General features: G+C 71.4%; 28 protein-coding genes and 1 pseudogene (2 of these 29 only partly in view). 18 read left to right on the forward strand and 11 right to left on the reverse strand.

What is annotated here, in order from left to right:
- The 3 genes from ALI22I_RS31025 to ALI22I_RS31035 form a co-directional block, all read left to right on the forward strand.
- Window positions 1–2,011: the 3' portion of an ATP-binding protein gene (locus ALI22I_RS31025; protein WP_077009057.1), read on the forward strand. The gene continues 227 nt to the left of window position 1, outside the view; only the last 2,011 of its 2,238 coding nucleotides appear in the window; its start codon lies beyond the left edge, outside the window; its stop codon occupies window positions 2,009–2,011.
- Window positions 2,012–2,154: 143 nt separating this feature from the next.
- Window positions 2,155–2,859 (forward strand): DUF6250 domain-containing protein, encoded by a 705-nt coding sequence (locus ALI22I_RS31030; RefSeq protein WP_143532517.1) that lies wholly within the window; start codon window positions 2,155–2,157, stop codon window positions 2,857–2,859.
- 239 nt (window positions 2,860–3,098) lie between these two features.
- On the forward strand, window positions 3,099–4,970 hold the full coding sequence (locus ALI22I_RS31035) for a rhamnogalacturonan lyase (RefSeq protein WP_077009059.1): 1,872 nt from the start codon (window positions 3,099–3,101) through the stop codon (window positions 4,968–4,970).
- Between the two features lie 101 nt (window positions 4,971–5,071).
- Here ALI22I_RS31035 and ALI22I_RS31040 read toward each other — a convergent pair whose 3' ends face one another.
- Entirely contained in the window at window positions 5,072–5,656 is a 585-nt protein-coding gene (locus ALI22I_RS31040; RefSeq protein ID WP_238598669.1) for a hemerythrin domain-containing protein, read from the reverse strand.
- Window positions 5,657–5,722: 66 nt separating this feature from the next.
- The gene (locus ALI22I_RS31045; protein WP_238598670.1) at window positions 5,723–8,125 is read right to left on the reverse strand and encodes a glycoside hydrolase family 95 protein; all 2,403 of its coding nucleotides are present in this window, start codon (window positions 8,123–8,125) and stop codon (window positions 5,723–5,725) included.
- 223 nt (window positions 8,126–8,348) lie between these two features.
- Between ALI22I_RS31045 and ALI22I_RS31050 the strand changes: the two genes are divergently transcribed.
- The 3 genes from ALI22I_RS31050 to ALI22I_RS31060 are packed head-to-tail and all read left to right on the forward strand — an operon-like array spanning window position 8,349 to window position 11,934.
- On the forward strand, window positions 8,349–8,852 hold the full coding sequence (locus ALI22I_RS31050) for a 2Fe-2S iron-sulfur cluster-binding protein (protein WP_077009061.1): 504 nt from the start codon (window positions 8,349–8,351) through the stop codon (window positions 8,850–8,852).
- The gene (locus ALI22I_RS31055) at window positions 8,849–9,853 is read left to right on the forward strand and encodes an FAD binding domain-containing protein (protein WP_077009062.1); all 1,005 of its coding nucleotides are present in this window, start codon (window positions 8,849–8,851) and stop codon (window positions 9,851–9,853) included. The genes ALI22I_RS31050 and ALI22I_RS31055 overlap by 4 nt, the downstream gene beginning before the upstream one ends.
- On the forward strand, window positions 9,850–11,934 hold the full coding sequence (locus ALI22I_RS31060; protein ID WP_077009063.1) for a xanthine dehydrogenase family protein molybdopterin-binding subunit: 2,085 nt from the start codon (window positions 9,850–9,852) through the stop codon (window positions 11,932–11,934). Before ALI22I_RS31055 ends, ALI22I_RS31060 begins: the two co-directional genes overlap by 4 nt.
- Before the next feature lie 3 nt (window positions 11,935–11,937).
- Here ALI22I_RS31060 and ALI22I_RS31065 read toward each other — a convergent pair whose 3' ends face one another.
- Complete coding sequence (locus ALI22I_RS31065; RefSeq protein WP_077009064.1) at window positions 11,938–13,635, reverse strand: cholesterol oxidase substrate-binding domain-containing protein; 1,698 nt, start codon at window positions 13,633–13,635, stop codon at window positions 11,938–11,940.
- Between the two features lie 396 nt (window positions 13,636–14,031).
- Here ALI22I_RS31065 and ALI22I_RS31075 point away from each other — a divergent pair, with 396 nt between their 5' ends.
- Window positions 14,032–15,252, forward strand: coding sequence for an MFS transporter (locus ALI22I_RS31075; protein WP_077009066.1), 1,221 nt, complete (start codon window positions 14,032–14,034; stop codon window positions 15,250–15,252).
- Here ALI22I_RS31075 and ALI22I_RS31080 read toward each other — a convergent pair.
- Window positions 15,237–16,502 carry an MFS transporter gene (locus ALI22I_RS31080; RefSeq protein ID WP_143532518.1) on the reverse strand — a complete coding sequence of 422 codons (1,266 nt, stop codon included), beginning with the start codon at window positions 16,500–16,502 and terminating at the stop codon, window positions 15,237–15,239. The genes ALI22I_RS31075 and ALI22I_RS31080 overlap by 16 nt on opposite strands.
- Before the next feature lie 230 nt (window positions 16,503–16,732).
- Here ALI22I_RS31080 and ALI22I_RS31085 point away from each other — a divergent pair, with 230 nt between their 5' ends.
- Together ALI22I_RS31085 and ALI22I_RS54845 are read left to right on the forward strand one after the other, a co-directional pair.
- A complete protein-coding gene (locus tag ALI22I_RS31085) occupies window positions 16,733–17,167 on the forward strand; it encodes a universal stress protein (protein WP_077009068.1) in 435 nt (144 codons plus the stop codon).
- A gap of 354 nt (window positions 17,168–17,521) precedes the next feature.
- A complete protein-coding gene (locus ALI22I_RS54845) occupies window positions 17,522–19,144 on the forward strand; it encodes a serine/threonine-protein kinase (protein WP_179118424.1) in 1,623 nt (540 codons plus the stop codon).
- Here ALI22I_RS54845 and ALI22I_RS31095 read toward each other — a convergent pair.
- The 5 genes from ALI22I_RS31095 to ALI22I_RS31115 form a co-directional block, all read right to left on the reverse strand.
- Window positions 19,141–21,387, reverse strand: coding sequence for a transglutaminase domain-containing protein (locus ALI22I_RS31095; protein ID WP_179118425.1), 2,247 nt, complete (start codon window positions 21,385–21,387; stop codon window positions 19,141–19,143). The genes ALI22I_RS54845 and ALI22I_RS31095 overlap by 4 nt on opposite strands.
- A 480-nt stretch (window positions 21,388–21,867) precedes the next feature.
- Window positions 21,868–23,016 (reverse strand): DUF58 domain-containing protein, encoded by a 1,149-nt coding sequence (locus ALI22I_RS31100; RefSeq protein ID WP_077009071.1) that lies wholly within the window; start codon window positions 23,014–23,016, stop codon window positions 21,868–21,870.
- Window positions 23,013–23,999, reverse strand: coding sequence for an AAA family ATPase (locus tag ALI22I_RS31105; RefSeq protein ID WP_077009072.1), 987 nt, complete (start codon window positions 23,997–23,999; stop codon window positions 23,013–23,015). Before ALI22I_RS31105 ends, ALI22I_RS31100 begins: the two co-directional genes overlap by 4 nt.
- A gap of 170 nt (window positions 24,000–24,169) precedes the next feature.
- The gene (locus ALI22I_RS31110) at window positions 24,170–26,344 is read right to left on the reverse strand and encodes a fibronectin type III domain-containing protein (RefSeq protein ID WP_143532521.1); all 2,175 of its coding nucleotides are present in this window, start codon (window positions 26,342–26,344) and stop codon (window positions 24,170–24,172) included.
- Window positions 26,345–26,521: 177 nt separating this feature from the next.
- Window positions 26,522–27,013, reverse strand: coding sequence for a MarR family winged helix-turn-helix transcriptional regulator (locus ALI22I_RS31115; RefSeq protein WP_077009074.1), 492 nt, complete (start codon window positions 27,011–27,013; stop codon window positions 26,522–26,524).
- A gap of 93 nt (window positions 27,014–27,106) precedes the next feature.
- Between ALI22I_RS31115 and ALI22I_RS31120 the strand changes: the two genes are divergently transcribed.
- Together ALI22I_RS31120 and ALI22I_RS31125 are read left to right on the forward strand one after the other, a co-directional pair.
- On the forward strand, window positions 27,107–27,652 hold the full coding sequence (locus tag ALI22I_RS31120; RefSeq protein WP_077009075.1) for a YceI family protein: 546 nt from the start codon (window positions 27,107–27,109) through the stop codon (window positions 27,650–27,652).
- 396 nt (window positions 27,653–28,048) lie between these two features.
- The gene (locus tag ALI22I_RS31125) at window positions 28,049–28,549 is read left to right on the forward strand and encodes a histidine kinase (protein WP_077009076.1); all 501 of its coding nucleotides are present in this window, start codon (window positions 28,049–28,051) and stop codon (window positions 28,547–28,549) included.
- A 102-nt stretch (window positions 28,550–28,651) separates the two neighbouring features.
- Here the strand turns inward: ALI22I_RS31125 and ALI22I_RS31130 are convergent, their stop codons facing one another.
- Window positions 28,652–29,212 (reverse strand): TetR/AcrR family transcriptional regulator, encoded by a 561-nt coding sequence (locus ALI22I_RS31130; protein WP_077009077.1) that lies wholly within the window; start codon window positions 29,210–29,212, stop codon window positions 28,652–28,654.
- Between the two features lie 121 nt (window positions 29,213–29,333).
- Here ALI22I_RS31130 and ALI22I_RS31135 point away from each other — a divergent pair, with 121 nt between their 5' ends.
- Both ALI22I_RS31135 and ALI22I_RS31140 read left to right on the forward strand, forming a co-directional pair.
- Window positions 29,334–30,044: an alpha/beta fold hydrolase gene (locus tag ALI22I_RS31135; protein ID WP_077009078.1), complete on the forward strand. Its 711-nt coding sequence runs from the start codon at window positions 29,334–29,336 to the stop codon at window positions 30,042–30,044.
- Window positions 30,045–30,194: 150 nt separating this feature from the next.
- Window positions 30,195–30,770, forward strand: coding sequence for a DinB family protein (locus ALI22I_RS31140; RefSeq protein WP_179118426.1), 576 nt, complete (start codon window positions 30,195–30,197; stop codon window positions 30,768–30,770).
- Between the two features lie 139 nt (window positions 30,771–30,909).
- Here ALI22I_RS31140 and ALI22I_RS31145 read toward each other — a convergent pair whose 3' ends face one another.
- On the reverse strand, window positions 30,910–31,755 hold the full coding sequence (locus ALI22I_RS31145; RefSeq protein WP_077009080.1) for an EamA family transporter: 846 nt from the start codon (window positions 31,753–31,755) through the stop codon (window positions 30,910–30,912).
- Between the two features lie 181 nt (window positions 31,756–31,936).
- Here ALI22I_RS31145 and ALI22I_RS31150 point away from each other — a divergent pair, with 181 nt between their 5' ends.
- From ALI22I_RS31150 to ALI22I_RS31170, 5 genes and pseudogenes are all read left to right on the forward strand, one after another.
- The gene (locus ALI22I_RS31150) at window positions 31,937–32,566 is read left to right on the forward strand and encodes a GTP pyrophosphokinase (RefSeq protein WP_077009081.1); all 630 of its coding nucleotides are present in this window, start codon (window positions 31,937–31,939) and stop codon (window positions 32,564–32,566) included.
- A gap of 248 nt (window positions 32,567–32,814) precedes the next feature.
- Window positions 32,815–32,901 (forward strand): annotated as a pseudogene (locus ALI22I_RS54050) (CGNR zinc finger domain-containing protein); the annotation flags it as partial.
- A 367-nt stretch (window positions 32,902–33,268) separates the two neighbouring features.
- Window positions 33,269–34,564, forward strand: a complete 1,296-nt coding sequence (locus tag ALI22I_RS31160; RefSeq protein ID WP_077009082.1) for a serine hydrolase domain-containing protein — start codon at window positions 33,269–33,271, stop codon at window positions 34,562–34,564.
- 67 nt (window positions 34,565–34,631) lie between these two features.
- A complete protein-coding gene (locus ALI22I_RS31165) occupies window positions 34,632–42,344 on the forward strand; it encodes a non-ribosomal peptide synthetase (RefSeq protein ID WP_077009083.1) in 7,713 nt (2,570 codons plus the stop codon).
- A 7-nt stretch (window positions 42,345–42,351) separates the two neighbouring features.
- Window positions 42,352–57,671: the 5' portion of a non-ribosomal peptide synthetase gene (locus ALI22I_RS31170; protein WP_077009084.1), read on the forward strand. The gene runs 3,364 nt beyond the window's last position; only the first 15,320 of its 18,684 coding nucleotides appear in the window; the start codon lies at window positions 42,352–42,354; the stop codon falls past the right edge of the window.

The following is a 57,671-nucleotide window of genomic DNA, read 5'->3' on the forward strand; positions in this document are numbered from 1 at the left end:
GTTCTCCGGGCTGCCGGCGGTGACGTCGCACTTCACCGGGCGGGACGCCGAACTGCGCCGGATCGGGGCGGTGCTGGTCGACGGTCCGGCCACGGTGTGCGTGCTCGACGGCATGGCGGGCGTGGGCAAGACGTCGCTCGCGCTGCGCGCCGCGTGGACGGCCGAAGCCCACTTCCCGGACGGCTGCCTGTTCCTCGACCTGCGCGGCTTCACCCCCGGTGACAGCACGCCGGCCGGTGACGACGTGCTGGACCGGTTGCTGCGGATGCTCGGTGTGCCCGCCGAGGACGCGCCGCGCGACGAGGACGACCGGGCCAACTTCTACCGCGACAGACTGCGGGGCAAGCGGATGCTGCTCGTGTTCGACAACGTCCGCAGCGCCCGGCAGGTCATGCCCCTGCTACCGGCCGAACCGAGGTGCCGAGTGCTGATCACCAGCAGGAACCGCCTGAACGCGTTGGACGACGCGGTGCACGTGTCGGTGGGCATGCTGTCCACCGCGCAGGCCGTCGAACTGTTCCGCGCGGTGGCCGGCGAACGGGTGCCCGCCCCCGCGTCCGCCTCCACCTCTGCCTCCGCCGACGACTTGGTGGCGCGCATCGTCGAGCACTGCGGACGGCTGCCGTTGGCCGTCCGGATCGCCGCCGCCCGGTTCCGGAGCAGTCCGATGTGGACGTTGGCGGACTTCGTCACGCGGCTGGCGGACGAGGCGGTCCGGTTGAGCACCCTGGACGACGGCGAGCGCAGCGTCACGGCCGCGTTCACCCTGTCGTACCGGGGACTTGAGGCCGACCAGCAGCGGATGTTCGGCCTGCTCGCCCTGCACCCGGGGCGTGAGGTGGGTGTGCGCAGTGCCGCCGCGCTGGCCGGGGTGGGCGTCGCCGAGGCCGAGCGGCTGCTGGCCCGGCTGCACGACGCGTACCTGGTCACGCAGCGCCCCGGTGGTTACACGGGTTTCCACGACCTGATGCGGGCGTTCGCGATCGAGCACGCGTTGCCCGCGCTCCCGGCCGCCGACCAGGACGCCGCCGTGCGCCGGTTGCTCGACCTGGCGTTGGCCACCACGGCGGCGACCGACGAACTGCTCGTGCCGCAGCGCTACCGGCCCGCGTTGGACCTGGACGACCCACCGCCGGTGATCGAGGGGTTCACCGACGGCGAGGCGGCGGTGGCGTGGCTGGACGTGGAGTGGCCGAACCTGGTGGCGCTGTGCGGTATGGCGTCGGCGCGGGGGTGGCACCGCAAGTGCTGGCAGTTGGCGTTCCTGCTGCGGGACTTCTTCTTCCGGACCAAGCTGTGGGACGCGTGGATCCACACCCATCGACTGGCGGTAGCCGCCGCGCGGGCGGCGGGTGACACGAACGCGTTGGCGATGACGTTGAACAACCTGGGCATGGCGCACGTGGACCGGGGTGACCTGGAGGCCGCGTCGGAGCACTACGAGGAGGCGCTGGCGCTGTTCCGGGCTTCGGCGGACGAGCACGGCATGGTCAGCGCCCTGTCGAACCTGGCCTGGGTGAACCTGTACCTGGGTGATCACGCTCAAGCGTTGCGGGACATGGGCACCGCCCTGGAGTCGTACCGCCGGACCGGCGCCCGGCGCAATGCCGCGATCACGTTGCGCGGGATGGCGTTGACCGAGACCGAACTGGGCGCGTTCGAGGACGCCCTGCGCCACGGCGTCGAGGCCCACGACGAATTCCTCGCCCTGGGCTTGGACTTGGACCTGGCCATGGCCCTGAACTGCCTGGCTTGGACCCACTTCCGCGCGGGCGGGCTGGAAGCCGCCGTGACCTGGTACGAACGCGCCGCCGACACCGCCGCCCGCTGCGGCAGCAGCCACGAGGTGGCCAGAGCCGAAACCGGCCTCGGCAACGTAGCCGCCACCACCGGCGACCACGAAACCGCCCAACGCCTCTGGACCTCCGCCGCGACCAACCCCCTCGACCCGCTCATGGTGGGCGAGGAACGGGTCAGGCGTGCGCTGGCGGCACGTCCCGCGTCGGAGTGATCCTTCTACGCATTCACCTACACACGCTCCCGATACGATTGCGTCGATCACAGCATTCCTGCCCGCCCCGCCAAGCCGGGAGCACCCGCCGCCCGGGAGTGCCCGAGCCCTTGGAGCAGGCGCTTATGTGGCGACGTGCATCGGTGTCAGGTGTCTGTGCGCTGGCGGTGTTGGTGCTGCTCACTCCACCATCACTCGCTGATTCGGCGATGGCCGGCAGTGGGAGGCGGACCCTCATCGCCCAGGACGACTTCCGTTCCGGCACGGGCAAGTGGACGGCCGAACTGCTCGCCGGCGGCACGGTCACCGCGTCGAACGGCCGACTCGACATCGACGTACCCGACGGCGCGACCGTCTGGTTCAAGCAGCCGTTCAGCGGCTCCTACGAGATCGAGTACACCGCGGTCCCGGTGTCGGCGGGCGGTCCGAACGACCGCGTCAGCGACCTCAACACGTTCTGGAGCGCACGCGACATCCGCTCCCCACGCGACCTGTTCGCCACCGAGCGCACCGGCGCTTTCACCGACTACGACTACCTGAAGGGCTACTACGCAGGCCTGGGCGGCAACACCAACACCACCACCCGCTTCCGCCGATACGTGGGCGAACCCGGCAACCGCCCCCTGATCTACGACCTCACCTCCCCCCTCCTGGAGCCCAACCGCCCGTACCACATCAGGCAGACGGTCCACGGCAACAAAATCCAGTACCGGGTCAACGGCACACTGCTGTTCGACTACACCGACCCCAGCCCCTACCGCAGCGGCTGGTTCGCCTTCCGCACGATCGACAGCCACTTCACCATCACCGACTTCAAGGTCTGGCGCCCGGCCACCGGCAAGGCCTGACCGACAGCAGCCCCGCCACCACATTCGACTCCATTCGACTCGAATGACATCGCGATCAATCCCTGTTGAGACACCTCCCGCCCTGGAATGGATTCCGGAGAACCGGCCGTTGCGCGGGTTACCCCGCCCTGTGTACGGTCCTGGACCAAGCCGCTACACACAGTCATCGACGCCTGAAGACTTCGCCGCCACTCCTTTCCACGTCGAAACAACGGGGTTATCGAAAATGTGGAGGTAACGTGCGTGCAAGCAATCTCGGTCGCGGGCTGGCCGCGGCCGTCCTGGTGGCGGCGTCCGTTTCGACGTCCACCGCCGTATCCGCCTCGGCCGCACCGGAACCGGCTGCGGCACCGGAGATCCAGCAGGTGGAGCGCCTGAACCGGGGTGTGGTCAGCGTCCGCACCGGCCAGGGCAATTACATCAGTTGGCGCGTGTTGGTGAGTGACGCGCCGGGCACCGCCTTCAACCTCTACCGCGGCGGCACGAAGGTAAACGCCACACCGATAACGTCGTCGAACTACGTCGACAAGGGCGCGCCGGCGAACGCCGACTACGTCGTCCGACCGGTCGTCGGCGGTGCCGAACAAGTCACCGCGTCGGCCGCCGACGAGTCCCTGCGATTCACCGCGACCGACGGTGATGTCGGCATCGCGGCGAGCACGCGGGACGTGCCGTTGCAGATTCCGGCGGGCGGCACCACACCGTCCGGGGAGAGCTACACCTACACCGCGAACGACGCCGGCGTCGGCGACCTCGACGGTGACGGGCAGTACGAGATCGTGCTGAAGTGGGAACCGACCAACGCAAAGGACAACTCGCAGGCGGGCTACACCGGCAACGTCTTCATCGACGCCTACCGGCTCAACGGCACCCGGCTGTGGCGGATCGACCTCGGCCGCAACATCCGCGCGGGCGCCCACTACACCCAGTTCCAGGTGTTCGACTACGACGGTGACGGCCGGGCCGAGGTGGTCATGAAGACCGCCGACGGCACCCGTTCGGGCACCGGCCAGGTGATCGGCAGCTCCAGCGCCGACCACCGCAACTCGTCGGGCTACATCCTGACCGGGCCGGAGTTCCTGACGGTCTTCCGGGGCAGTGACGGCGCGGTGCTGGCCACCGCGGACTACGTGCCGCCGCGCGGGAACGTGGCGAGCTGGGGCGACAACTACGGCAACCGGGTGGACCGGTTCCTGGCCGGCACGGCGTACGTGGACGGCTCGCGGCCGAGCATCATCATGGCCCGCGGCTACTACACCCGGTCCGTGATCACCGCGTGGGACTGGCGCAACGGCCAGCTCACCCGGCGTTGGACGTTCGACAGCAACAGCTCGACCAACGGCTCCACCTGGGCGGGCCAGGGCAACCACAACCTGTCCGTCGCCGATGTCGACGCCGACGGTCGTGACGAGATCATCTACGGCGCGATGACCATCGACGACAACGGCTACGGGATGTACACGACGCGGCTCGGCCACGGCGACGCGCTGCACGTGGGCGACTTCGTGCCCAGCCGGTCGGGTCTGGAGGTGTTCGACATCCACGAGAGCGGCACCACCGGCTTGGACCTGCACGACGCCCGGACCGGCGCGATGATCTTCACCAAGCCGAACAACACCGGTGCCGAGGGGCCCGGTCGCGGTGTCGCCGGCGACATCTACGCGGGCAACGCGGGCGCGGAGTTCTGGGCGACCGGCGGTGGCGCGCCCGACGCGCTGCTCAACGCCTCGGGCGGCACCGTGGGCCGCAAGCCGTCGTCGGTGAACTTCCTGGTGTGGTGGGACGGTGACGCACAGCGGGAGCTGCTCGACGGCACGCGCATCGACAAGTACGGCACGAGCGGTGACACGCGGCTGCTGACCGGGTCGGGTGTGTCGTCGAACAACGGCAGCAAGTCGACGCCCGCGCTGTCCGCCGACATCCTCGGCGACTGGCGTGAGGAGGTCATCTGGCGCACGTCGGACAACACGAAGCTGCGGATCTACTCGACCACCGACACGACCAGCATCTCGCGGCCCTCGCTGATGCAGGACCGCCAGTACCGGGTCGCCGTCGCCTGGCAGAACACCGCGTACAACCAGCCGCCGCACCCGAGCTTCCACATCGGCTAGGGCGCCGCGAACAGGCCGGGGCCGACGTGCTCGGCGGTGACGACGTCGCCGCCGAGCACGTCGGCCGTTCCAATCGCCGGCCGCTAGTCGCTAGTCGCTGGTCACTGGTCGCCGGAGGACCGCTGCATGGTCTGGCGGATCACGTCGCCGGCCCGGTCCATCATCGCCGCGTACGGTCCGACCAGCACGTTCGCTTTCGCGGACTCCACACCGGCGTGCGGGTGGGTGGGGGCCATCGCCTCGGCCGCCTTCACCGCCACGCCCATGGCCTTGAGCCGGGCGCTGCTGTGCGCCGCCTTGATGCGCGGGAACTCCTCCTGTTCCTCGTGTGCCGCGTGGTCGAGCACCGCGGCTTCCAGCGCGGTGAGCTTGCTGACGAACCCGGGCTCCGCCGGGTCCATCTGCTCCAGCTCCTCCAGCTTCCGCTTGGCCGCGTTCTCCTCCTCCAGCCGGGCGTCCACCACGCGGTCGCCGTCGTCCAGGACGCGCCGGGCGTCCGGGTGCACGATCATCTCCTCGGCCGTCTCGTGCACGGCCAAGAGGCGGCGCAGCCGGTCGAACGCCTCCCGGCGGTCGGACTCGGCGGCGTTGCGCACCTCGGTGAACAGTCGCCGGATCTCCACGTGCTGGTGCAGGAGCAGTTCGACCACGTCGTTCTCCGGCATGGTCTCGGGGCGTGTGCTCATCGGAACCTCCCACATCGGTTCGACCCGGATGGGTTCCCGCCGCGCCGACCGTTACACCTCCTCGGCTCAGCGGGCCGTCGCGACGTAGCGGTGGCCGGCCCGACCGGTGAACGTGGCCGAGTCGCCGTCCGTGCGCACCGGCACCTGCCGTCCGGTCTGCACGTCCGTCAGCCGGACGCCTGAGCGGACCAGGGTGCTGCGGAACGTGACGGTGCCGTCCTGGCCGGTGGTCAGCGTGACCTCCTCGGCCACGCCGTCCGCCCACTTCACGTCGACCGTGACGTCACCGCGGGCCCGCAGGCCCGTGTACGAGCCGTTGCGCCACTCCCCCGGCAGCGCCGGGAGGACGTGCACCACGCCGTCCTGGCTTTGCAGCAGCATCTCGGCCACGCCCGAGGTCGCGCCGAAGTTGCCGTCGATCTGGAACGGCGGGTGGGTGTCCCAGAGGTTCGCGGTCGTGCTGCCGATCAGCTGTTCGGCCAGCATCTTGTGCGCGTGGTCGCCGTCCAGCAGCCGGGCCCAGAAGTTGATCTTCCACGCCTTGCTCCACCCCGTGCCGCCGTCACCGCGCGCGGTCAGCGAGGTCTTGGCGGCTTCGGCGAGTTCCGGTGTCTTCAGGGTGCCGATGCCGTTGCCGGGGAAGAGCGCGAACAGGTGCGACACGTGCCGGTGCGTGTTCGTGGGGTCGTCCCAGTCCTGTTTCCACTCCTGCAGCTGGCCCCAGGACCCGATCCTGGTGCCGGGGTCGAGCCGGTCGAGCGCCTTGCGCACCTCGGCGCCGAACACGCTGTCACCGAGGACGTCGGCGGTCGAGACGACGTTGGTGAACAGCTGCCGGACGATCTGCTGGGACATGGCCGCGCCGGCGGAGAAGTCGCCCTGCTCCGGCGAGTAGCTCGGCGTGACCACGAGTGTGCCGTCACGCGGGTCCACCTTCAGCCCGTCCAGCCAGAACTGGGCGAGTTCCTTCATCACCGGGTACGCCCGCTCGCGCAGGAACCGCTGGTCCCGGGTGAACAGGTAGTGCTCGTAGTAGTGCTGCGCCAGCCACGCGCCCGCCTCGGGGAACCAGAACGCGGTCGCCCAGTCGTGCACACCGGTGAAACCGAACGGGTTGGTCTCGTTGTTGACCACCCAGCCGCGGCTGCCGTGCATCTGCCGGGCGGTGACGGCGCCGGGTTCGCGCAGCTCGTCCACGAAGGAGAACAGCGGCCCGGTGGTCTCGGAGAGGTTCGTGGTCTCGGCGGGCCAGTAGTTCATCTGGAGGTTGATGTTGGTGTGGTAGTCCGCGTTCCACGGCGGCGACACCGAGTTGTTCCACACCCCTTGCAGGTTCGCCGGCAGCGATCCCGACCGCGAGGAGGAGATCAGCAGGTACCGGCCGTACTGGAAGTACAGGGCTTCCAGCGCCCGCCGGGCCGTGGCCGGGGCGGTGGCGTAACCGCGCAGCAGCTCGTCGGTCGGCACGTCCACCGGCCGCTGCCCGATGTCCAGGCGCACGCGGTCGAACAGCCTGCGGTAGTCGCGCTGGTGGGCGTCGAGCAGGCGGGGCCAGCCCTTCGCCGACGCGGCGTCGACGGCGGCCCGCACGCGCTGGTGCGGGTCGGGGCCGCGGTAGGTCGGGTAGTCCTCGGCGTAGTCGGTGCCCGCCGCGAACACCAGCACCGCGCTGTCGGCGTCGGCCACGGTGACCGTGCCGTCGGCGTTGTCGATCCGCTGCCCGCTCCGGTTGAGCACCTGGAGCTGCGATTCGAAGCGCATCCCGTTGTCGTGCAGGGCACCGGTGAACGTCGAACGGCCGCCGCTCGCCGTGGTCCGCCGGGAGCGGTTGTCCGGTGCGGTGATCGAGGCGGTGAAGCCGATCCGGCCCGGCCGGTCGGCGGACAGCCGGGCGACGATCACGCCGTCGGCGGCGCTGGCGAAGTACTCCCTGGTGTACCGGACGCCGTCGGCCTCGTACGACACCGAGGCGACCGCGCGGGACAGGTCGAGGTCACGGCGGTAGTTCGTGACCGCGTCGGGCGGGTCGGTCAGTGCCAGACCGAGTTCCCCGAACGGCTGGTAGGCGCCGAAGCCCCGGCGTTGCTGGCCCAGCGCCGCCGCGACGGTGTCGGGCGCGACCCGGCCGTCGCGCTCGATCAGCTCCTGGACGCCGCTGACGGCGTCCGGTCGAGGACTGGTCCAGTTGCCGAACTCGTAGCCCTGCACCGAACCGGGACCGCCGGTCCACAGCGTCTTCTCGTTGAGCTGGACGCGTTCCCGCGCCACGGTGCCGAACACCCCGCCGCCGAGCGCGCCGTTGCCGATGGGCAGCGACTCCCGCTCCCAGTCCGCGGCCGGCTCGTCGTACCACAACGTGAGCATTCCTCGATCCACCGCCGCTACCGCCTGATCCGACTCGGGGACCGCGACGCCGAACGACAGGCCCACGACGACGACCGCTGCCACACTGCTGCGTATCCGTTTCACGCTTCCTCCACGACCGACGACCTCACCCGCGGGCGGCGATCGAGGCTGGCCGTGACGGTAACAAGACATCCGAACTCTCGAAACCTCCCGACGCAGGAAAGGCCCATTTGCCGTAGCGCTCGACCTCGATACATCGGATGGGTGGACATCTTTCGGTCGCACCGGGATTGACCTGCGGACGCACGGGAAGCCCCGGAGGAATTCCGAGTCGGAGGAGCCGGCCGTGGACAGTGAGATCCAGCTGCGCGTGGACGGGCGTCGCAAGCGTCTGCGCGTGGACACCAGGATGACCCTGCTGGACGCGTTGCGCGACGGGATCGGGGCGACAGCGCCCAAGACGGGCTGCGACCACGGTCAGTGCGGCTCGTGCACGGTGCTGCTCGACGGGCGGCGGGTGATCACGTGCCTGACGTTCGCGGTGGCGCACGACGGGGCCGACATCACCACGGCCGAAGGGCTCGCGGACGGCGAGTGGCTGCACCCGATGCAGCGGGCGTTCATCGAGCGGGACGCGTTCCAGTGCGGGTTCTGCACGCCGGGCCAGGTGTGTTCCGCGCTCGGAATGCTGGCCGAGGTGGAGGCCGGCCACCCGAGCGTGGCCACCGACGACCTGACCGGGCCGGTCGAGTTGACCGACGAGGAGATCCGGGAGCGGATGAGCGGGAACCTGTGCCGGTGCGGCGCCTACGTCAACATCGTGGACGCGGTGCGGGACGGTGCGCGGTGATCCCGTTCGACTACCGGCTCGCGCCCGACGTGGACGGCGCAGTCGCCGCCGCCACGGGTTGGGGCGGGGTGGCGTTCCTGGCCGGTGGGACGAACCTGGTGGACCACATGAAGCTCGGTGTCGCCGCGCCCGAGGTGCTGGTCGACATCAGCCGGCTGCCGCTGGACGCGGTCGAGGAACTGCCGGACGGCGGGCTGCGGATCGGCGCGACCGTGCGCAACAGCGACCTGGCGGCGCACCCGGCGGTCCGGCGCGACTACCCCGTGCTGGCGCGGGCGCTGCTGTCCGGCGCCTCCGGTCAGGTGCGCAACCTGGCCACGACCGGCGGGAACCTGCTGCAACGGACCCGGTGCGCGTACTTCCAGGACCTGTCGACGCCGTGCAACAAGCGGGAGCCGGGCACGGGGTGTTCGGCGATCGGCGGCTACACGCGCCAGCACGCGATCCTGGGCGCGTCCGCGCACTGCGTGGCCACGCACCCGTCGGACATGGCGGTGGCGATGGCGGCGCTCGACGCGCAGGTGACCGTGCTCGGCACGTCGGGGCGGCGGGTGATCCCGCTGGTCGAGCTGCACCGGCTGCCCGGCGACGAGCCGCACCGCGACACCGTGCTGTCCCCGTCCGACCTGATCACGGCGGTGGAGCTGCCGCCGCTGCCGGAAGGGACGCGCTCGCTGTACCGGAAGGTCCGCGACCGGGCCTCGTACGCGTTCGCGCTGGTGTCCGTCGCGGCCGTGCTGCGGGTCGAGGACGGCGTCGTGCGGGACGTGCGGATCGCGTTGGGCGGGGTGGCGCACAAACCGTGGCGGGCACGACGGGCGGAGGACGTGTTGCGCGGCTCGCCCGTCGACGGTTCGCCCGCCGACGAGGAGGTGTTCCGCCGTGCGGCGGAGGCGGAGCTGGCGGGCGCGGCGCCGTTGGCGGGCAACGGTTTCAAGGTGCCGCTGGCCCGCAACACGGTGGTGTCCGCGCTGCGCGGGTTGAGCCGGGAGGAACGATGACGGACCTGCTGCGGCCGCGTGTGCTCGGCCAGTCGCCGACGCGGGTCGACGGGCCCGCCAAGGTCACCGGCACCGCCCGCTACGCCGGTGACCAACGCGTGTCCGACCCCGCGTACGTGCACCTGGTGCAGGCGGACGTCGCCCGCGGTGTGCTGACCGAAGTGGACGTGAGCGCCGCGCAGGCCCTGCACGGTGTGCTCGCCGTGCTGACGCCGGACAACGCGCCGCGCCTGGCGTCCACCGACGACGCCGAGCTGGCGGCGTTCCAGTCGCACGAGGTGGCGTTCCGCGGGCAGGTCGTGGCCGCGGTGGTCGCGCGCACCCGTGAGATCGCCCGGCACGCGGCCGCGCTGGTCCGCGTCGAGATCGACCAACGGCCGCACGACGTGCACCTGAGCGCCGATCGCGATGATCTTTACGCGCCGGAGAAGGTGAATGGCGGCTCGGCGACCGACACCGAACAGGGTGACATCGGGACGGGACTCGCCCACTCCCCGTTCACGCTCGACCAGACGTACACCACGGCCTGGTACAACAACAACCCGCTGGAGCCGCACACCACCACGGCCCTGTGGTTGGACGGTGACCTCGCCCTGTACGAGTCGACGCAGGGCGTGCACACCACCCGCGAGTCGACCGCGAGGGTCCTGGGGCTCGCGCCGGAGCGGGTGCACGTGATCGCGCCGCACGTCGGCGGCGGCTTCGGCTCCAAGGGCACCGTGCACGTCCACGTGATCATCGCCGCGCTGGCCGCGAAGGCGGTGCCCGGCACGCCGGTCAAGCTCGCCCTGACCCGACAGCAGATGTTCTCCCTCGTCGGCTACCGGACACCCACGATCCAACGGGTCCGGCTGGGCTGCGACGCGGACGGGCGGCTGGCGGTCGTCGCGGTCGACGCGGTGGGCCAGACCGCCCGGATCAAGGAGTTCGCCGAGCAGACCGCCGTGCCCAGCCGGACCGTGTACGCCGCGCCGAACCGCCGCACGACCCACCGGCTGGCCGCGCTGGACGTCCCGGTGCCGTCGTGGATGCGCGCGCCCGGCGAGTGCCCCGGCATGTTCGGGCCCGAGGTCGCGGTGGACGAACTGGCGATCGCCTGCGGCCTCGACCCGGTCGAGTTCCGCATCCGCAACGAACCCGACGTGGACCCGGACACGGGCAAGCCGTTCTCCAGCCGCAACCTGGTCGCGTGCCTGCGTGAGGGCGCGCGCAGGTTCGGCTGGGAGCACCGCGACCCGGCGCCGCGCGCCCGTGCGGAATCGGGCTGGCTGATGGGGACCGGGGTGGCGGCGTCGACCTATCCGGTGAACCGGATACCGGGTTCGGTCGCGACGGTCCGCTGCACCGCGCCGGGGCGTTATCTGGTGTCGATCGGCGCCGTCGACATCGGCACCGGCACGTGGACCTCGCTCGCGCAGATCGCCGCCGACGCGCTGGGCGCGGACTTCACCGACGTCGAGATGCGGATCGGCGACACCGCGCGGCCCAGGGCGTCGGTGGCGGGCGGTTCGTCCGGCATCACGTCCTGGGGTTCGACCGTGGTGGCCGCCGCCCGGGAGTTCCGCCGGACGTTCGGCGATCATCCCGCCGAGGGCGCCGAAGCGAGCGCGGCGATGCCCGAGGACGATGTCGGCGAGGAGTACGCGATGCACGCGTTCGGCGCGCAGTTCGCCGAGGTCCGGGTACACGCCGACACCGGTGAGGTGCGGGTGCCCCGGCTGCTCGGCGTGTTCGCCGTCGGGCGGGTCGTCAACCCGCGGCTGGCCCGGTCACAGCTGATCGGCGGCATGACCATGGGCCTGTCCATGGCGCTGCACGAGCACAGCGTGCTGGACGAGCGCTTCGGGCACGTGGTCAACCACGATTTCGCCGAGTACCACATCGCCACCAACAGCGACGTGCCGCACGTGGAGGCTCACTGGGTCGAGGAGCACGACCCGCACACCAATCCCATGGGCACCAAGGGCATCGGCGAGATCGGCATCGTGGGCACCGCCGCCGCGATCGCCAACGCGGCGCACCACGCCACCGGTGTCCGCGTCCGCGACCTGCCCCTGACCTTGGACCACTTCTTGGAGTGACTTCTAGGGCAGGAGCACGTCCAGGAACGGGTTGCTGAACACCCGGTGCGGGTCGTAGGTGTTGAGGGTGGCGAGCGCGGCGTCCCAGGTCGGGTTCGGGCCCTGGCGGTAGGTGTCGGGCACGGTGGTGGTGAGCATCGTCTGGTCGGCCCAGGCGGCTTCGTTGGTGTAGGCCCAGCCCTTGGACCACTCGGCGCGGGTGGCCGCGTACGAGCCGGAGTAGTTGGTGAAGAAGAACTGCTCCAACTCGCGGTAGAAGGCCGCCGCACCGGGCGCGGTCGGGAACGTCAGCACGTCGAACCACACCGCGACGTCCCACTCGGGGTGGTCCTCGCGGGGGTGCACGGCCGACAGCGCGGGTGACTGCGCGCCGGGCACGCCGACGTGCGCCGGGTCGTCCAGTCCGCCGACGCGGATCTCCACCTGACCGGAGACGGGGAACAGCCCGCGTGCGGCGTAGGCGTGCAGGAGGTCTTCGTAGAACGTGGCGAACTCGCTGACGACGCGTTGCACCTCCGCGCGGCTGGTCAGCACCGCGTACCCGTTCGCGGTCTCGCGCAGGGTGGTCGGTTTGACGTAGAGCAGGAGGTTCTTCGACGGGCCCCACAGGTCCGTGCTGAGCGTCGCGGTCAGCCCGGTGGCCGCGGTCGTGTACTGCAATTGCCCGAACGTCGGGGTGAGCAGCCAGGAGCCGTTGATGAGCAGGTCGGCGAGGGCGGAGACGGGTTGGGGGACGTTGTCGGAGAAGACGTAGTTGTACGGCGTGGTGACCGGTCGGGACGTCAGCGGCTTGGTCGGCGACACGCTCCAGACCTTCAGCCACGGGTGGTCGGTGAAGACGAACCAGATCGCCTCGATCCGACCGGCCTGGTCGAGGAAGCTCGCGAAGGTGTTGGTGGCGCCGCTGCCCGGCGGGGCGAACAGCTCGCTGGTGGGGATGTCGACCCGGCTGACGCAGCGCAGGTTCTGGTTCGCGCCCACGCGCAGGGTGACCTCGGTCAGGAACGCGCGCCCCACGTGGGTGAGCAACGCGGCGCACTCCGGCTCGCTGCGCTGGAACGTCCGCAGCCGGTACTGGCTTCCGTCCCACACGACGGCGGTCAGCGAGATGATCATGTTGCTCAGCGAGCCGTAGCTGTGGCCGGGTGCCCGGGTCTCCCCGATCGCGGGGACGGACGTGCCGTGGCCGTTGATCGCCAGCACCCCGCCGACGGTCAGGTCGCCCGGCGCCGGGGTGTTGGTCACGCCGAGGCCCGCGTCCTCCAGGAACGCCAGCAGATCGTCCATCGACGCACCGGTCTGCACCCGCACCGCACCCGGCAGGACCGTCATGGCTTTGAGGTGCCGGGTGGTGTCCACCAACACGACCCGGTCCGCGCCGGTCGTGCCCGGTGTCACGGTGAGCGGCGCCCACCCGTGCCGGAAACCCCGTGGTCGCAAGGTGAAGTTCTGACTGTGCGCCCAGTTCGCGAGGACCACCACGTCATCGGCGGTCCGCGGCACGCACGTCCACAGCTCGTCGGTCCGGATCTCCCCGGCCCAGTTCTCGTACGCCTGGCGGTACAAGTCGATTCCCGCTGGAAACCCCGGCGGCGGATCACCCGCGACCTCACCCGGCGCCAGGGCACCGATGGGCAACCACGCGACGGCAGAGGCTCCGAGGAAAAGACGGCGGGAGAAGGCATCGCCGTACTGGCTCATGGTTCGTACCATAGGGGTACCCACACGCCCGTGCCCTCCGCCGGCGGGAGGTTAGGCCGAACAGCGGCAGCCCGTCTCGCTTGGCGCGCGCGTTCACCGTCGATCACCTGATCGAGCGAAGCCGAGATGAATGGAAGATCTGCGGAAACTTTCCGGACCGCTTTGTGGTGTCGGCAGGTTCGTCGGCGACGACCTCTTGGAGCAGGCCGTCCGGACGGGGTGTGAAGCGGTGGGTGGTCTTGTCCAGGTCGAAGGGCATGACGGTGCTGCCCTTCGCCGCGACCTCGGACTGACGCGCCGCCACGTCCGGGGTCGGCGTCGAGCACGCGGTCGCCGGGCGATCAGACCCGATAGCGTCGGCCTGGTGTCCCGGGTTCCCCGACGGACGGCGTCACGTTGACGACCGCCTTCGCTCCCCTTCGCCACCGGCAGTTCCGCATCTTCATCGCGGCCCGCCTGATCTCGACGCTCGGCAACGGCATCGCACCGATCGCGCTCGCCTTCGCCGTCCTCGACCTGACCGGCTCGGCCCTGCACCTCGGTGAGGTCCTGGCCGCGCGGACGATCGGCCTGCTCGCGTTCCTCCTCGTCGGCGGCGCGATCGCGGACCGCCTGCCGCGTGGCAAGGTCCTGGTGGCGGCGGGCGTGCTGTCGGCGGTGTCGCAGGGTGTGGTGGCGGCGCTGCTGCTCGGCGGACGGCCGCCGGTGTGGTGGCTGGTCGTGCTGGAGGCCGTCAACGGCGCGGCGACGGCGTTCGCCATGCCCGCCTCGCACGGTGTGCTCCCCCAAGTGGTCCCGAGCGACGTGCTGCGGCAGTCGAACGCGTTGTTCAGCCTGACCAACAACGGCACCCGCATCGGCGGTGTCGCGGTGGGCGGCGTGCTGGTGGTGACGGTCGGGTCGGGGTGGGCGATCGCGATCGACGCGTTCTCGTTCGCCGTCGCGGCGGTGCTGTTCGCCCGGTTGGAACTGCCTGCTACCGACCGGTCCGAATCCGGTGGGCTGCTGACCGGCATCCGGCGGGGGTGGTCCGAATTCGCTTCACGCCGCTGGCTGTGGGTGGTGGTGGCCGGCGCGTCGGTGACGAACATGGCCTACGCGGGCGCGTGGGTGACGCTCGGACCGGTGATCGCGGACCACACGTTCGGCCGCGGCTGGTGGGGCGTGGTGCTGGCGATGACGACCACCGGTCTCCTCGTCGGCTCCGCGGTGATGATGCGGTTCGACCCGGCGCGCCCGCTGCTGGTCGGTGTGTTCGGGCTCTTCGGGTACGTGCCGCCGTTGGGCGTGCTCGCACTGGCGCCCCATCCGGCTGCGCTGGCCGTGGCCGCGTTCGCGTCGGGCGTCGGAATCGGTGTGTTCAGCGTGGTCTGGCAGACCGCGCTGCACCAGCACGTGCCGACGAACGCCCTGTCCCGCGTCACTTCCTACGACATACTCGGCTCCTTCGCCGCGCTGCCGCTCGGACAGGTCCTGGCGGGTTTCCTCGCGGTCGCGTTCGCACCCGCCGGTGTCGTGCTCGGGGGCGCGGTGCTGTGCGTGGTGGCCGTTCTGGCGATGCTCGCCACCCGCGACGTCCGCGAGTTCCGCGCGCCCGCGGATCAGGACATCCGCTGACGGTCGTGGGCCGAGGGTTCGAAGTCCGGTGACACGACGGACCCGCGCAGGTGGTCACGGCGGAAGAAGGCCAGCCACGCCATCAGGCCCGCGAGCGCCGCGAACACCGCCGCGACGGCCAGTGCCCTGAGCGGACCGGCCGCGCCGACGACAGCACCCGCAGCCAGGACGCCGACCGTGCCGCCGCCGACGGTGACCGCGCCGACCGCCGCGAACACCCGTCCCCGCACCGCGTCCGGTGTCCTGAGCTGGACCAGGGCGTTCAGCGTGACGTTCTGCACCGAGCTGCACGCGCCCGCGACCAGCCACGCGGCCGCGTTGACCAGGACGTGCGGCACCAACGCCGGCGCGGCCAACGCCGGCGCCATCACCAGGCTGCCGGTGGCGAACGCCGCGACCAGCGCCCGAGCGGTGGTGAAGCGGCGGCTCAGGTTCGCCCCGAACAGCAGGCCGGCCGTCCAGCACACGAGCATGGCGCTGTAGGTGAACTCGTTGCCGCCGACCGGGCCGAGGACCAGGAACACCCCGTTGACCAGCGCGATGGCCACCGCGATGCCACCGACGGTCTGCGCCACCACCCGCCCCATCAGCAACCGGTCGCTGCGCAGCAGCACCAGCCCGCTCCACTGGCTGCTCGGCCCGCCCACGCTCCCGTCGTCCTGCCCCGGATCACGGTCCACCCGCAGCCGCAGGGCCAGCACGAGGTGCACGAACGCGGCCACCGCGTCGAGCAGCAACGCCACCTCGATCCCCGGCCCGGCCGCGATCACGCCACCGAGCACGATGCCCGCCACGGACCCGGTGTTCTGCGCGGACGACAGCCACGCGTAGCCGCCGACCGAGTCGTCCTCGCCGGTGGCGAGCGGGATCAGCACGGACGCGCACGTCCGCACCACGCCGCCGGACACCCCGAGCAACGTCACCAGCCCGTAGACGACCGGCAGGTCCGCGTGCCCCAACAGCAGGCCGACCAGCAGCAACACCTGCGTGCACACCGTCACCGCGAGCAGGTACCGGTTGTGGAACCGGTCGACCGCCCACCCGGCGACCGGCGTGCCGAGCACCGCGCCGAGGGCGACGGCCACGAACAGCCCGGCGACGGCGAACGCCCCGGCACCGGCGAGCTCGGTGGTGAACCCGATCAGCGTGAGCTGCGCGCCGAGGCTCGACACCCCCGATCCGGCGGCCAGCACCGCCAGGTCCCGATGCGCACCCAGACCGCCCCGCAGACCGCCCAGCACTGCGACCATTCCGCTCCCCCGCTGCGTCGCCGGATCGAAGTCGGCTACCGTCACCCGACCGGTCTCCTCGCCGTGCCGATCATGCACGCTGTGGCAATCATGGAGGCTGTGCCAATCATGAAGGAAGGCCGCCTCCGGCGACGGGCTCGGGGCACATCGGCCCTACGCCTCGTGACGTTGGCCCCTGACCCGCACCGACCCCGTCCGCGCACGCTTCAGGCAGCGGAACGGAGGACACCATGATCCTGGTCGGTGTGGATGGTTCGCCCGCGAGCCGCAAGGCGCTGCGCTGGGCGTTGACGCAGGCGGTGCGGACGGGGGACAGGGTGGAGGCGATGATGGCGTGGCTGCATGAGCCGGAGTTCGTGGTCGCGAGCTCGCTGGGCGTGCACCCGCACGCCGACACCCCCGGCCGCCGGCACCCCGCACGGGAGCTGCACGCGATCGTGTCCGACGTCCGCGCCACCGTGCCGGACGCACCCCGCGTCACCGAGGTCACCATCATCGGCGACGCGGCCACCACCCTGACCCAGGCGGCACGGCAGGCCGACCTGCTCGTGATCGGCACGAACGGCAACAGCCGCCTGCCCGAGGTCCTGCTCGGCAGCGTCGCCACGAACTGCCTGCGCCACGCCACCTGCCCGATCGTGGTCGTCCCGCCCGACACCCGGTAGCCGGCACCGCGGTCCTGGCCACCTGACTCCGCCGGCCCTGCACCTCCCCGACGAGCCGCCCTGCCCGCCGTGCCCCACAGGCCCACGACAGTCCATTTCGGACAGCCAGTCCCTCCCTCCACGATCCACGTGTGCCGCTTCCGCTGGCCAGGTCATGCCGTGATGGGGTACCCCGCCTGAAAGGCCAGCCTGCGGTCGGCATCCACGGAGATCCGACCAAGCTCGTCGTCCAGAGCGTGGACGGTTTTCCCGATGTCATGGGTGCCCGCGTGGTGGTGGGGCCGTGTGGGGCACCGCGGCACCGCCATTCGGAGGCGTCCATCGATGTCATACCAGGCGGATACGATCGTGGGTGTGGATCCCGCCGACGACCTGCTGGCCTGGGCGCCTCCGCCCGGCGAGGGTGCGGCGCCCGCCGTCGCGCTGCCCGGTTACAGCGACTTCCGGCTCGTCGCGCACGGCGGCGAGGGCACCGTGTACCGGGCCACCCAGGACGGCCTGGGGCGTGACGTCGCGGTGAAGGTGCTGGACGTGACCGACCAGGACACGATCAGCCGGTTCCACCGCGAGCTGGAGATCACCGTGCGGCTGGGCCGCCAGCACCCGCACATCGTGACGGTGCTGGACACCGGTGTGATCGCCGGTCGGCCGTGCATCGTGATGGAGTACTACGACCTGGGGTCGCTGCACGACCGGCTCCAGCAGCGCGGGCCGCTGCCGGTGCACGAGGTGATCGCGGCCGGGATCGCGGTGGCGGACGCGCTGTCGTTCGCGCACGGTCAGGGCATCCTGCACCGGGACGTGAAGCCGCAGAACATCCTGGTGCTGCCCACGTCGTACGTGCTGGCGGACTTCGGGATCGCGCGGGGCGCGGACGCGGCGCACACGGCGTCGTTGCAGATGGTCAGCTACCGGCACGCCGCGCCCCAGATGGTGGACGGCCAGGCGCCCGCCGCTGCGGACGACGTGTGGTCGTTGGGTTCGACGCTGTACACGCTGCTGGACGGCCAGCCGCCGTTCGCGTCGGCCACGCCCGGGGCGGACACCATGCTCGCCTACCTGGGGCGGGTGCGTGAGGCGCAGCCTCGGTCGTTGCTGCGGCGGGACGTCCCGGTCGAGCTGATGGCGATCATCCTGCGGTGCCTGCGCAAGTCGCGGGAGGAGCGGTTCCCGGACGCGGCGTCGGTGCGCGCGGCGCTGGCGTCGGTGCCGACCTGGGCGCCGCAGTCCACAGTGGACCCGGACCACACGGCGGCGGTGCGGCAGGAGGTGCCGGAGCACTACCCGGAGGGTCCGACGTCGCTGCCCGACTTCGGTCCCAAGCCGGTGGAGGAGGCCGTGCCGGAGCCGGTCGTCGCCGCGCCGGAGCCGGTGCGGACGTGGACCGAGGACCTGGCCGACCTGACCGTCCGCCACAACCCCACGCCGCGCCCGCCCGTGCCGCCGCCCGCGCCGCCGTTGGTGGAGTTGCCGGAGCCGCCGCCGTCACCACGCCGGTCGCGCCGGCCGTGGACGTTGGCCGCGGTGAGCGCGGTGTTCGTGGGCGTGGTCATCGGGGTGGCGTTGAGCCTGCCGGGCCGGTTGGACCAGGCCGCGGCGCCGTCGTCGGTGTCATCGATACCTTCGTCATCGATACCTTCGCCGACTGACACAACCACCACGACCGCGGCCGTCGTGCCGGAGGGCGGCGACCCGCAGTTCACGCCGGTGCTCAAGCGCCTGCAAGACGACGGCGACCGGATCGAACTGTTCTGGACCGATCCGAGCGAGGGCAACGCCCAGTTCGTCGTAGTGGACGTGACGGGCTCCTCGGCCAAACCGCTGGTGACGGTAGCCGCCGGTGCCACGTCACACGTGGTGGAGGGCCTGGAACCGACCGCGGGCCAGTACTGCTTCCAGGTCCTGGCGATCGGCTTGGCCGACCCGGCGACCCAACGCGGCGCCTCCGCCCGCACCTGCGCCGTGCGCAACGGCTAACGCCGCCACAAAGGCCGCGGGTCGACCGCCCAGAACACCCTGCGATACCAGGGAACCCCGCGCCGCAGCCCACGGCGCACCTGACGTGCCAACCGCCACGCCTGCTTCCCCGAATCCCCGGCCCCACCCGCCGCGCCAACCCCTCGACCAGCGCCCAGAGCAACGCCGGCACCCGCCGGCGGTTCAAACGCCGAGCCGCCAGGAGCCGGCCAACCACCACCCGCACCACCCGCACCACCCGCCGCCGCACCACCCGCCGGCCGAAATCCCGAACCACCACCGGGCGCCCCGACCAAAGCCATCGGTTGCCTGGGCGCGGCCACCGGTTGTCTGGGCGCGAAGGCCGCGTGGTCAGCCAACCGGGCCAGCTCCGCCGCCGGGGCCGACTCCAGGTCCGCCGCGATGTCCGGTGCGGTCCGGTCGCGTGGCGGGGTCCGGCCGGCCAACAACAAGCCGTCCAGCACGTAGGCCCACGCGCCGGTCGCACCCGCCGTCCGCAGACGTCTCCGCCGCACCAGCCGCGTCAAGCCGAGCACCAGCAGGATCACCACCGGCACCGCGCCGAGCACCGCGTACCCGATCCACCGCTGCGATTCCGCCGGAGCCTGCGCCGTCACCTGGCTCGACGGCGTCACCAACGGTGGCGGGGCGGACAGCGGGGTGCTGGTGGGGCTGGCCGTGATCGACGCCAACCGGTCCAGCACCTCACGCTTCTGCGCGGCACTCGAACCGCCCGACGACACGCCCGCCACCGGGTCGAACGGCACCCAACCCCACCCGGCGAAGTACACCTCGGGCCAGGCGGTCGCGTCGCTGCCCCGCACCACCCGTTCCTCACCCGCCGCGGGCTGGAAGCCCACGACCACCCGGGTCGGCAACCCCACCGCACGCCCCAGCACCGCGAACGCCGACGCGAACTGCTCCGCCGTCCCCGCGTTGGCCCCCGGCTCACCCGGACTGCCGAACAGGAACCGCTCCAACCGCGCGTAAGACGACCCGACCGGCGCCTGCGCGTCCGGCGTCCGCCCCTGCTTCACCACCTGCTCGATCGCCACCGCCCGCTCGTACGGCGTCCGGGCGCTCTGCACGATCTGCCGCGCGTACTCGGCCAGCGAGAACGGCAACCCCGGCAACGCCAGGTACCGACGCGTCTGCTCCCCGGTCGGCACGGTGGCGTCGAGCAGGTCCGTGTCGTCGGGCACGTCGAGCACGCCGCGCACCCGGTACTTCAGGCCCGGCGCCAACTCGTCCAGCAGCACCAACGACCCCGAATCCGGGTCGACCACGGCACCGTCCAGCGTGACCGCCGTAGGCCGCCCGACCGTGGGCAACCAACTACCGCGCAGCTCACCGATCGTGATCTCCACCTCGGCCTCGTCCACCCGCGTGCCGGCCGGGAGATCCGGAGCCGCCACCGCACCGATCGGCCCGTACAACGACGCCGCCTGCCACGCCGCCCCCGAGTAGTCCGACAAGGCCACCAACCGCACCGCCCGCTCCGGCCCGCGCACCCGGAACAGCTCCGTGTCGCCCAGATTCGCCCAAGACGCCAACTGCGGCAACGGACTGGCCAACCCGAGATCGCTGACCGGCGGCTCCACCAACTCCCGAGGCTCGAACGCGTCACCCGACGGCAGCACAGCGGCCAGCAACCCCACCACCGCCACCGGCACCGCGGGCAACCCGAGCAGCACCCGCCCACCCGCCTCCAGCCGGTCCACCACCAACCAGCCCACCGCGACCAGCCCGACCAACGCCACCGCGATCACCCCGTACCGGTCCGCCCGACCAGCCGTCAGCAACGCCGTGCACGTGTAGAGAGTCGCCACCCCCGCGACCGGCGCGAGCAACGACCGCCGGCCGCGCGCCACCGCGAGCACGACGACCAACGACACCCCGAACACCAGCAACGCACCGGGAACCAACAGCTCAGGCGTAGCCGGCGCAGGCCGTGCCGCGGTCAACAGCCGAGGCACCAGGTCCAGCAGCACGGCAACCGGGTCGGTGGAATCGATCGCCGAGTCCCGCGCGACCCAATACCCGCCGACCAACGCCAGCACCACCAACGCGAACGCCACCAGCCCGGCAGGCATCCGCCGCCACCGCAACAACGGCAGGCACAGGAACGCCACCACCGCCGCCCCCGCGAACACCAGCGACGGCACATACCCCTGCCACCCAGCGCCCAAGTGCAACGCCGCCACCACAAGCAGCAACGCCGCCCAACCCACCCGAGTACTCACACCAGCCACCGGAGTACCAGCCACCGGAGTACCAGCCACCGGAGCACCAGCCACCGGAGCGCTCACACCGACACCGCCAAGCCCCCGCGCGCTCACGCCCCCACCGCCCGAGCACGCCACGGGCCCCGAGCACCCCACAGGTGGCCCCGAGCGCCCCACAGGCTGGGTGCTGCGGCGTGCGGATCGCGACAGTCGCGGATCTCGACACCCGCCCGGACACACCGAGGGCCGGGGCGCCGCGCCTCCATACTTCCGGCAACAAAATCGGCACTTCCATTCATCCCCGAGACCGGTAACGCGATCGAGTGATCTCCGGGTGGTAGGGCGGAGGCTGCCGTGTCGCACGCACCCGGCAGTCCTTCAACGCGCCCCGATGCCGGCGCCCTCCCCAACCGCACGCTCACCACACCACCGCCACGTCCCACGTACCCGGCAGATCCCGACCCCAGCGCCCAACCGCCGCCGACCCCAGCCGCGCCCTCACCGCGACACCGCCGTGTTCCACGCGTCCAGCAGCCCCTCGGCCTTCGCTTGACGCAGCAACAGCACCGAACCCACCGCCGAGATCGGGTGCGTCGGCGCGGGATCGACGGCGAGCACTACGCCCACCGACGCCCGCCCGGCCTCCAGCATCAGTGCGGCCAGGTCGGCCTCCGCCCCGCACACCACGGCCACCACGTCGAGATCGCGGATCGGCAGCGGGCGGGGGGTGGAGGTGTCGGCGGCGGCCTTCAGGTCCGCCAGTGCGGCCAACACCACCGATGCGTCGGCGTCCACCGCGCCCGCCGGGAGCTCCACGTCCACCGCGCCGGACGACGACACCAGCCGCACCGGGTGGCCCTCGGCGATCGCGACCGTCACCAAAGACGCCGCCACCTCCACCGCGTCCTCGAAATCCTTGGTCTCCGCGTAACCATCGGCGTGGTCGTCCAACACCACCGCCAAGTGCGGACGCGCCGGATCGGCGTCCTCGCGGATCATCAACGTGCCGGTGCGCGCGGACGTGGCCCAGTGCAGTCGGCGCAGGTCATCACCGGGCACGTACTCGCGCAGCCCCACCAGGTCCGTGCCGCCGCGCTCCACCCGCTCGTCCGCACCCACATGCCCACGCCGCACCCCACCGGGCAGACCGCGCACCGGCAGCACACGCGGCACGACGCGGACCTCCACCACGTCACCGACGACAGTCCGGGCGTGGGCGAGACCGGCCATACCGCGACGGCTCAACGTCAGCGGACCGATCCGCAGCAGACCACGCGTGTGCGTCGGAATCGCGTACTCGACCTTGACCTTCTGCCCCGGCCCGAGCGGCGGGATGTCCACCGGCACGGCGTTCCCGGCCACCTCGTCGGTCGCGTCGAACAGCACCGGGAACCGCTTGCTGGTCCCCGTCAACTCGACCACGCCGGTGCACGCGCCCAACCGCTGCACGGTCCGCGGCCGCACGGTGCGCGACGGCGCGACCTGCGCCCGCGACAGCACCGACAACACACCGGCACCCACGAGCACCAACAAAGCGATACCCAACGCCGCCACACCCGGATAACGCCACCACAACCCGAACGCCACCAACGGCATGCCGAGCAGCACCGCGCCGATCCCCCGCGCGGTCAGCCGCACCCTGGTCATCGCGAAGCCGGTTTCGGCACCGCCACGCCCGCCAGGACGTCGGCCAGCACCTCCTCGGTCGTGGTGCCCGCCAACTGCGCCTCGCGCGTCAACACCAACCGGTGCGCCAACACCGGCAGGGCCAACGCCTGCACGTCACCCGGTACCACGAAGTGCCTGCCCTGCGAGGCCGCGTACACCTGCACGCACCGCACCAACGCCCGCAGCCCACGCGTGCTCGCACCCAACCGCAACCGGCCGTCCCCGCGCGACGCGACACCGATATCGCTGATGTACCGCAACAACGGGTCCGCCACGTGCAACGTCGCCAACCGACGCCCCTGCTCGGCCACCACGTGCGGGTTGCTCACCGTCGGCACCGCGCCGACCTGACCCGCGCCGCTGCCGGGCCGCAACACGTCGATCTCGTGCTCCACCGCCGGGTACCCGATGGACGTCCGCAGCATGAACCGGTCCAACTGCGCCTCGGGCAACCGGTACGTGCCGTCCAGGTCGATCGGGTTCTGCGTGGCGACCACCAGGAACGGCGAGGGCACCGAGTGCGCGACGCCGTCGACCGTGACCGTCCGCTCCTCCATCACCTCCAGCAGCGCCGACTGGGTCTTGGCGGCGGCCCGGTTGATCTCGTCGGCCAGCACGATGTTCGCGAACACCGGCCCCGGCCGGAACCGCACCTGGCCGGTCTGCGGGTCGTACACCGACGTGCCGGTGACGTCCGACGGCAGCAGGTCGGGCGTGAACTGCACGCGCCGCGACACCCCGCCCAACGCACCCGCCACGGCACGCGCCAACGTCGTCTTACCCGTGCCGGGCACGTCCTCCAGCAGCACGTGCCCGCCCGCGAACAGCGAAACCAGCACGAGGTCCACCACGTCCCGCTTGCCCCGGATCGCGGACTCGACCGCGTCACCGAGCCGCGCGTGCAGAGCGCGGAACGCCGCGATCTCGTCCTCACCGATCGCCGGAACCGCCGTAGTCGTCACTTCTCGCCCCTCGTTGCCGCTCGCCACTCACCCACACCGCCGCGACCTCGCCGGACGAAACACCCGCGCCGCGCCCGTAGGGGTGTTCGACACGGAAGCGCCCGCGGTTCGCCAATGTTCGCCAGAACGACCGGAAGCCGGCCGGTGGGGTCACCGGCCGGCCACCGTCACTACGACTCGTCGCGCCGGATGCGCCGGTTCCGCAGGGTCAACAGCCACGCCGTCGCCAACAGCCCGATCCCGCCGCTGACGAGGTTGCTCTCCCCTTCCGCCGGGACGCTGTGCGGCCGGCAGACCATGCCGCCACCGCAGGGCTGCTGCGGCTCCAGCACGGGCGCGCTCTTCGCCGCCGAATCCACCGAACCCGAGCCGGACGCGGCATGAGCGCGCACGACGATCGAGTTCGAGCCCTCCTCGACCGGCACCGTCACCACCCCGCCCGAACACGCGATCGCGACCGCGTACTCATAGGTCCTGTTGACGACCTCGCACCGACCACCGTGGCTCGCCCAGTCGGCGGGCGGCGCCGTGGTCACCTTCTTCTCGTACCGGTTCGACCCCGCGCCGACGGTGCTGATCACGCCGGCTCCCGCGGTAGGCAGGGACGGCGGCGGAGGTGTCGTGGTCGTCGTGGGCGGAGGCGCCTGGGTAGTCGTGGTCGTCGGAGGAGGTGCTTGAGTGGTGGTCGTCGTCGGGGGCGGCGCCTGGGTGGTGGTGGTCGGCTGCACGGCAGGCGGACGAATCGTCCACGACGTCGAGCCGGCCTCACCCGCACCGAACCGGTTGTACGCCGCCACGGTCACGTCGAGCTTGCCGTTGGTGCAGAACGACGTCCCCGCGCACGGCAACGTCAACTCCGCCGACGTGCCCGCCACCCGCGTCTCCCGATTGCCACCGGAGAACGCGCCGGTCGCCGTCACCGAATACCCGGAGATCGGCTCACCGCCGTCCGGCACCGCGCTCCAGCCCACCGTCACGATCACCGACGTGCCGTTGTTGCTGCGCTGCGACACCGTCACACCGGCCGGACGACCGGGCGCCGCACCCGGCACACCGGAACTCGGCGCCGTCGTCACCGGCACGGTCGTCGTCGGCACGTTGCCACCGTTGGGCGGGTTCGGGCCACCACGCGGGTTTTCCCGCGTCGGCGGTTCCGGACGCGGCGGCGGCGGGCTCGGCGGGCTCGGCATCGGCGACCGCTCCGGGTCCATGACCGGCAAATCCGGGCTGCGGACCACCACGTTCCGGGTCCGCCCGTCGGAGTCCACGATCACGCCCTCGTTCGCGCCAGGCGTGTTGATGAACAGCTTGCCGTCGTCGAACACCAGCGCCGGATCACCGGAACCACTCGTGCGCACGTCGTCCGCGCCACGCCGACCCGACCGGTCCAGCACGACGACCTTGCCCGAACCCCGGCACGGCACGTAGACGCGGTCGCGGAACACCGCCGGACGTCCCGGCGTGGGGCAGCTGAACTGCCCCATGTCCACCTGGACCACCTCGTCATTGCTCAACAACACGACCGCGGACGCGTCCGGCACCGACGCGGGCACCAGGCCCGTCGGGCTCGTCTGCGCGGCCAACACCTCGCCGGTGAACGACATGGTGCTCGCGGTGAGGTCGCGGCCGGTGCCGTCACGCACCACCACGCCGCCCTCCAACCCGAGCAACGTCACGCCGCGCTCGTGCGGCACCAACGCCGTGCGCGGACCGGCGCCCGCCACCGGCTTGTTGGACCGCTCCAAGAACTTCTGGTCTTCCTCGGACCACTCCAGCGCGTGCAGGTTGCCGCCGTGGTCCACCGCCCAGATCACGCCGTCGTCGTCGGCCACCACATCGGCCAGCGGCTGACCCGCCAGCCACGGCGTGCCGATATCGGCCAACGTCACCGGGTCGGCGTTGTGCACCGACCCCGTCGCGCGGTCGACCACGAACACCTGGTCCCACGCGATGAGCACCTTCGCCGACGGACCGGCAGGCGCCTGCCTGCGACCGGACGACAGCAAGGTGGCCAAGTCGATCACGGTGATCTGCCCGGTGCGGCGGTCGAGCACGATCAGCTTGTCGTCGGACTGCGCGATCTCCAGCTGCGCGTCCGCACCGCTGACCTGCAACCGCGTCTGCGGCTTGCCGGAGCTGGGGTTGACCTGCACGACCTCGCCGCGCTGGTCGTCGTTGAGCCACGTGAGGCCGTCGGACACGTCCACGGCGGTGCGCGAGATGCCGTCGCCCAGTGCGGCGCCGACCAACAGCAACAGCCCTAACGCGGCCGCGCTGACACTCGCCGACTCACGTCGGCCCGCGCCCATGACCCGGCGCGCGATCCTCCCCAACTTCGCTCCCACAGGGCGGATGCTAACCGTCCGGTATGACATTCTTGAGACGGCGCGCAACCCTGCTCCGCTCGGCCCACAGCCACTGCGCCGGATGCGTCCACATCGGACCGCCGTTCCCCCGCACGTGGGATGTTCCGACATCCGGCGACCGGGAAACCGCCGCCGCGAACCTCCGGGGAGCCGGGCCTAGAAGTCGGCGAACTCCTCGCGCACCTTCGCGCACTCCGACGTCAGCCCCGCGTCAACCGCACGGCTGATCTCGACCAACGATCTCAGCTGCTCGGGGGTCAGCACGTCGAACAGGTGCTCGCGCACCGCCGTCACGTGACCCGCCGCCGCCTGCTCCAGGACGGCGAACCCGACGTCGGTCAGCGTCGCGAACGAGCCGCGCCGGTCCGACCGGCACGCCCGCCGCTCGACCCAGCCCTCCTTCTCCAGCCGGGCCACCGCGTGGGAGAGCCGGGACCGGGACGACTGGCACACCGCCGCCAACTCGCTCATCCGCAGCGCCCGCCCGGGCGCCTCGGACAGCGCCACCAGAATCTCGTAGTACGCCATCGGCATGCCGGAGTCGCGCTGCAACTGCCGGTCCAGGTGTTCGGTGAACTTCGTCACGGCGGTGATGAAGGCACGCCACACCTGCTGCTCGTCGGCGCTCAGCCACCGCACGTCGCTCATGTCTCCCATCATACGGGCATTGTTGAACCCTCAACCAGGATGCGCTATGTTCGGTTGAGAGTTCAACCAGAAGCTACCCAGAAGGACCACTACATGACCACGCAGACTGTGCAGATCCCCGGCTACCTCGTCGGCACGTGGGCGATCGACCCGGTGCACTCGGACATCTCGTTCGTGGTCCGCCACCTCGGCGTGTCCAAGGTCCGCGGCCACTTCGGCACCTTCGAAGGCACGATCGTGACCGCCGAGAACCCGCTGGAGTCGACGGTCAGCGCGAAGATCGACGCCGCGTCGATCGACACCAAGAACGAGCAGCGCGACGGCCACGTCAAGGGCGAGGACTTCCTGGACGTCGAGAAGTTCCCGGAGATCACCTTCACCTCCACCGGCGTGCGCGCCAACGGTGAGGGCTTCCTCCTCGACGGCGAGTTCTCCCTGCACGGCGTGACCAAGGCCGTGACCCTGGAGCTGGAGATCAACGGCTTCGGCGACGGCTTCGAGGGTGCGAAGGTCGCGGGCTTCTCCGCCTCCACCGAGATCAACCGCCGCGAGTTCGGCGTGACCGGTGGCCCGGCCGGCGCCGTCGTCGGCGACAAGATCACCATTCTGCTGGAGATCGAGGCCGTCAAGCAGGCCTGAGCTCGGGATCGAGGCTCCGCTGGAGCCCTGAACCGAACTCACCGAAGGGCCCGCCGGAGTGTCGGCGGGCCCTTCGCGCTGCCCGCGGCCTACGCTCGGTAGGTCAAGTCGCCCGTCCGGGCGAACAAGGCCCTATATTCCACCCGAGCACGCATTTCGGTACTTTCCGGTTCGCCGTCGCAACCGCTCTGAACCGCACACCGTGTCCATCCGTAGTAGGTCGTGAAACCAGGGTTCTCTTCTCGATCGACACTGAAGCCGTCGGTGAATACTGAAGTTTTAGAACTCAATGCGGACACAGTCCGCTCACGGTCGTAGACCACGTGGGTGACACCGGACGCACTCATGGCACCATCTGGCGCAGCACGCGCCGGACGCAGGCGGAGGAGGATCGGTGTGAACGCCAAGACCGAACAGGTCGACGACCTTCGACTCGTCGCGCTGCCCACCGCGGTGAACGTCGCGGACTTGTTCGTGCGCTTCTCGCTCAGCGAGTGGCGCCTGCGGGCGATGCAGGACGAGGCCGCGCAGACCGTCCGCCGACTGGTCGGCGCCGCGGTCGACGTGGCGGACCGACGCGCGCCCGGCTTCCTGCTGGTGCGCCTGCGACTGACCGGCACCTACCTGGTGGTCGAGGTCGAGGGCAACCGCGTCGCGATGCCGCCGGAACTGGCCGGCTCCCGCGCGGGCCTGGTCGACCTCACCGCCGGCGGCCACCTGGCGTGGTGCGAACTGGCCCTGCCGTCGGGCATGAACGCCTCCGCCGTGCCGCTGCCGCGCCGCGAACCCCGCCGCTCCCCCGCCGCCGAGAAGCTCGGCGACGAGCCCGACGTGGACCCGGAAGTCATCCAGCGCATCCTCTACGGACTGGGCGGCGGCGCACACCGCCCCGACTAGTGCCGAGCCCGGAACGCCGGCCCGGCGATCGGCTCGGCGGTTGGCGGGCTGGTCCCGTAGATCGTCCGCGGGACCGGGACCGGGGTCGCGACACAGCGTCGACTAGTGCGGGATGACGTCTTCGACGGCTCGGCGCAGCGTCTCGCGGACCACCGCGGGGTCGTCGAGTTCCCCACCGTGCAAGGCGCCGTCCCGCAGCAGCACGAGCACGCGGGCGGCGTGGTCGGAGTCCGGGTGGCCCAGGTCGGCGGCGAGGTCGCGCAGAACCCCGAGGAACCACGTGCGGTGGTCGTCGATCACCGCACGCACCGGGTGGCCCGGGTCCGGGTACTCGGCGGCGGCGTTGAGGAACCGGCAACCCCGGAAGTCGTCTTCGCACGTCGCGTCGCCGATCACGGACATGGTGGCGATCAAGGCCTCCCGCGGTGCCTTGCCCTTCCGGACCCGGCCGACGACCTCGCGGATGGCCTCGCTCGCCGCCTTGAGGTAGGCGACCACCAGGTCGTCCTTGCCGGGGAAGTGCCGGTAGAACGTCGCCCTGGTCACCGCCGCCTCCGTCACCAGGCGGTCCACCCCGACGGCGTGGATGCCTTCGGCGTAGAACAGGCGCGACGCGGTGCGCAGCAACCGGTCCTTCGGGTGCGGTTCTCGGGCGGTCCTCACGTCTCAATCGTAGAGAAAGACCAGTCGTTCTGCATGGTCGCGCTCGTCACGTTGCCACCGCAGGGAGATCGACTAGTGTCACTAGCAGAAAGACCGATCGTTCTCCCTAGTGAGGTTGAAGATGAGCAGCAAGAACCCGACCATCGTCCTCGTCCACGGCGCGTTCGCCGACTCGTCCAGCTGGAACGGTGTGGTGCCCGGACTCCAAGACCGGGGCTACGAGGTCATCGCGGTGTCGAACCCGCTGCGCGGCATCGACAACGACGCCGCCTACGTCGCCTCCGTCGTCAAGGCCGTGGACGGCCCGGTCGTGCTGGTCGGCCACTCCTACGGCGGCGTGCTGATCAGCCGGGCGGCACAGGAGCTGCCGAACGTGCACGCGCTGGTCTACATCGCGGCGTTCCAGCCGGACACCGGGGAAAGCGCGCTGGAGCTCGCGACCCGCTTCCCAGGCGCCAAGCTGGGCCCGGACACCACCGCGGTGCTCGTGCACGACGGCGAGCCGGAGCTGCGGATCAAGCCGGAAGACTTCCGCGAGGTCTTCGCCGGTGACCTGCCCGCCGGCACGACCGAGGTGATGGCGGCGACCCAGCGCCCGGTCACCCAGAAGGCCCTCACGACCGGCCTGCCGGGCGAGCCCGCGTGGCGCAAGCTGCCGTCCTGGGCACTGGTGGCCACACAGGACAACGCCATCCCGGCACAGGCACAGGAATTCATGGCCGAACGCGCGGGATCGAAGATCGTCCGCGTCGACGCGTCCCACGCGGTCGCGGTGTCCAACCCGGACGCCGTCGCGGACCTGATCCTCGATGCCGCGAAGGCCGGCGCCTGACCACTCGTCCACGGGGTGCCACCACGGGCACCCCGCATCCGGTCACGGGCAGGCAAGCCGGCGCGTGACCGGGCGGCCCACACCCGGGTTCCGACGGCCGACTGCTTATTCGGTTGCGGCGCTCGGGTCGGCCCGTTGACGATCGCGCCCATGACGGACATCACGGACGACGCGGCCCTGCCCGAGCGGACGTTCGGCTGGTGGGACATGTGGGCCGATCCGGGGAGCGATCCGCGGGAGGCCGGTGGTCCGTACTCCGGCGAGCGCCAGACCCTGGTCCGCTACCTGCGCGACCGGCGGCTGACCCTGGAGATGAAGTGCGTCGGGCTGGACGCCGAGAGCATGGCGCGCCGCTCGGTGCCGCCGTCCGACATGTCGCTGCTCGGCCTCGTGCGGCACATGGCCGAGATCGAGCAGTACTGGTTCCGACGGGTGATGGCCGGCGAGGACGTCACCGCGCACTACACCGGGAACATGGCGTTCGACGGCGCGAAGCCCGATCCCGCCGTGGTCGAGGACGCGTGGACCACCTGGCGGGCCGAGGTCGCCTTCGCCGAGCGGTTCGTGGCCGAGGCGCCGGACCTGGACGTGCTGGGCACGGGCGACGAGGAGTCCGACCCGACCCCGCTGCGCGAGGTCCTCATCCACATGATCGAGGAGTACGCCCGGCACAACGGCCACGCCGACCTCATCCGCGAACGGATCGACGGCCGCATCGGCCAGTAACCGGCAGACACCGATTCGCGCCACGATCCGTCTCGATTGGGCTGCCACGCCTGCCCACCAAGCCTGCCCGCCGCGCCTGGACTGCCGCGCCTGGGCCGGTGGGCCGGCGCCCCGAAGGGCGGAGCGCCGGCCGACCGGGTTACGTCCGGGCGAGCGCGATCAGGGCGAGCGCCAACACGCCCATCCCCAGCCACGACACCAGCGGCAGCCGTTCGTGCAGGACGACCACGCCCAACACCGCCGCCACGGCGGGTTCGGCAAGGGTCAGCGTGGTCGCGGCGGCGGCGCTCGTGTGCCGAAGTCCGCGCCCGAACAGCAGGTACGCCGCGAACGTGGTGAACACCGCCAGGTGCGCGGTCACCACCGGCCCCGACACACTGGCCAACCACCCGACACCGAGCAGCCACAGCACCGGCAGCGTCAACACCGACGCACCGCCGAACACCGTCGCCACCACGGCCCGGGACGGGTGCCCGAGGCCGATCAGGTGCGCGCAGATCACCGAGTACACCGCGTAGGACAAGCCCGCGACCAGCGCCAACGCCACCCCGACCAGGTCGACGTGCGCGTCACCGCCGCCCAGGACGAGCACCGCGCACCCGACCACGGCGGTCACCGTGACCAGCGGTTGGGAACGCAGTCCCAGCACGATCGGCGCGGTGGCCAACGCCACGGTGGTGGCCACGGCCACACCGGTGCGCTCGACCGCCGGGTAGAACGTGAGCACATAGCCCGCCACGGTCACCGCACCGAGCAGCAGCAGCCGCCGGTCGGCGGTCCGCAGCACGCCACGCGTGCCGCGCGCGGTGAGGAAGAGCAGGCAGCCACCGAGCACGAGCCCCGCCGCCCCGACGGCCATGGCCGGTGCGGAGGCGGGCGCCAGTGAACTGGCCGTGCCGGTGGTGCCCCACAGGACGCACGCGGCCAGGATCGGCAGCGGTCCGCGGGTGAAACGAGCACGTGTTTGTACGACAGGGGTGGACAAGAGGTCTCCGTTCGCGAAACGAGAAGAGGGCGCGAACGGGCGCACTGTGCGATCAGACAGGCGTGCCGGTGTGTGTCAGCGAGTGCGCCCGGTCAGGCGCACGGCGGCGGAAGAACCACGTGCCAATGGGTGTCCACGACCGGCATCCTAGCCGAACGCGACCGGCGGTATCGTTGATCTCATGGAGATCGGCGTCGCGGACGACCTGCTGCGGCGGTCCCTCGTGGTGTACAAGTTCGCGGTCGACGAGCTGATGACGAAGCTGCGGATCCTCAGTGAGGAGTTCGACCTCGTCCACCGGCACGACCCCATCGAGCACGTCACGCAGCGGGTGAAGCGGCCGGACGCGATCCTCGACAAGCTCCGGCGCAAGGGGCTGCCGGCGGACCTGTCGCTGGCCGCCGAGCACCTCGACGACGTGGCGGGCGTGCGCGTGGTCTGCCCGTTCGTGTCCGATGTGTACCGCGTGCGCGACATGCTGGCCCGGCAGAACGACGTGGAGATCCTGAAGACCAAGGACTACATCGCCGCGCCGAAGCCCAACGGGTACCGCAGCCTGCACCTGATCGTGCGCATCCCGGTGTTCCTGTCCGATCGGGTGGAGCACGTGAAGGTCGAGGTGCAGCTGCGGACCATCGCGATGGACTTCTGGGCCACTTTGGAGCACAAGCTGTACTACAAGTACGACGACCGGGTGCCCGCCGGTTTCGTCGAGGAGCTCACCGCGACCGCCGCCATCGCGGCCGAGCTGGACGCCCGGATGGAGTCCCTGCACCACGAAGTCCAGCGCGACCAGCCCCCGGGCCGGTAGGGCGCGCCGACGATCCAGCCGCCGACCCGCTCCGGCAGGGCGTCGGTCGGCACCGGCGACGACCTGGCCGCGGCTGGACCTGCGCGACGGCGAACTCCACCGGCACACCACGACCGACGCCCCCGAGGCGACCGCCGCGCTGGCCGCCGTCGCCGCCGAGGCGATCGACCTGTTCACCGGAGCGGACCGAGCGCTGCTGCGCGCCTGTTACGCGCCGGGCTGCGTCCTGTACTTCCTGAAACCACCCGAGACGCGCGTGGTGCTCGACGGGGTGCGGTAATCGGACACGCGCCGCCCGGCACTACCGGCGGACCTCCGCAGCTACGCCCGAGTAACGTCAAACGACTTCCGCCGAAGAAGGTTACGGTCGACGCAACAATTTTTCGCAAATCCCTCTGAATGGAGCATGGTGAACATTTCGTGCCCACTGGATGGACAACCTACGGAGTACCGCAGCCAGGTGACACGCAACTGCGAATAACGCTCGCATCTGCGAATCTTTACGAGACTGTGTAGTCCAAACCAACCGATCGAGTGAATCCCGGGAACTTCTTCCAACGCAGGGTCGCACTTCCGCAAAATAGGGAATGTCTATTTTGCGAATGCTCCATTCGGCGGTGGCGAAGATCCGGTGCGCCCGTCAACGTTGGCCCGCAGCCCTGTTGCTCATCGATACTGTGGCGCGTTCTCAGAGGATCAACCATGGACACCGACCGGATCATCACCCGATTAACGGCGCTGACCCGCGCGCACCTGGTGCCCGGCTCGCAGCTCGCCGTGCACCACGCCGGGCGCACCTGGACGTACGAGGTGGGGCTGCCCGCCGATGCCGCCGTGCCCATCGGCTCGGTCACCAAGACGTTCACCGCGACCGTGGCCATGGCGCTGGTCTCCGACGGCGACCTCGACCTGGACGCGCCGCTGTCCGACCACCTCCCCGGCGTGGCCGACGAGCTCACACTGCGCCACCTGCTCAGCCACACCGGCGGCCTGCCGTCCGATCCGGAGGACCCGGACGACGTGCGCGCCACGTCCCTGCGCCGCCACGTGCGGCAGGCCGTCCGCGAACTGCACCCGCTGCACCGGCCCGGCGCGGGCTTCTCCTACTCCAACCTCGGCTACACCCTCATCGGCCACCTGATCGAGGTGGCGACCGGGATGTCCTGGTGGGAGGCGGTGGACGCGGTCCTGCTGCGCCCGCTCGGCCTGCGCGCCAGGTTCACCACCGGCCCCGCCGACGTCGCCGCCGGCCCCGCCGACATCGTCACCGGCCACGCGGTCAACCCGGCGACCGGCCGGGTCGTCCCGGTGCGGCAGTCACTGGCACCGGTGGACGCGCCCGCGGGCGCCCTGGCCGCCAGCGCCACGGACCTGGTGACGTTCGGCCGGATGCTCGGCGGCGCCGCACCGCACCTGATCGACCCGGACGGCCTGGCGCTGATGCGCGCCCCCGTCCGGCACGCCGAGCCGTTCGGCATGGCCGACGGGTGGGGCCTGGGCCTCGCGCTGTTCCAACGGGACGGCGTCGGCTGGGTCGGCCACGACGGCACCGCCGACGGCACCTCGTGCCACCTCCGGATCAACCCGGCCGACGGCACCGCGGTGGCCCTGACCACCAACGCGAGCAGCGGTTTCGCGATGTGGCGCGATCTCGTGCCGGATTTGGTCGACGCGGGCCTGCCGGTGGCCGATTACGACGGAATGCGGGGCCTGCACCACCGCATCCCACCACCGCCGGACTGCACCGGCAGGTTCCGCAACGGTGAGGTCGAATACGCCGTGCGGGCGGTGGACCGGGAGCGCCTGGCGCTCACCGTGGACGGCGAGCCGTTCGCGGACCTATCGCTGTTCGACGGCCTCGTGTTCGCGATGCGTGATTCCGACACCGGCGACACCAACCAGACCGGGCGTTTCCTGCGCGACCCGGGCGACGGCGGGATCCGCTGGATCCAGATCGGCGGGCGACTGGCCCGCAGGCAGGTCACGACAATGTCCTGAATGCACGTTTGAACCTCCGCGCAACGGGTAAGCCGCGGCCCGCTCAGCCAGAAAGGCACCTCTCGCGATGACGCATGCCCGCACTCTGCCGGAACTGATCGCCGCCCAGGCGCTGCGCACCCCCGACGCGCCCGCGGTCGTATCCGCCGAGGGGGTGGTGAGCTACCGGGAACTCGACGATCGGGCGAACCGGCTGGCACACCTGCTGATCGCCAAAGGGACGCGCCGGGAACGCATAGTGGCGCTGGCCATGCCGCGCTCGGTGGACAACGTGGTGGCGCGACTCGCGGTGCTCAGAACCGGCGCGGCCTACCTGCCGATCGACCCGGACTACCCGGCCGACCGGATCGCGTTCATGATCGACGACGCCGACCCGCTGCTCGTGCTCGACGGCCCACCGGACCTGGCGGACCAGCCCGCCACCGCACCCGACGTGACGATCCGGCCGGACGACCCGGCGTACGTGATCTACACGTCCGGCTCGACCGGCCGCCCCAAGGGCGTCGTGGTGCCGCACAGGGGTTTACCGGCGTTCTCCGCTGCCGAGATCGCCCACTTCGACGTGCGGCCCGGCGACCGCGTGCTGCAGTTCTCCTCGCCCAGCTTCGACGCCTCGGTGCTGGAGCTGTGCATGGCGCTGCCCGCCGGCGCGGCGCTCGTGGTGCCGCCACCCGGCCCGCTGCTCGGCGACCAGCTCGCCGCGGTGATCAACGACTTCGGCGTCACGCACGCGCTGATCCCGCCGGTCGCGCTGGCCACCGTGCCCGATGTCGAGCTGCCGACGTTCCGCACGCTCGTCGTCGGCGGTGACGCCTGCCCACCGGACCTGGTGGCGAAGTGGGCGCCCGGCCGCCGCATGATCAACGCGTACGGCCCGACCGAGTCCACTGTGGTCACGTCGTGGAGCGAGCCGCTGGCGCCGGGCGGCACGCCGCCGATCGGCCGGCCCATCCCCGGCACCGAAGTGCGGGTGCTGGACGACGAGCTACACGCTGCCACCGAGGGCGAGCTGTACGTGACCGGCGTCGGGCTGGCGCGCGGCTACCTGGGCCGGCCGGGACTGACCGCGCAGCGGTTCGTGGCCGACCCGTTCGGCCCGCCCGGCTCCCGCATGTACCGCACCGGTGACGTGGTCCGCACCCGTGACGACGGCCAGTTGGAGTTCGTCGGCCGCGCCGACCACCAAGTGAAGATCCGCGGCTTCCGGGTCGAGCCCGGCGAGATCGAAGCCCTGCTGCGGGCTCACCCCGACGTCGAGCACGCGGTGGTCGTCGCCCGGGACGAGCCGAAGCGGCTGGTGGCCTACGTGGTCGGCGAGACGGCGGGGTTGCGCGAGCACCTGGCCTCGAAGCTGCCGGACTACCTGGTGCCGTCCGCGTTCGTCGCGCTCGACGCGTTCCCGCTCACCCCCAACGGCAAGCTGGACCGGGCCGCACTGCCGGCGCCGGTCGTCGGCGACACCCCGGAGGGCTACGTCGAGCCGCGCACCCCGGCCGAACGCAGAGTCGCCGACGTCTGGTCCGACGTCCTCGGCGTGCCGAAGGTCGGTGCCCACGACGACTTCTTCAGCCTGGGTGGTGACTCCATCCTGGCCGTGCGGGCGTTGTCCCGGCTCGGCGGGCTGCCGGTGCGGGCGATGTTCGAACACCGCACGGTCGCTGTCCTCGCCGAGGTCCTACCCGGCGAGGACAGCGCGCCGATCCCCCGCGTGCCGCGCGGGAAGCCGGTGCCGCTGTCCTCCGCGCAACGCCGGTTGTTCTCGCTGGACGGCACCGCCGAGCAGAACACGGCGGTGGGCGTGCGGCTGACCGGACCGCTGGACGTGCCGAGGCTGGCCAAGGCGCTGGACGCGTTGGCCCGCAGGCACGACGCCCTGCGCACCACGTTCGACGTGCGGGACGACGAGCCGGTGCAGGTGGTCGCACCCCACGGCACGATCCCGTTGCGCGTGCTGCCCACGCACGTCGGCGATCTGGGTCTGGACGAGCCGTTCGACCTGCGGCGCGGCCCGCTGACCAGGGCCGTGCTCAGCCCGCTCGGGCCGGACGAGCACCTGCTGGTCCTGGTGCAGCACCACATCGTCACGGACGGCTGGTCGGTGCAGGTGCTGCTGGCGGAGCTGGCCGAGCTGTACGCGGGCGGGCAGCCGGGCGACCACGCCGAGGCAGACCACACTGTGCAGTACCCGGACTTCGCGGTGTGGGACCGGGCCAGGCCCGAGGGCGATCCGGCGTACTGGCGCGACCGGCTGGACGGCATCGAGACGCTGGACCTGCCCACCGACCGGCCACGCCCGCCGCTGCGCACCACGTCCGGCGACGTGTTGCGCCGGGTCCTGCCCGACGACCTGGTCCGACGGCTGGCCGGCGTGGGCCGCGCGCACGACGCCACCCTGTTCATGACGCTCACCGCCGCCGTCCAGGTGCTGCTGTCCGCACGCAGCCGGCAGCGGGACATCGCGGTCGGCACGGTCAGCTCCGGCCGTGACCGCGCGGACCTGGAACGCACGGTCGGGTTCTTCGTGCGCACGCTGGTGCTGCGCTCGTGGGTGGACCCGGACCTGCCGTTCACCGCGTTCCTGGACCAGGTGCGGACCACGACGCTGGAAGCGTTCGCGCACGACGACGTCCCGTTCGACCGGGTCGTGGCGGAAGTCCGGCCCGACCCGGACCCCAGCCGCACGCCCCTGGTGCAGGCCGTCGTCGCACTGCACCAGCCGCTGCTGCGGGACCCGGCGTTCGGCGAGCTGACCGCGACCGAGCACGACCTGCCGCGCCCGGTGGCCCGGTTCGACCTGGTGGTGGAGTTCTGGCCACGCGGCGACGACCTGGCGCTGACCGTCGAGTACAACAAGGACCTGTTCGACGCCAAGACGATCGAAGCGTTGAGCGACGACCTGGACGCGTTGCTGCGCCTGGTCGTGGACGACCCGGACCGCCCGCTGCGCGGCCTGGTCGAATTCGCCTCCCCGGCAGACGACCAGCCCGCAGACGTCGTCCGCATCCGCGGCTTCCGGGTCGACCTCGCCGAGGTCGAGCAAGCCCTCCGCCGCCACCACGAGGTGACCGACGCGGCCGTGGTCGCGGTGGACAGGCGGCTGGTCGCGTACGTGACGCCCGCGGTCAACCCTGCCGCCCTGCGCGGGTTCCTCGGCCAGGCGCTGCCCGCGCACACCGTGCCCACGACGTTCGTCGGCCTCGACCACCTCGACCGCGGCGCGCTCCCCGAACCACCGGACGAACGCACCGAAGTCCGTTACGTGGCACCGCGCACGCCCGTCGAGGCGGTGCTGGCGGACGTGTTCGCCGACGTGCTCGGCGCGGCTCGGGTAGGCGTGCGGGACAACTTCTTCGCCCTCGGCGGTGACTCGATCCTGGGCATCCAGGTGGTCACCCGCGCCCGCCGCGCCGGCCTGGTGCTGACCTCGCGGGACATCTTCGCCCACCAGACCATCGCCGCGATCGCACCGCACGTCACCCGCGACCTGCCACCCACCGCCGACCAGGGCACGGTCACCGGCGACGCCCCGCTCACCCCGATCCAACGCTGGTTCTTCGACAGCCACACCGTGCGGCCCGAGCACTTCGACCAGTCCGTGGTCGTCGACTTCGACGACCTGGACCTGCCCGCCCTGCGCACCGCCCTCACCGCGCTGGTCGACCACCACGACGCCCTCCGCACCCGGTTCGAAGGCGATCACCAGGTGGTCGCTCCCATCCAGCACGCGGACCCGCTCACGCTCGACCACTTCGACCTCGCCCGAGGCCCGTTGCTGCGGGCACAGGTCCTCGACGGACGGTCCGTGCGGCTGACCGTCCACCACCTGGTGGTGGACGGCGTCTCCTGGCGCGTCCTGGTCGAAGACCTGGCCACCGCCTACCACCAGGCCCGCGCCGGCCAGACCGTCCACATCGGACGCAAGACCACGTCGTTCCGCGACTGGGCGATCAGGCTCGCCGAGCACGCCACCGACGGCTTCGACGACGAACTGGACCACTGGACGACCGTGGCCGCCACTCCGACCAACATCCCGGTGGACCGGCTCGGCCCGAACACCGTCGGCTCGCAGCGCGAGGTGACCGTCCGGCTCACCGCCGAGGAGACCGCCGCACTGCTCCGCGACGTGCCCGGTGTCTACCGGACGCAGGTCAACGACGTGCTGCTGACCGCCCTGGGCCGGGTGCTGGCGGACTGGACCGGTCGGCAAAAGGTGCTGGTGGACCTGGAAGGCCACGGCCGCGAGGAGCTGTTCCCCGACATCGACCTCTCCCGCACGGTCGGCTGGTTCACCACCGTGTTCCCCGTCGCGCTCGACCTGCCGGACGGCGACTGGGGCACGGCCCTCAAGCAGGTGAAGGAGCAGCTGCGCGCGGTGCCCCGGCGCGGCATCGGGTACGGCGTGCTGCGCCACCTCACCCGCACCGCGCCCGCCTGCGGCCCGCGTGTCGCCTTCAACTACCTGGGCCGGTTCGCCGAGGACCAGCGCGACCTGGAGCTGTCCGCCGATCCGAACGCGCCGCGCCCGCACCTGCTGGACGTCGTCGGCCAAGTACGCGGTGACCGGCTGGAGTTCAGCTTCCACTACAGCGAGAACACGCACGACCGCAACACGATCACCGGCTTGGCCGACGGGTTCGCCGCCGCGCTGCGCGGCATCGTGGCGCACTGCGCCGAGCCCGGCACGGGCGGCCGCACGCCGTCCGACTTCCCGTTGGCCGATCTCACCCAGGCCGAGGTGGACCGGATCACCGGTGCGGACGCCTACCCGCTCACCCCGATGCAGGCCGGCATGGTCTTCCACGGCCTGGGCGACCAGGGCGTGTACTTCCAGCAGACCACGTTCGTGGTGGACGGCGTCACCGACCCGGCCGAGTTCGCCCGGGCCTGGCAGCGGGTGGTCGACCGGACGCCCGTGCTGCGCAGTTCGGTGCTGTGGGAGGGCGTGCGGGAGCCGTTGCAGGTGGTGCACGAGCACGCCCGCGTGCCGTTCACCTTCCTGGACTGGAGCGACCTGGACGAGACCGGCCGCGCCGACCGGCTGCGCGAGTTGCTGGCCGAGGACCGGGCGCAGGGCATCGACCTCGGTGTCGCGCCGTTGATGCGGGTCGCGATCGCCCGCCTCTCCCCCACCAGCGTCCAGGTGCTGTGGACGTTCCACCACGTGCTGCTGGACGGCTGGAGCATCTTCCACGTGCTGTCCGACGTGCTCAACCCCGGCGACCTCCCGGAACGCCGACCGTTCCGCGACTACGTCGCCTGGCTCGCACAGCAACGGGACGACGACGCGGCGGAGGCGCACTGGCGGGGCGTCCTCGGTACGTTCGACTCACCCACCCCGCTGCCCGCCGACCGCCCGGCGCCGCACGGCACCTCGTCCGAACGCGTCCCGGTCGAGCTGACCGCAGCCGAATCCGAAAAGCTTTACGAGTTCGCCCGCCGGCACCGACTCACCCCGAGCGCGATCGTGCAGGGCGCGTGGGCGCTGCTGCTGGCCCGCTCCAGCGGCCGGCGTGACGTGTGCTTCGGCGCGACCGTCTCCGGCCGCCCGGCGGACCTGCCCGGCGTGGACGCGATCACCGGCATCTTCATCAACACCCTGCCGGTGCGGGTCCAGGTCGACGGCGCCGCGCCGGTCGCGGACTGGCTGCGCTCGGTGCAGGACGGCCAGGTCGAGTCGCGCCGGTTCGAGCACGTGCCGCTGACCCGGATCCAGGGCTGGAGCGGCGTCGAGCGCGGCACGGACCTGTTCGACAGCGTCGTGGTGTTCGAGAACTACCCGGCCGACCTCGCCGAGGGTATGGGGCTGCGCGAGCTGTCCGCCGTCGAGACCACCAGCTTCCCGCTCAGCGCCACCGTCTACCCGGCCGAACGGCTGGGCGTGCTGCTCGGGTACGAGCCGGCGATGTTCGACGTCACCACCGTCGAACGGCTCGGCGCACGGCTGCGCACCCTGCTGGTCGGGCTCACCGCCGACGCCGACCGGCCGGTGGCCGACGTGCCGTGGCTGTCCGACGCCGAGATCCGGCAGGTGCTGGTCGACTGGAACGGCTCGTCCGCCCCCACCCCGATCACGGACACCATCCCGTCCCTGTTCGCCGCACAAGCCGCGCGCACACCCGATGCGGTCGCGGTGACGTGCGAGGGCACCAGCCTGACCTACCGGGAACTGGACGAACGCGCGAACCGCCTGGCACACCACCTGATCGCGGCGGGCGCGCGGCCGGAAACGCTGGTGGCGTTGGAGTTCCCCCGATCGGCGGATCTCGTCGTCGCGGTGCTGGGTGTGTTGAAGGCCGGAGCGGCCTACTTGCCGCTGGATGTCTCGTACCCGGCAGACCGGGTCTCGTACATGGTCGACGACTCCCGGCCGGTGCTCACGCTGGACCGTCTGCCGGACCTCTCGGGTCTGCCGGCCACCGCGCCGAACGTCCTGGTACGCCCGGACAACGCGGCGTACGTGATCTACACGTCCGGTTCGACCGGTAGGCCGAAGGGAGTGGTCGTCCCGCACGCCAACGTGGTTCGGCTGTTCAGCGCAACCGACCACTGGTTCGGCTTCGGCCCCGACGACGTGTGGACCCTCTTCCACAGCTACGCCTTCGACTTCTCGGTCTGGGAACTGTGGGGCGCGCTGCTGCACGGCGGACGGCTCGTCGTCGTGCCGTACGACGTCTCGCGGTCGCCGCGCGACTTCGCCCGACTCGTCGCCGACGAACGCGTGACCGTGCTCAACCAGACCCCGTCGGCGTTCTACCAACTGCTGGCCGAGGCGCCCGATCTCGACGTCAGGTACGTCATCTTCGGCGGTGAAGCCCTCGACGTGCGCAAACTCGACGCGTGGCGCGGGCGTGGGCGGCTGGTCAACATGTACGGCATCACCGAGACCACGGTCCACGTCACCTGGAGCGCTGTCTCCTCTTCCGGGCGTGACGGCTCGATCGGCGAGCCGATCCCGGACCTGCGGGTCTACGTGTTGGACGACGACCTGAAGCCGGTACCGGCCGGTGTGCCCGGCGAGATGTACGTAGCCGGTCCCGGTGTGGCGCGCGGCTACCTCAACCGGCCCGGTCTGACCGCGCAACGCTTTCCGGCCGATCCCTTCGGTCCACCCGGCGAACGGCTGTACCGCACGGGTGACCTGGCGCGATGGGTCGGCGGTCGGTTGGAATACCTGGGCCGACTGGACCAACAGGTGAAAATCCGCGGGTTCCGGGTCGAACTCGGCGAGGTGGAGGCGGCGCTCCGGGCGCATCCCTCCGTCTCCCAAGTCGTTGTAGTGGCGAACGAGCACCGCCTGGTGGCGTACTTCGTGCCGGACAAGCCGACAACGGCATCGGAGTTGCGCGACCACACGGCCAGGGTCCTGCCCGACCACATGGTCCCGGCGGCGTTCGTCGCACTGGACAGCTTGCCGCTGACCGCGAACGGCAAGCTGGACCGCGTCGCGCTCCCCGCGCCCGAGCGCGACGCGGTCACGTCCAGCGACTACGTGGCACCGCGCACCGAGACCGAAGAGGCGATCGCCGCGATCTGGGCCGACGTGCTCGGCGTCGACCAGGTCGGCGTGGCGGACAGCTTCTTCGCCCTGGGCGGCGACTCCATCCGCGGCCTGCACATCACCGCTCGCACCAAAGCGGCGTTCGACGTGGACCTCTCCCCGCGAGACGTCCTCACCGCGCGCACCGTTTCCGCGCTGGCCGACTTGGTCGAAGACCTGGTCCTGGCCGATCTCGAAGCACTCGCCAACGATCTCGAAACCATCGCGGACGGAGAGGCGTGACCAACCGATGACCACGTCCAAGCACGATCGCATCTCCGCGTTGCCCGAGCACCTGCGGGAACGGCTCCGCGACCGGCTCGCGGGACGGGCCGCACCCCGCGCCGACGTCATCCCTCTCGCGCCACGGGACGAGCCGCTGCCGCTGTCCGCGGGTCAGCAGCGGCTGTGGTTCCTGGCCCAGTTCCAGCCGGAGAGCACCGAGTACACCAGCGCGATCGCGTTGCGGCTCACCGGTTCCCTCGACCTGCCCCGGCTGACCGGCGCGCTGCGCGGGCTGGTGCGGCGGCACGAATCGCTGCGCACGACGTTCGAGCAGGTCGACGGCCGCCCGGTGCAGGTCGTGCACGAAGACGTCAGCCTCGACGTGGTCGCGACCGACGACCTGCGCGCGGAACTGGACCGGCCGTTCGACCTGCGGCACGGCCCGCTGTTCCGTGCCGCGCTGCTGACCGAGTCGGCCGACGTGCACGTGCTGCTGCTGACCTCGCACCACATCGTGGTGGACGGCTGGTCGCTCGGCGTGCTGGCGGACGAACTCGGCGCGCTGTACCGGGGTGAAACGCTTGCCCCACCCCGGTTGCAGTACGCCGACTACGCCGTTTGGCAGCGCGGACGGCCGGTCGACACGGGCTTCTGGGTCGACCGGCTCGCCGGGGTCGCGCCGCTGGACCTGCCCACCGACCGGCCGCGCCCGGCGGAGCGCACGTCGGCCGGTGCCACGCACGAGTTCACCGTGCCCTCCCGGTTGGCCGGCGACCTGGCGGAGCTGGCCCGGATCAACCAGACCACGCTGTTCACCGCGCTGATGGCCGCGTGCCAACTGCTGCTGGCCCGCTACACCGGGCAGGACGACATCGCGATCGGCACCGTCACCAGCGGGCGCGACCGGCCGGAGCTGGCCGGGCTGGTCGGGTTCCTGGTCGGCACCGTGGTGCTGCGGTCCACTGTGGACAGATCGCGGTCGTTCGCCGAGTTCCTGGCCGAGGCCAACCGCACCGCGCTGGACGCGTTCGCGCACGACGACGTGCCGTTCGACCGGGTGGTGGAGGCGGTGGGCGCGTCCCGCGACCCGAGCCGGACGCCCCTGTTCGACGTGATGGTGGTCCTCCAGAACGCCGGCCGCGCGTTGCCGGACCTGCCCGGACTGCACGTCGAGGAGTACCCGCTCACCCGGCAGTGGGCGAACTTCGACCTGAGCATCGACTTCACCGAGACCCCGGACGGCCTGCACGGGTCGGTCGAGTACAGCACCGACCTGTTCGACGCGGACACGATCGACCGGATGACCCGGCACCTGCTCGTGCTGATGGGCGCGATCACCGCCGACCCGTACCGGCCGATGGCCGAGCTGTCCATGCTGCTCGGCGACGAGCCGGACGGTCGGGGCCCGGTGCTGGCCGTGCCGGACACCACGTTCCCGGCGTTGTTCGAGGCGCAGGCCCGCCGCACGCCGGACGCCACGGCGCTGGTGTGCGACGGCACCAGTCTGACCTTCGCCGAGGTCGACGCGAGGGCGAACCGGCTGGCCCACCACCTGCTCCGCGAGGGCGTCGAGCCGGAGCGGATCGTCGCGCTGTCGTTGCCGCGCGGGGTCGACTGGGTCGTCGGCATCCTGGGCATCCTCAAGGCGGGCGCGGTGTACCTGCCGGTCGATCCCGGTCTGCCGGACGCGCGCCGGCAGTACCTGTTGGAGGACTCCGGCGCGGTGCACGTGATCGACGCGCCGATCGACACCTCCGGCCTGCCCGAGACGGACCCGCTGGTGCCGCTGCGGCCCGACCACGCGGCGTACGTCATCTACACGTCCGGCTCGACCGGCAAGCCCAAGGGTGTCGTGGTCGAGCACCGGCAGTTGGTGAACCTGCTGCACAACCACCGCGAGGACTTCGCCCGCGAACACCTGCGGGTCGCGGTGTCCGCCGTGTTCTCCTTCGACACGTCGTGGGAAGGGCCGCTGCTCATGGCCGACGGCCACGAGCTGCACGTGCTCACCGACGAAGTGCGGCTGGAGCCCACCGCGCTGGTGCGGTACGTGCGGGAACACCGGATCGACTTCCTCGACCTCACCCCGTCCTACGTCCAGCAGCTCATCCCGGCCGGCCTGCTCGACGGCGAGCACCGGCCCAAGGTGTTGATGCTCGGCGGCGAGGCCCTGGGCACGGCGCTGTGGCAGGAGCTGGCGCGGGCCGACGTCGCGGCCCACAACTTCTACGGACCCACCGAGACCACGGTCGACGCGGTGTCCTGCGTGATCACCGGCGACCGGCCGGTCATCGGCCGGCCGTTGAGCAACCTCACCGCGCACGTGCTGGACGACGACCTGCGGCCGTTGCCGGTGGGTGTGCCCGGTGAGCTGTTCCTCGGCGGCCCCCAGGTGGCCCGTGGCTACCTGAACCGGCCGGGGCTGACCGCGGACCGGTTCCTCGCCGACCCGTTCGGTCCGCCCGGATCGCGCATGTACCGCACGGGCGACCGGGTCCGGTGGGTCACCGTCGGCGGAGCCGACAACCGGACGCAGTTGGGCATCCTTGAATACCTGGGGCGGACCGACGACCAGGTCAAGATCCGGGGCTTCCGGATCGAGCCCGGCGAGGTCGAAGCCGCGCTGGTGAGCCACCCGGACGTCACCGAGGCGGCCGTCGTCGCCCGTGCGGACAACGGGCACACCCGACTGGTCGGGTACGTCGTCACGACCGGGCCGGTCGACCTGCGCGAACACCTGCGGCACCTGTTGCCGGACTACCAGGTGCCATCGGCGTTCGTGGAGCTGGACCGGCTGCCGTTGACGCCGAACGGGAAGCTGGACCGGGCCGCGCTGCCCGCGCCGCAGGCCGTCGCCGACGGCGAGTACGTCCCGCCGCGCACGCCCGTCGAAGCCGAGCTGGCCCGGATCTGGGCCGAGGTGCTGGGCGCGGAACGGGTCGGTGTCGAGGACAACTTCTTCGCGGTGGGCGGCGATTCGATCCTGTCCATCCAGCTGGTGTCCCGCGCCCGCCAGGCCGGGCTGCACCTCACCTCGCGGGACGTGTTCCGCCACCAGACCATCGCCGAGTTGGCCCTGGTGGTGTCGGCGGCGGTCGAAGCCGAGCCGGAGCCGCTGTTCACCGGACCGGCCCCGCTCACCCCGATCCAGCGCTGGTTCTTCGCCGAGCACGGGCCGTTGCCGCACTTCACCATGTCGCTGCTGGTCGAACTGGAGCCGGAGGTGGATGCGGCGGCGCTGCGGGACGCCGTGCGGACCGTCGTCCAGCACCACGACGCGCTCCGGCTGCGGTTCCGCGAGATCGACGGGCAATGGGTGCAGGAGGTCGCGGACACCGAGGTAGACGTGTTCGAGGCCTCGGCGGACGTGGAGGCCACGGCACGGGAGGCGCAGCGCAGTCTGGACTTGGCCTCAGGGCCGTTGCTGCGCGCGGTGTTCTTCCCGGGTGAGCGGCCGAAGCTGCTGCTGACCGTGCACCACCTGGTGATGGACGGTGTGTCGTGGCGGATTCTGCTCGGTGACCTGGAGCAGGCCTACCGGCGCGTGCCGTTGGAGCCTGTCGGGACGTCGTTCACGCAGTGGGCGCACCGGCTGGCCGAGCACGTGCGGTCCGGGGCGTTGGACGACGCGCGGGAGCACTGGGATTCGTTGCCGGAACCGGAGGCGCTGCCGGTGGACCGGGGCGGTCCGAACACGGCGGGCTCGGTGCGGAGCGTGTCGGTGCGGCTGGATCGTGCGACCACGGACGCGTTGCTGACCGCCGTGCCGCCGGTGTACCGGACGCAGGTCAACGACGTGCTGCTGAGCGCGGTGGGGCGGGCGTTGGCGGAGTGGACCGGTCGGGACGCGGTGAGCGTGGCGCTGGAGGGCCATGGTCGCGAGGAGCTGTTGCCGGGCGTGGACCTCAACCGCACGGTCGGCTGGTTCACCACGCAGTTCCCGGTGGTGCTGGAGACCTGCGATGACTGGAGCCGCACGCTCAAGTCGGTCAAGGAGTCGCTGCGCGCGGTGCCGCACCGGGGGTTGAGCTTCGAGGCCTTGGGCGGCGGTCGACTGCCGCAGGTGTCGTTCAACTACCACGGTCGGTTCGACGTGGCCGACGGCGGCTTCTACCGGGCCCGACAGGACTCGGTCGGGGAGGACCTGGCGCCCGAGGAGACGCGGAGCCACCTGCTGGACGTGACGGGTCTGGTCGAGCGCGGCGAGTTGGAGCTGAGCTGGCAGTACTCGGAGCAGGTGCACGACGAGGAGACCGTGCGGCGGCTGGCCGAGCGGACGCTCGACGGGCTGCGGGAGATCGTGGCGCACTGCGCCCAGCCCGGTGTCGGTGGGCGCACGCCGTCGGACTTCCCGTTGGCCCGGCTCACCCAGGAGCAGGTGGACGCCCTCGCCGGCCCCGATGTGGAAGACATCTACCCACTAACGCCCCTGCAAGCGGGCATGGTGTTCCACAGCCTGGTCGAGCCCGGCACGTACGTGGACCGGATGCGGCTGGTGCTCGACGGGGTCAGCGATCCGGCGGCGTTGCGGCAGGCGTGGCAGCGGGTGGTCGACCGGACGCCGGTGCTGCGGTCGAGCGTGGTGTGGGACGGGGTGGCCGAGCCGGTGCAGGTCGTGCACCGGCACGTGCAGCTGCCGGCCGGACCGGTGGACGGCCCGTTCGACCTGGGTGTCGCGCCGCTGCTGCGGGTCGGCGTCACGCCGCTCGGCGGTGACCGGGTGGAGCTGGTCTGGTCGTCGCACCACGTGATCCTGGACGGCTGGAGCACCGCACAGGTGTTCGGCGAGGTGCTGGAGCAGTACCGGTCGATCACCACCGGCACACCGGCCCGACTGCCCGCACGGCGGCCGTTCCGGGACTACCTGCACTGGTTGGCCGCGCAGGACCGAGGCGCGGCCGAGGCGCACTGGCGGGCCGTGCTGTCCGATGTGGACGGACCGACGCCGTTGCCGTTCGACCGGACGCCGACCAGGGCGCACCGCTCGGAGGCGTCCGAGTCGGTGCGGTTCTCGCTGGAACTGGGTGACGCGGTGCAGCGCGCCGGCCTGACCGTGAACACGGTCGTGCAGGGCGCGTGGGCGTTGCTGCTGGCCCGCGCCTCCGGTGAGGCCGATGTGGTGTTCGGCAGCACGGTGTCCGGCCGCCCGGCCGAGCTGGCCGGGGTCGAATCCATGGTCGGCATGCTGATCAACACCGTGCCGACGCGGGCGGTCGTGGACGGCACCGCCGAGGTGGGCGCGTGGCTGCGTGACCTGCAGGCCGCGCAGAGCGAGTCGCGGCGGTTCGAGCACACGTCGTTGGCCGAGATCCAGTCAAGCGCAGGTACCCGGCTGTTCGACAGCGTCGTGGTGTTCGAGAACTACCCGTTCGAGCGGGACGGCGCCGGGCCACGCGTGGTCGAGGTGGACGCGGTCGACAACACGACGCTGCCGTTGACGCTGAGCGCGTCGTTCAGCGACCGGCTCGACCTGGACTTGGCCTACGACCCGGAGCTGTTCGACGCCACGACCGCCGAGCGGCTGGCCGGCTGGCTGCGGGAGCTGGTGCGGGCGATCGCGGCCGACCCGAGGACCACGATCGCGGACCTGCCGTGGCTGTCCGAGGTCGAGCGCCACCAGGTGCTGGTGGAGTGGAACCGGACCACGCGCGACATGCCGTCGGCGCTGTACCCGGAGGTGTTCGCCGAGCAGGCCCGCCAGACTCCGGACGCGACCGCCTTGGTGTTCCACGACACCTCGCTGACGTTCGCCGAACTGGACGCGCGCACGAACAAGCTGGCGCACCACCTGCTGGCCCACGGCGCGGGCCCGGAACGCACGGTCGCGGTGAAGCTGCCGCGTTCGGCCGACCTGGTGGTCGCCGTGCTCGCCGTGCTCAAGGCCGGTGCGGTGTACCTGCCGATCGACCCCGAACTGCCCGCCGAACGCATCGACTTCCTGCTCAGCGACTCCAAACCGACGTTGGTGCTGGACGCCGTACCCGACTTGAGCCGTCGGCCGGACACCGCGCCCCCGGTCCAGCTGCGCCCGGAGTACGCCGCCTACCTGATCTACACGTCCGGGTCGACCGGCACGCCGAAGGGCGTCGTGGTGGAGCACCGGCAGTTGGCGAACCTGTTCTACGCCAACCGGGAAGCCCTGATGGGCGAGCCGACGAGGTTCGCGGTGACCGCCACGTTCTCGTTCGACACGTCCTGGGAAGGCCTGCTGTTCCTGGCTGCCGGCAACGAGCTGCACGTCATCGACGACGAGCTGCGGCTGGACCCGCCCGCACTGGTGCGGTACGTGACCGAGCACGGCATCGGGACGGTCGACCTCACCCCGTCCTACGCACGGCAACTGGTGCAGGCCGGGCTGCTGGAGTCCGGGTTGCGCCAGGTCATGCTGGGCGGTGAGGCGGTCGACGCGGCTCTGTGGCAGGAGATCGCCGACTCGCCAGTGGCCGGGTTCAACCAGTACGGGCCGACCGAGGTGACGGTGGACTCGGTGGCGACGCGGGTCGTCGGCGAGCAGCCGGTGATCGGCCGACCGCTGCCCAACCTCGCCGCGTACGTGCTGGACGCCGACCTGCGGCCGGTGCCGCCCGGGGTGCCCGGTGAGCTGTTCATCGGCGGCCCCCAGGTGGCGCGCGGTTACCTGGACCGGCCGGGGTTGACCGCGCAGCGGTTCGTGGCCGACCCGTTCGCCGCGCCCGGCTCGCGGATGTACCGCACGGGTGACCGGGTCCGGTGGGTCGACGGCCTGTTGGAATACCTGGGGCGCGCGGACGACCAGGTCAAGATCCGGGGCTTCCGGATCGAGCCCGGTGAGGTCGAAGCGGCACTGCTGGACGTGCCCGGTGTGCTCCAGTCTGCCGTCGTGGTCCGGCGAAATCGCCTGATCGGGTACGTGACCGGCACGCCGGAGACCGATCCGCGTGCCGCGCTGGCCCGGACGCTGCCCGACTACCTGGTGCCGTCGGCGGTCGTGGTGCTCGACGCGCTTCCGTTGTCGCCCAGCGGGAAGCTGGACCGTCGGGAATTGCCCGAGCCCGATCTGACCGGCGATTTCGTCGCGCCGCGCACCGATGCCGAACAGGTCGTCGCCGAGGTGCTGGCCGACGTCCTCGGGCTGGAGCGGGTCGGCGCGCTGGACGACTTCTTCCGCCTCGGCGGTGACTCGATCCTCAGCATCCGCGTGACCTCGCGGTTGCGCGCGGCGTTCGGCGTGCAGCTGTCGCCGCGCGCGGTGTTCGAGCACCCCACGGTGTCCGGGCTCGCCTCCGCCATCCTCAGCGGAGCGGGCCTCGGCAAGGTCGGGGTGGACGCCATCCCGGTGATCCCGCGTGATGGCGTCCGTCCCGTGTTCGACCAGTCGCCCGCGCAGCGGCGGCTGTGGTTCCTGGACCAGTTCGAACCCGGCAGCACCGAGTACGTCACGCCCACCGCGCTGCGGCTGTACGGGCCGCTGGACCTGGCCGCGCTGGGACGCGCCCTCGACGGGCTGGTGGCACGGCACGAGTCGCTGCGCACGACGTTCGACGACGGCGTGCAGATCGTGCACGAGCCGTTCGACGTGCCGCTCGCGGTCGAGGACGGGTCGTGGGAGGCGGTGTTGCGCGAGGAGGTGAGCACACCGTTCGACCTGCGCCAGGGGCCGCTGCTGCGAACCAGGCTGGTGCGGGTCGCGCCCGAGGAGCACGTGTTGGTGCTGACGCTGCACCACATCGTCACGGACGGCTGGTCCACCGGCGTTCTGGCCCATGACCTCGGAGCTTTGTACGCCGGTGAGGAGCTGCCGCCGCTCGCCGTGCAGTACGTGGACTACAGCGCATGGCGGCCGGAGCCGCCGGTCGACTACTGGGCGACGCACCTGGCCGGGGTGCCGGCGCTGGAGCTGCCGACCGACCGACCACGTGCGGCGGTGCGCGGCACGGCGGGCGCGATGCACGAGTTCACCGTGCCCGCGCCGGTCGCGAAGGCGGTCAAGGCGTTGGCCGCCGAGCACGGCGACACCCTGTTCACCGCCTTGCTGACGGCCACGAAGGTGCTGCTGGCCCGTTACGCCGGCCAGGACGACATCGCGGTGGGCACGGCGGTGTCCGGGCGTGGGCGGGCCGAGTTGGACGACGTGGTCGGCCTGTTCGTGAACACCGTCGTGTTGCGGTCCACTGTGGACCTGCGGCGGTCGTTCGCGGAGGTCCTGGCCGACGTGCGGACCACCGTGCGGGACGGTTTCGCGCACCAGGACGTGTCGTTCGAGCGGGTGGTGGAAGCGGCGCGCCCGGAGCGCGACCCGAGCCGCAACGCGTTGTTCGACGTCATGGTGCTGCTCCAGAACACCGGCACCGAGGTGCCCGACCTGCCCGGACTGCGGGTCGAGGAGGTGCAGCTGCCGCTGGTGACCTCGACGTGCGACGTGACGTTCGAGTTCGGCGAGGAGGACGGCGTGCTGCGCGGCGCGGTCGAGTACAGCACCGACCTGTTCGACGCGGACACCATCGACCGGATGTCCCGGCACCTGGTCACCTTGCTCGCCGGCATCACCGCGCGGCCGGACCGGCCGTTGGCCGAGGTGTCGTTGCTGCTCGGTGACGAGCCCGACGGCCACGGCGTGCGGCTGGACGTCCCCGACACCACGTTCCCGGCCTTGTTCGAGGAGCAGGCTCGGCGGACTCCTGACGCCACCGCGCTGGTCTGCGGCGACATCCGACTCACCTACGCCGAGGTGGAGTCGCGGGCCAACCGGCTGGCTCACCACCTGATCGCGGCAGGGGCGGCCCCGGAGCGGACGGTCGCGGTGTCGTTGCCGCGCTCGGCCGATTCCGTGGTGGCGATCCTGGCCGTGCACAAGGCGGGCGCGGTGTACCTGCCGATCGACCGTGACCTGCCGCGTGAGCGCGTCGAGTTCCTGCTCCGCGACGCCGACCCCGCGTTGGTGTTGGACGCTGTGCCCGATTTTTCCGGCCAGGACCTCACCAGCCTCCCGGACACCCCGCCGAACGTGCCGTTGCGACCGGACCAGGCCGCCTACGTGATCTACACGTCCGGCTCGACCGGTATCCCCAAGGGTGTCGTGGTCGAGCACCGCCAACTGGTGAACCTGCTGCACAACCACCGGAGTTCCTTCGCGGATCGACCGTTGCGGGTGGCGCTGTCGGCCGTCTTCTCCTTCGACACGTCCTGGGAAGGCCCGCTGCTCATGGCCGACGGCCACGAGCTGCACGTGCTCGCCGACGACGTCCGCCTCGAACCGGCCGCACTGGTCGGGTACGTGCGCGAACACCGGATCGACTTCCTCGACCTCACCCCGTCCTACGTCCAGCAGCTCGTCCCGGCAGGCCTGCTCGACGGCGAGCACGTGCCGAGGGTGCTCATGCTCGGCGGCGAGGCGTTGCCGGACTCGCTGTGGCGTGAGCTGGCCCGGTCGCGGACGATCGCCCACAACTTCTACGGCCCCACCGAGACCACGGTGGACGCGGTGTCCACGCCGGTCACCGGCGACCGCCCGCTGATCGGCCGGCCACTGGCCAACCTCGTGGCCCGCGTGCTGGACGACAACCTCCGGCCCGTGCCGGTGGGCGTGCCGGGTGAGCTGTTCATCGGTGGCGCGCAGGTGGCCCGCGGCTACCTCAACCGACCGGGCCTCACCGCGCAACGGTTCCTGCCGGACCCGTTCGGCCCGCCCGGCTCGCGCATGTACCGCACCGGTGACCGGGTTCGCTGGGTCGGTCACCAGCTCGAATACCTGGGCCGTGACGACGACCAGGTGAAGATCCGCGGGTTCCGGGTCGAGCTGGGCGAGGTGGAAGCGGCCCTGCTGCACCACCCCGACGTGACGCAGGCGGCCGTGGTGGCACGGGAGCACAACGGCCACCAACGGCTCGTCGCCTACACCGTCGGCGCGGCCACCGACCTGGCCGGCTGGCTCAAGCAGCGGCTGCCGGACTACCTGGTGCCGTCGGCGTTCGTGGTGCTGGACGCGCTGCCGATGACACCGAGCGGCAAGGTGGACCGGCGGGCACTGCCCGCGCCGACGTTCACCGACGCCGGGTACGTGGCGCCCGAACCCGGTGTCGCCGCCACGCTCGCGGACATCTGGGCCGAGGTGCTCGGCGTCGAACGGGTCGGCGCGCGGGACAACTTCTTCGCCCTGGGCGGCGACTCCATCCTGAGCATGCAGGTCGTCTCCCGCGCCCGACAGGCCGGTCTGAAGCTGACCTCCAAGGACGTCTTCCTGCGCCAGACCGTCGCGGACCTCGCGCTCGCGGTCACGGACGACACCGGCGCGACCCACGAGGTCGTCACCGGACCGGTGCCGCTCACCCCCGTCCAACGCTGGTTCTTCGCCGACCACGGGCCATTGGCGCACTTCACCATGTCGGTGGTCGTGGAGGTGGGTGACGTCGAGCCCGCCGTGGTGCGCGACGCCGTGCGGGCCGTTGTCGCCCACCACGACGCGTTGCGGCTGCGGTTCACCCAGGTCGACGGCGGGTGGCAGCAGGAGGTGGCGGACGTGGAGTCCGCCGAGGTGTTCCGCCTCGCCACCACCGCCGACCTCGCCGCCGAAGCCGACCTGGCCCGGACGGGCCTGGACCTGCGGCACGGCCCGCTGCTGCGCGCGGTGCTGTTCGGCGACGGCAGGCTGTTCGTCACCGCGCACCACCTGGTGGTCGACGCGGTGTCGTGGCGCATCCTGCTGGCCGACCTCGATACCGCGCTGGCAGGCGGTGACCTCGGACCCAAGAGCACCGCGTTCACCGACTGGGCACGCAGGCTGGACGAGCACGTGCGCGACGGCCGATTCGACCACGCCCTCACGCACTGGGACGCCGTGCCGGTGGAGGAACCCGTTCCGACGCCGGCGGGCACCGCGCGCAGCGTGTCGGTGCGCCTGAGCCGGGCCGAGACGGACGCGCTCCTGCACGCCGTGCCGGACGCCTACCGCACGCAGGTCAACGACGTGCTGCTGACCGCGTTGACCTCGGCGTTCGCCGGGCGGGCGCTGGTGGCGCTGGAGGGCCACGGCCGGGAGGAGCTGTTCGAGGGCGTGGACCTGTCCCGCACGGTCGGCTGGTTCACCGCCCAGTTCCCGGTGGCGTTGGAGCTGCCCGACCAGGCCGACTGGGACGCGGCGCTCAAATCGGTGAAGGAGCAGCTGCGCGCCGTCCCGGACAGGGGGTTGAGCTACGAAGCCCTCAAGTACCGGGGCCGGGGCGTGTCCGGCTCGCTACCCCGCGTGTGCTTCAACTACCTGGGCCAGTGGGACGACGAACCCGCCGAGGCCGACAACGGCCGCGAGGTGCCGGACGACCTGACCCGCCCGCACCTGCTCGACATCACCGCCGCCGTGTCGGCGGGTGAGCTGGTGGTGGACTGGGAGTACTCGACCGAGGCACACGACGAGACCGCGGTGCGGGCCCTGGCCGACCGGATGGTGGACGCGCTGCGCGAGATCGTCGCGTTCTGCGCCCGCCCGGACGCCTGGGGCCGGACGCCGTCGGACTTCCCGCTGGCGCGGCTCACCGCCGAGCAGGTGGACCGGATCGCCGACCGGGACGTGGAGGACGTCTACCCGCTCACCCCGTTGCAGGCCGGCATGGTGTTCCACAGCCTGGTCGACGACGGCACCGCGTACGTGAACCAGCTGCGGGTGCGACTGTCCGGTGTGGACGACCCGACGCGGTTGGCCTCGGCGTGGCAACGGGTCGTGGACCGCACGCCGATCCTGCGTTCCAGCGTGGTGTGGGAGGGCTTGGACGAGCCGGTGCAGGTCGTGCGGCGCGGGCTGACCGTGCCGGTGACCTACGCCGACGTCACCGACGAACTGGTGGCGGCCGATGCGGCGGCCGGCGTCGACCTGACCACCGCGCCGTTGATGCGGCTGGTCATCGGGCGGGTTTCCGACACCGAGGTCGATCTGTTGTGGACCTCGCACCACGTGCTGCTGGACGGGTGGAGCACCGCGCAGGTGTTCGGCGAGGTGCTGAACGAGTACGCGGGCGGCACCGCTCCCGCACGGCGGCCGTTCCGCGACTACCTGGCCTGGTTGGGTGGGCTCGACCAGTCGGCTGCCGAGTCGTACTGGCGGGGTGTGCTGGCCGGGTTCGACACGCCCACGCCGCTGCCGTTCGACCGGCCGCCCACCGAGGCGCACCGCGCCGAGTCGTCCGCGCAGGTCGTGCTGGACCTGCCCGCCGACCGGCTGGACGCGGTCGCCCGCACCCACGGCCTGACGGTGAACACGCTGGTCCAGGGTGCGTGGGCGCTGCTGCTGGCGCGGACCTCGGGACAGCGGGACGTGGTGTTCGGCAGCACGGTGTCCGGTCGGCCGGCCGAGCTGCCCGGCGTCGAGTCGATGGTGGGCATGTTCATCAACACCGTGCCCACCAGGGTGTCGGTGGAGTCCGACGCTTCGGTGGTCGCCTGGTTGCGCCGGTTGCAGGAGGCGCAGATCGAGGCCCGGCGGTTCGAGCACGTGTCACTGGCCGAGGTGCAGGGCTGGGCCGAGATCGAGTCGGACACGGGCGCCCGCCTGTTCGACAGCATGCTGGCGTTCGAGAACTACCCGGTGGACAAGGACACACCCGACGGCGCGCCGCGCGTGCACGAGGTGGACAGCCTGGACACCACCTCGTTCCCGCTCACCGTGCTGGCGCACATGGGCGATTCGCTGCACGTGGAGTTGACCTACGACCCACGGCTGTTCGACGCCTCCACCATCGTCACGATGGGTGACCGGCTGGGTCGGCTGCTCGACGGGATCGGCGCGGACCCGAACCGACGGGTGTTCGAACTGCCGTGGTTGTCCGACGCCGAGCTGGACCGGGCGCAGGCGTCGTGGCACGGGACGTCGTCCAGTGTCGAGGACACCATTCCGTCGCTGTTCGCCGCGCAGGCCGCGCGCACGCCCGATGCGGTGGCGGTGACGTGCGAAGGCGCTCACCTGACCTACCAGGAGCTGGACGAACGGGCCAACCGGTTGGCGCACCACCTGATCGGGGTGGGTGCCGGGCCGGAATCGTTGGTGGCGTTGAAGTTCCCGCGCTCAGCGGATCTGGTCGTGGCGGTGCTGGGTGTGATGAAGGCCGGGGCGGCTTACCTGCCGTTGGATGTCTCCTACCCGGCGGACCGGGTCTCGTACATGATCGACGACTCCCGACCGACCACGATCCTGGACTCCCTCCCGGATCTGTCGGGGCTGCCCACCACCGCACCGGAGGTGGTGCTGCGGCGGGAGAACGCCGCGTACGTGATCTACACGTCCGGGTCGACCGGTCGCCCCAAGGGCGTGGTGGTGACGCACGCAGGTCTGGCGACTTTCTCCGCCGCAGAGGTCGCGCACTTCGACGTGTCGCCGGGGGACAGGGTGCTCCAGTTCTCCTCCCCCAGCTTCGACGCCTCGGTGCTGGAGCTGTGCATGGCGCTGCCCGCCGGCGCCGCACTGGTCGTGCCGCCACCCGGCCCGCTGCTCGGCGACCAACTCGCCCGGGTGATCAACGACTTCGGCGTCACGCACGCGCTGATCCCGCCGGCCGCGCTCGCCACCCTCCCGGACGTCGAACTGCCCACCTTCCGCACCCTGGTCGTGGGCGGCGACGCGACTTCGGCCGAACTCGTGCGCCGATGGGCTCCCGGGCGGCGGATGATCAACGCCTACGGCCCCACCGAGTCCACCGTCGTCACCTCGTGGAGCGAGCCGCTGGAACCCGGTGGTGTGCCGCCGATCGGGCGTCCCATCCCCGGCACCCGGGTGCGCGTGCTGGACGACGCGTTGCGGCCCGTTCCGGTCGGCGTCACCGGGGAGTTGTACGTGTCCGGTGTCGGGTTGGCGCGCGGGTACCTGGACCGGCCGGGGTTGACCGCGCAGCGGTTCGTCGCAGACCCGTTCGGGGCGCCCGGCGAGCGGATGTACCGCACCGGTGACCTGGTCCGCATCCGTGACGACGGCCAGTTGGCGTTCGAGGGTCGCGCCGACCAGCAGGTGAAGCTACGGGGCTTCCGGATCGAACTGGGTGAGATCGAGGCCGTGCTGGTCGCGCACGCCGCCGTGGCGCAGGTCGCCGTGGTGGTGCGGGACGACCGCCTGGTCGCCTACTACGTGCCGGTGGAGTCGGGTGCCGTCGCCGAGTTGCGCGCGCACGCCGCGCGGGCGTTGCCGGAGTACATGGTGCCCACCGCGTACGTGGCGCTGGAACGGTTGCCGCTCAACGCGAACGGCAAGCTGGACCGGGCCGCGTTGCCCGCGCCGGAGCGGGAGGCGTCGGCGGCCGGTGGGTTCGTCGCGCCGCGCACCCCGGCCGAGCGGTTGGTGGCTTCCGTGTGGGCGGAGGTGTTGGGGTTGGCCGCGGTCGGGGTGGAGGACAACTTCTTCGCGCTCGGCGGGGACTCGATCTCCAGCATCCGGGTGGTGTCGCGGTTGCGGGCGTCGTTCGACGTGTCGCCGCGTGACCTGTTCGACCACCCGACGGTGGCGGCGCTCGCGGCTCGGCTGTCGGCGTCGGCTGGAGCTGCGGTGATTCCGCGGGTCGAGGGTGAGACGCCGTTGTCGTTCGCGCAGCAGCGGTTGTGGTTCCTGGACCAGTTCTCGCCCGGTGGGACCGAGTACGTGACGCCGCTGGCGGTGCGGTTGCGTGGCGCGTTGGACGTGCCCCGGCTGGAGCGGGTGCTGTCGGCGTTGGTGGCGCGGCACGAGTCGCTGCGCACGACGTTCCCGGCGGTGGACGGGTTGCCGGTGCGGGTGGTGCACCCGGCCTCGGACGTGGTGCTGCCGGTGGTCGATGAGATGCCGGCGTTGGAGCCGTTCGACCTGTCCGAAGGGCCGCTGTTCCGGCCGGTGTTGGTGCGTGTCGGGCCGGACGATCACGTGTTGGCGTTGACGATGCACCACATCATCACCGACGGGTGGTCCGGTGGGGTGCTGATGTCCGATCTCGCCGCGCTGTACGGCGGTGAGCAGTTGCCGCCGCTGCCCATCCGGTACGGCGATTTCGCGGCCTGGCAACGGGAACAGCCGCTCGACGTTCAGCTGGACTTCTGGCGTGAGCAGCTGGCGGACGTGCCCGCGTTGGAGTTGCCGACCGACCGGCCCCGGCCGGCCGTGCAGACGACGGCGGGTGCGCAGACCGAGTTCGTCGTGCCCGCGCCGGTCGCGGAACGGTTGCGGGAACTGGCTCGGGGCGTGGACGGCACGCTGTTCATGGCGTTGGTGGCGGCCTGCCAGGTGTTGTTCCACCGGTGGTCCGGGCAGGACGACTTCGCGGTGGGCACGGTGGCGTCCGGGCGGGACCTGCCGGAGACGCAGGACCTGGTCGGGTTCTTCGTCAACACCGTGACGTTGCGGGCGCGGATCTCGCCGTCGGTGAC

Origin of the sequence: Saccharothrix sp. ALI-22-I, assembly GCF_001984175.1 — a bacterium.
GTDB lineage: Bacteria > Actinomycetota > Actinomycetes > Mycobacteriales > Pseudonocardiaceae > Actinosynnema.

Coding starts and splice junctions, on each gene's coding strand:
- ALI22I_RS31065 (WP_077009064.1), bottom strand. CDS start 13,635: ATGAGCCAGTACGGCGATGCCTTCTCCCGCCGTCTTTTCCTCGGAGCC.
- ALI22I_RS31165 (WP_077009083.1), top strand. CDS start 34,632: ATGACGCATGCCCGCACTCTGCCGGAACTGATCGCCGCCCAGGCGCTG.
- ALI22I_RS31100 (WP_077009071.1), bottom strand. CDS start 23,016: ATGACCAGGGTGCGGCTGACCGCGCGGGGGATCGGCGCGGTGCTGCTC.
- ALI22I_RS31060 (WP_077009063.1), top strand. CDS start 9,850: ATGACGGACCTGCTGCGGCCGCGTGTGCTCGGCCAGTCGCCGACGCGG.
- ALI22I_RS31115 (WP_077009074.1), bottom strand. CDS start 27,013: ATGAGCGACGTGCGGTGGCTGAGCGCCGACGAGCAGCAGGTGTGGCGT.
- ALI22I_RS31140 (WP_179118426.1), top strand. CDS start 30,195: ATGACGGACATCACGGACGACGCGGCCCTGCCCGAGCGGACGTTCGGC.
- ALI22I_RS31085 (WP_077009068.1), top strand. CDS start 16,733: ATGATCCTGGTCGGTGTGGATGGTTCGCCCGCGAGCCGCAAGGCGCTG.
- ALI22I_RS31040 (WP_238598669.1), bottom strand. CDS start 5,656: ATGAGCACACGCCCCGAGACCATGCCGGAGAACGACGTGGTCGAACTG.
- ALI22I_RS31160 (WP_077009082.1), top strand. CDS start 33,269: ATGGACACCGACCGGATCATCACCCGATTAACGGCGCTGACCCGCGCG.
- ALI22I_RS31135 (WP_077009078.1), top strand. CDS start 29,334: ATGAGCAGCAAGAACCCGACCATCGTCCTCGTCCACGGCGCGTTCGCC.
- ALI22I_RS31120 (WP_077009075.1), top strand. CDS start 27,107: ATGACCACGCAGACTGTGCAGATCCCCGGCTACCTCGTCGGCACGTGG.
- ALI22I_RS31080 (WP_143532518.1), bottom strand. CDS start 16,502: ATGGTCGCAGTGCTGGGCGGTCTGCGGGGCGGTCTGGGTGCGCATCGG.
- ALI22I_RS31150 (WP_077009081.1), top strand. CDS start 31,937: ATGGAGATCGGCGTCGCGGACGACCTGCTGCGGCGGTCCCTCGTGGTG.